Consider the following 50685-nt stretch of genomic DNA (forward strand, 5'->3'; position numbering starts at 1 on the left):
CTCGGTCGAACTGATCGCGCCGATCGCCATGGAAGAGAAACTCCGCTTCGCCATCCGCGAAGGCGGCCGCACCGTCGGCGCCGGCGTGGTGTCGAAAATCATCGAGTAAACATTCGGGTTCGACGCAGGCCGGGCCGCAAGCCCGGCCTACCTCTCAACTCTAGCCGCGAAAGGCATCGACATGCAGTCGCAAAACATTCGCATCCGGCTCAAGGCCTTCGATTTCCGCGTGCTGGACGCCAGCACCGCGGAAATCGTGAGCACGGCCAAACGGACCGGCGCGCAGGTGCGCGGGCCCATCCCGCTGCCCAACAAGATCGAGAAGTTCACGGTCCTGCGCGGCCCGCATGTGGACAAGAAGTCCCGCGAACAGTTCGAGATCCGGACGCACAAGCGTCTGCTCGACATCATCGACCCGACACCGCAGACCGTGGACGCGCTGATGAAGCTCGACCTGGCGGCCGGTGTCGATGTCGAGATCAAAGTCTGAGGGGGGCATGGAAATGCGCTCTGGAGTTATCGCAAAGAAGCTGGGCATGACCCGGCTGTTCATGGAGGATGGCCGGCAGGTTCCGGTCACCGTCCTGCAACTCGACAATCTCGAGGTGGTGGCGCAGCGCACCGCCGAGCGGGACGGCTACACCGCCGTTCAGCTTGGCACCGGCGCGGCCAAGGCCAAGCGTGTGAGCCGCGCCATGCGGGGGCATTTCGCCGCCGCCAGCGTCGCGCCCAAACGCAAGATCGCCGAATTCCGCGTCGCGCCCGAGAACATGATCGAGGTGGGCGAGGAAATCACCGCCAACCATTATTTCGAGGGCCAGTTCGTGGACGTGTCCGGCACCTCGATCGGCAAGGGCTTCGCCGGTGCCATGAAGCGGCACAATTTCGGCGGCCTGCGCGCCAGCCACGGCGTGTCGATCAGCCACCGCAGCCACGGCTCGACCGGCCAGTGCCAGGACCCCGGCAAGGTGTTCAAGGGCAAGAAGATGGCCGGCCACATGGGCGCCGCCCGCGTGACCACGCAGAACCTGCAGGTCATCAAGACCGACGCCGACCGCGGCCTGATCATGGTCAAGGGCGCGGTGCCGGGTTCCAAGGGCGGCTGGGTGACGATCAAGGACGCGGTCAAGAAGCCCGTGCCCGATGGTGTGATCCTGCCTGCCGCGCTGCGCTCTGCCGCGCGTGAGGCCGAACGGGCCGCCGAGGCAGCCGCCGCAGCCGCGGCCGCCGAGGAAGAAGCCGCAGCCAAGGCCGCAGCCGAGGCGCAGGCCGCCGAGGAAGCCGCCGCGCTGAAAGAGGCCGAGGCCGATATCGAGGCCGAGAAGAAGGAAGGCGACGAATGAAACTCGACGTCATCAAACTGGACGGCGGCAAGGCCGGCACCGTGGAACTCGGCGACGAGATCTTCGGGCTGGAACCGCGCGCCGACATCCTGCACCGCGTCGTGCGCTGGCAGCGCGCCCGCGCGCAGGCCGGCACGCATAAGGTCAAGACCCGCTCGGAAACCAGCTACTCGACCAAGAAGATCTATCGCCAGAAGGGCACCGGCGGCGCACGCCACGGCGACCGCAACGCGCCGATCTTCCGCAAGGGCGGCATCTACAAGGGTCCGACCCCGCGCAGCCATGCCCATGACCTGCCCAAGAAGATCCGCAAGCTGGGTCTCAAGCACGCGCTGAGCGCGAAGCTGGCGGCAGGTTCGCTGATCGTTCTGGAAGCCGCCGAGCTGAAAGAGGGCAAGACGAAGGAACTGGCCCGCGCGATGAAGGAGCTTGGCCTCAAGCGCACGCTTCTGATCGACGGCGCCGAGATCAACGAGAGCTTTGCCCGCGCGGCCGGCAACATCAGGGATCTCGACGTGCTGCCGAGCCAGGGCGCGAATGTCTATGACATCCTTCGGCGTGACACGCTGGTGATCACGAAGGCGGGTGTCGAAGCACTGGAGGCTCGACTGAAATGAGCGCGAAGTCCGAACATTACGACGTGATCCGCAAGCCGGTCATCACCGAGAAGGCGACCATGGCCTCCGAGGCCAATGCGGTGGTTTTCGAAGTGGCGATGGATGCGACCAAGCCGCAGATCAAGGACGCGGTGGAAAATCTCTTCAGCGTCAAGGTGAAGGCCGTCAACACGACCATCACCAAAGGCAAGGTGAAGCGGTTCCGCGGCATGACGGGGCGGCGCAAGGACGTCAAGAAGGCCTATGTCACGCTCGAAGAGGGCAACACCATCGACGTGACGACGGGCCTCTGATAGACAGCCACGATGCGCGGCCCAAGGGTGGGGCCGCGAAAGTTACCTGAACCCGGGCCGGTCGGCCCGACAGCTAGACGGAAGACAGAAAGCATGGCACTCAAGTCGTACAAGCCGACAACGCCAGGCCAGCGCGGGCTGGTTCTGATCGACCGTTCGGAGCTTTGGAAGGGCCGTCCGGTCAAATCCCTCACCGAGGGTTTGTCCAAGAAGGGCGGCCGGAACAACACCGGACGGATCACGATGCGCCGCCGCGGCGGTGGCGCCAAGCGGCTCTATCGCGTCGTGGATTTCAAGCGCGGCAAGATGGACATCCCGGCGGTGGTCGAGCGGATCGAGTACGATCCCAACCGGACCGCCTTCATCGCGCTGATCCGTTACCAGGACGGTGAGCAGGCCTATATCCTGGCGCCGCAGCGCCTGGGCGTCGGCGACAGCGTCGTCGCGGCGGCCAAGGCCGACGTGAAGCCGGGCAACGCGATGCCCTTCGTGTCGATGCCGATCGGCACGATCGTCCACAATATCGAGCTGAAGCCCGGCAAGGGTGGGCAGATCGCCCGGTCCGCCGGGACCTATGCCCAGTTCGTGGGCCGCGGCGGCGGCTACGCGCAGATCCGGCTGTCATCGGGCGAGCTGCGGATGGTGCGGCAGGAGTGCATGGCCACGGTCGGCGCGGTGTCGAATCCTGATCACTCGAACCAGAATCTCGGCAAGGCCGGCCGCAACCGCCATTTCGGCAAGCGTCCGTCGGTGCGCGGCGTGGTCATGAACCCGATCGACCACCCGCATGGTGGCGGCGAAGGCCGGACCTCCGGCGGCCGTCACCCGGTCACGCCCTGGGGCAAGCCCACGAAGGGGGCGCGCACCCGCAAGAACAAGGCGACGGACAAGTTCATCATCCGCTCGCGCCACGCCAAGAAGAAGGGTCGCTAAACCATGGCACGTTCTGTTTGGAAAGGCCCCTTCGTTGACGCCCATGTGCTGAAAAAGGCTGAAGCCAGCCGCGATTCCGGGCGCAAGGAAGTCATCAAGATCTGGTCGCGCCGCTCGACCATCCTGCCGCAATTTGTCGGTCTGACCTTCGGGGTCTACAACGGCAAGAAACACATCCCGGTTCTCGTCAGCGAGGACATGATCGGCCAGAAATTCGGTGAGTACTCGCCGACCCGCACCTATCACGGGCACATGGCCGACAAAAAAGCGAAACGGAAGTAAGAGCCATGGGTAAAGACAACAATCCGCGCCGCGTGGCCGAGAATGAGGCGATGGCCAAGTCGCGCATGCTCCGCACCTCGCCGCAGAAGCTCAACCTGGTTGCCGCGATGATCCGCGGCAAGAAGGTCGAACGTGCGCTCGTCGATCTGACCTTCTCCAAGAAGCGGATCGCCGAGGATGTGAAGAAATGCCTTCAGTCCGCCATCGCGAATGCCGAGAACAACCACAACCTTGACGTGGACGAACTGATCGTGGCGGAAGCCTATGTCGGCAAGAACCTGGTGATGAAGCGCGGCCGCCCGCGGGCCCGTGGCCGGTTCGGCGCGCTGAAGAAACCGTTTTCCGAGCTGACCATCAAGGTGCGGCAAGTCGAGGAGCAAGCGTAATGGGTCAGAAGGTCAATCCGATCGGCATGCGCCTCCAGGTCAACCGCACCTGGGACAGCCGCTGGTACGCCGATACCAAGGACTACGGCAACCTCCTGCTTGAGGACATCAAGATCAAGGAGTTCATCCACGACGAGTGCAAGCAGGCCGGCATCAGCCGCGTGATCATCGAGCGCCCGCACCGCAAGTGCCGGGTGACGATCCACACAGCGCGGCCGGGCGTGATCATCGGCAAGAAAGGCGCCGATATCGAGGGCCTGCGCCGCAAGCTGGCCAACCTGACGGACAGCGAGCTGCACCTGAACATCGTCGAGGTCCGCAAGCCGGAACTGGATGCGCGCCTCGTGGGCGAGAGCATCGCGCAGCAGCTCGAGCGCCGGGTGTCCTTCCGCCGCGCCATGAAGCGCGCGGTGCAGAACGCCATGCGCATGGGCGCCGAAGGCATCCGGGTGAACCTGGCCGGTCGTCTCGGCGGGGCCGAGATCGCGCGCACCGAATGGTACCGCGAGGGCCGGGTGCCGCTGCACACGCTGCGCGCCGATATCGACCACGCGCATGTCGAAGCCCTGACGCCCTACGGCATCATCGGGATCAAGGTCTGGATCTTCAAAGGGGAGATCATGGAGCACGACCCGTCCGCCCGTGATCGTCGTCAACAGGAACTGCAGGAAGGCGGCGGCCCGCGTCCGCGGCGCTGACCCCCTGAGGGAGACGAGAGATGCTGCAACCAAAGCGTACGAAATTCCGCAAGATGCACAAGGGCCGTATCCACGGCGAGGCAAAGGGCGGTTATGATCTGAACTTCGGCACCTACGGCCTGAAGGCGTCCACGCCCGAGCGCGTGACCGCACGTCAGATCGAGGCGGCGCGTCGTGCCATGACGCGTCACATGAAACGTCAGGGCCGGGTCTGGATCCGGATTTTCCCCGACACGCCGGTGTCCAAGAAACCCACCGAGGTTCGGATGGGCAAGGGCAAGGGTTCGGTGGAATTCTGGGCCGCCAAGGTCAAGCCCGGCCGGGTCATGTTTGAGATTGACGGCGTGTCCGAATCTGTGGCAAAGGAAGCCCTCCGCTTGGCCGCGATGAAGCTTCCGCTTCGGACCCGCATCGTCGTCCGCGAGGACTGGTAAAATCCGAGCCCCCGTGCATTCGCGGGGGCTTCGGGTTTTTGTTGGAAAAGCGTCGGGCAGACCGGCCCGATGACTTCTGATGAAAGGAAAGTGGCGATGGACGCTGCTGAGCTGAGAGACAAGACGCCCGACCAGCTGCGCGAGCAGCTCGTGACGCTGAAGAAGGAAGCCTTCAATCTGCGCTTCCAGCAGGCCACCGGGCAGATGGAAAACACCGCACGCATGAAGCTCGTCCGCCGGGACGTGGCGCGCGTGAAGACGATTCTGAACGAAAAGGCCGCGCAAGCGGCTGCCGAATAAGGGGCGCGTGATATGCCGAAACGAATTCTGCAAGGCACCGTGACCAGCGACGCCAACGACCAGACCGTGACGGTCTCGGTCGAGCGCCGCTTCACGCACCCGATTCTGAAGAAGACCATCCGGAAGTCCAAGAAATACCGGGCTCACGATGCCGAGAACGCGTTCAAGGTGGGCGACAGCGTCCGCATCCAGGAATGCGCGCCTCGGTCGAAATCCAAACGCTGGGAGGTGGTCGCCAACTGAGGCCTCCACAGCTCGGTTTGATCGAAACCCTGGGGCCCGCACAGGCGAAGGTCCCCACAGGTCGGGAGAAACCACATGATCCAGATGCAGACCAATCTGGATGTCGCTGACAACTCCGGCGCACGCCGGGTGCAGTGCATCAAGGTTCTGGGCGGGTCCAAGCGCAAATACGCCTCCGTCGGCGACATCATTGTCGTCTCGGTGAAGGAGGCCATCCCGCGCGGCCGCGTGAAGAAGGGCGACGTGCGCAAGGCCGTCGTCGTGCGTACGGCCAAGGAAGTCCGCCGCGAAGACGGCACCGCGATCCGCTTCGACCGGAACGCTGCGGTCATTCTCAACAACAACAACGAGCCGATCGGCACCCGGATCTTCGGACCCGTGGTGCGCGAGCTGCGCGCGAAGCAGTTCATGAAGATCATCTCGCTGGCGCCGGAGGTTCTCTGATGGCTGCGAAACTGAAGAAAGGCGACAAGGTCGTCGTTCTGGCCGGCAAGGACAAGGGCAAGGAAGGCGAGATCGTCTCGGTCAGCCCGAAGGCCGGCAAGGCCGTCGTTGACGGTGTGAACATGGCCGTGCGCCACACCCGCCAGAGCCAGAACACCCAGGGCGGCCGTGTGCCGAAGGCGATGCCGATCGACCTGTCGAACCTGGCGCTGCTGGACAGCAAGGGCAAGGCGACCCGCGTCGGCTTCCGCACGGAAGACGGCAAGAAGGTGCGGTTCGCCAAATCGACCGGGGAGACCGTCTGATGCTCGACACTGCAACCTACACCCCGCGTCTGCGGACCCATTTCCGCGAAACCGCGCGCCCCGCGCTGCGCGAGGAGTTCGGCTACCGCAACGACATGATGATCCCGCGGCTCGACAAGATCGTGCTCAACATCGGCGTCGGCAAGGCGGTCCAGGACACCAAGAAGATCAAGTCGGCCGAGCATGACCTGGCGCTGATCGCCGGCCAGAAGCCGGTGGTGACCAAGGCCAAGAAATCCATCGCGGGCTTTCGCGTGCGCGAACAGATGCCGCTGGGCGTCAAGGTGACGCTGCGCGGCAACCGGATGTACGAATTCCTCGACCGTCTGGTGACCATCGCGCTGCCGCGCGTCCGCGACTTCCGCGGCGTGAACGGCAGGAGCTTCGACGGCCGCGGCAACTACGCCATGGGCCTGAAAGAGCACATCGTCTTCCCCGAGATCGAGTACGACAAGGTCGACGAGGTCTGGGGCATGGACATCATCATCTGCACCACCGCGCCCACCGACGCGGAAGCGAAGGCGCTGTTGAAGCAATTCAACCTGCCCTTCAATAGCTGAAGCATCGGGAGGAGAGAGAAATGGCAAAAGTCTCGATGATCGAGCGCGAGAAGAAGCGTCAGAAGCTGGTGGACAAGTTCGCCGCCAAGCGCGCTGCGCTGAAAGAGATCGCGAACAACCAGGATCTGCCGATGGAAGAGCGTTTCAAGGCGCGTCTGAAACTGGCGAAACTGCCCCGCAATTCGTCTCCGACACGGCTGCACAACCGGTGCCAGATCACCGGGCGTCCGCATGCCTATTACCGGAAACTTAAAATTTCGCGTATCGCGATGCGCGACCTTGGCTCCACCGGGCAGATCCCCGGCTTGGTCAAGTCGAGCTGGTAAGGAGGGTTAGGAACATGTCAGTGAACGATCCTCTCGGCGATATGCTCACCCGGATCCGCAACGCGCAGATGCGCGGCAAGTCGACCGTCCGCACGCCGGCCTCCAAGCTGCGCGGCTGGGTTCTCGACGTGCTGATGGACGAGGGCTATATCCGCGGCTACGAGAAGGCCACCGACGACCGCGGCCTGCCCGCGATCGAGATCAGCCTGAAGTATTTCGACGGCACCCCGGTGATCCGCGAGATCCGCCGGGTCTCGACTCCCGGCCGCCGCGTCTATGCCGGCGTCAAGGACCTGCCGTCGGTGCGCCAGGGCCTGGGTGTCTCGATCATCTCGACGCCGCAGGGCGTCATGTCCGACGCAGCCGCACGCACCGCCAATGTCGGCGGCGAAGTGCTCTGCACCGTCTTCTGAGGAGTTTGGACATGTCTCGAATTGGAAAACGTCCCGTCGAGCTGCCCAGCGGTGTCACCGCGCAGCTCTCCGGGCAGACAGTCGAAGTCAAGGGGCCCAAGGGCACCCGCAGCTTCACCGCCACCGATGACGTGACCCTTGCCGTCGAGGGCAATTTCTTCACCGTGACGCCGCGCGGCAAGTCCAAGCGGGCGCGCCAGCAATGGGGCATGTCCCGCACGCAGGTTGCAAACCTGGTGAAGGGCGTCACCGATGGCTTCCGCAAGGAGCTTGAGATCAGCGGCGTCGGCTACCGCGCGCAGATGCAGGGCAATACCCTGAAACTGTCGCTGGGCCTGAGCCACGACGTCGATTTCGCGGTGCCGGAGGGCGTGACCGTCACGACCCCGAAGCCCACGGAGATTGTGATCGAGGGCAATAACGAGCAACTCGTCGGCCAGGTCGCGGCCAATATCCGCGAATGGCGCAAGCCGGAGCCCTACAAGGGCAAGGGCATCAAGTACAAGGACGAGTATATCTTCCGCAAGGAAGGCAAGAAGAAGTAAGGGGCGCGACAATGGCGAACACGAAACGGGATCTGTTCCTCAAGCGCCGCCTGCGCACACGGAACAAACTGCGGAAACTGGCTGCCGGGCGTCCGCGCCTGTCGGTCCACCGCTCGAACAAGAACATCCACGTCCAGATCATCGACGATGTGAACGGCGTGACCCTGGCCTCCGCCTCCTCGCTGGAGAAGGACCTGGGCCTCGTCGGCAAGAACAACGTCGAGGCGGCGGCCAAGATCGGCGCGGCAATCGCCGAGCGGGCCAAGGCCAAGGGTGTGGAAGAATGCTACTTCGATCGCGGAGGCTTCCTGTATCACGGGAAGATCAAGGCCCTGGCCGATGCCGCGCGCGAAGGCGGCCTGAAGTTCTGAGGAGACGAGAATGGCAAGAGAACCGAACCAGCGGGGCGGACGTCGCGACCGCGAGGAAACCCCGGAATTCGCCGATCGTCTCGTGGCGATCAACCGGGTGTCGAAAACCGTGAAGGGCGGCAAGCGCTTCGGCTTTGCGGCGCTCGTGGTGGTCGGCGACCAGAAAGGCCGTGTGGGCTTCGGCAAGGGCAAGGCCAAGGAAGTGCCCGAGGCGATCCGCAAGGCGACCGAACAGGCCAAGCGCAACCTGATCCGCGTGCCGCTGCGCGAAGGCCGCACGCTGCATCACGACATCGAAGGCCGCCACGGCGCGGGCAAGGTGGTGATGCGCGCCGCCCCGCAGGGTACCGGGATCATTGCCGGCGGCCCGATGCGTGCGGTGTTCGAGATGCTGGGCGTTCAGGACGTGGTGGCCAAGTCCATCGGGTCGCAGAACCCCTATAACATGATCCGCGCGACGCTGGACGGGCTCCGGGCCGAGTCGAGCCCGCGTCATGTCGCGCAGCGCCGCGGGAAGAAGGTGGCCGACATCCTGAAGAAGGACGAGGCGCAATCGAAGCCCGAGGCAGCCGACGCCCCGGCCGAAGCCGCGGAAGCGTAAGGAGTGGGGAGCATGGCAAAGACCATCGTCGTCAAACAGATCGGCTCGCCGATCCGCCGCCCCGAGATCCAGCGCAAGACGCTGATCGGGCTCGGCCTGAACAAGATGCACCGCACCCGTGAGTTGGAAGACACGCCCGCGGTGCGCGGCATGATCAACAAGATCCCGCATCTCGTCGAGATCGTCGAGGAACGGGGCTGAGAGCGCGGCGGGCATCGTCCCGCCGCTCCCATCGAAGGCCCGCGGGGATGTCCCCCGAGGCATGATATTGAAAGCCGCGTTCGGCCGCTCCCGTCGCTGGGGGCCGCATCCGGCAGAGGAGAAGCGACATGAAACTCAACGAACTGCGTGATAACGCGGGCGCGACCAAGAAGCGGATGCGCGTCGGCCGTGGCCCCGGCTCCGGCAAGGGCAAGACCGCCGGACGCGGCATCAAGGGTCAGAAGTCGCGCTCCGGCGTGGCGCTCAACGCCTATGAGGGCGGGCAGATGCCGCTTTACATGCGGCTGCCCAAGCGGGGCTTCAACAAGCCCAACCGCAAGCAATTCGCCGTCGTCAACCTGGGCATCCTCCAGAAATTCATCGACGCCAAGAAGCTCGACGCCAAGAAGCCGATCACCGAGGCCGCGCTGGTCGAGGCCGGCCTGGTGCGCCGCAAGCTCGACGGGGTGCGCATCCTGGCCAAGGGCGATTTCTCGGCTAAGGTCAAGATCGAGGTGACGGGCGCCTCCCGTGCCGCCATCGATGCGGTCGAGAAGGCGGGCGGCTCGCTGACCACGGCCGCGGCGCCGGCAGCGGAATAACGCTTGTCGGCGGCACTGCCGCCGCTTAAGTAATGACTGGTTTTCCGCGCCGCGAGACCTGAAAGACGGTCCTCGCGGCGCTTGCGCGAGAAGGACAGGGCATGGCATCGGCTGCAGAACAGATGGCCCGGAACTTGAGTTGGGGCACGCTTGGCAAGGCCAAGGAACTGCGTCAGCGGATCATGTTCGCGGTGGGCCTTCTGATCGTGTATCGGGTGGGCACATTCATTCCGGTGCCGGGCATTGACGCGAACGCGCTGCGGGATTTCATGGATCAGGCCAGCGCCGGGATCGGCGGCATCCTGAACATGTTCACCGGCGGCGCGATCGGGCGGATGGGCGTCTTCGCGCTGGGGATCATGCCATATATCTCGGCCTCGATCATCGTGCAGCTCATGGCCTCGATGGTGCCGCAGCTCCAACAGCTCAAAAAGGAAGGCGAGCAGGGCCGCAAGAAGATCAACCAGTATACCCGTTACGGCACGGTGTTCCTGGCGACATTCCAGGCCTACGGGCTGGCGGCCAGCCTGGAGGCCGGCGATCTGGTAACCGATCCGGGCTGGTTCTTCCGCATCTCCTGTGTGGTGACGCTGGTCGGCGGCACGATGTTCCTGATGTGGCTGGGCGAACAGATCACCCAGCGTGGCATCGGCAACGGCATCTCGCTGATCATCTTCGTCGGCATCATCGCCGAGATCCCGGCCGCGCTGGCGCAATTCCTCAGCCAGGGGCGCAGCGGCGCGATCTCGCCCGCGGTAATCGTGGGCGTGCTGATCATGATGGTGGTGGTGATCGCCTTCGTGGTCTTCATGGAACGCGCGCTACGCAAGATCCACATTCAGTATCCGCGCCGTCAGGTCGGCATGAAGATGTATGACGGCGGTTCGTCGGACCTGCCGATCAAGGTCAACCCGTCGGGTGTTATCCCGGTGATCTTCGCCTCGTCGCTGCTGCTGCTGCCGACCACGATCTCGACATTCTCGGGCGGCCAGACCGGCCCGGTCATGTCCACGATCCTTGCCTATTTCGGCCCCGGCCAGCCGCTCTACCTGCTCTTCTTCGCGGGCATGATCGTATTCTTCGCCTATTTCTACACGCTCAACGTCTCCTTCAAGACCGAGGACGTGGCCGAGAACCTGAAGAACCAGAACGGCTTCGTGCCCGGCATCCGTCCGGGCAAGCGGACTGAAGAATATCTCGATTACGTCGTGGTCCGGGTGCTGGCGCTGGGGGCGAGTTATCTGACGGCTGTTGCCCTGATGCCCGAGATCCTTCGCAACCAGCTCTCCATTCCTTTCTATTTCGGCGGCACATCGGTACTGATCGTCGTGTCGGTCGCGATGGACACGGTCAGCCAGGTCCAGTCGCATCTGCTGGCCCACCAGTATGAGGGCCTGATCGAGAAGTCGCAGTTGCGCGGCCGCAAGCGCAGCAAGGCGCAGAAAGCGAAAGGGAAGGCAAGACGATGAACATCATTCTGCTGGGCCCCCCGGGGGCGGGAAAAGGCACTCAGGCCGAGCGGCTGGTCGCCGAGCGCGGCCTGCTGCAACTCTCCACCGGGGACATGCTGCGCGCTGCCGTCGCGGCGGGCACCGAGGTCGGGCAGAAGGCCAAGGCGGTGATGGAGGCGGGGCAACTCGTCTCCGACGAGATCGTGATCGGCGTGGTGTCCGAGCGTCTCGACCAGCCGGACGCCAAGGGCGGCGTGATCTTCGACGGCTTCCCGCGTACCACCGCGCAGGCCGAGGCGCTGGACGCTCTGCTGGCCGAGAAGGGCATGACGCTGGACGCCGTGGTGGAGATGCAGGTGGACGACGATCTGCTGGTCGGCCGCATCCAGACCCGCGCCACGGAAACCGGCGGCAGTCGCGCCGACGACAATGCCGAAACGCTGAAGGCGCGGCTCAAGGTCTACCACGCCGAAACCGCCCCGCTGATCGAGTATTACCGCAAGACCGGCAAGCTCAAGACGGTGGACGGATCGCTCAGCATCGACGGTGTGACCGAGGCGATCCGCAAGGTGCTCGACGGGAAGTGAGGCAGCCCGCCCGGCGGGCCTTGACCTTGCCGGGAAAACCCCCTAACAGACCGCATCCCGCGCTGAGAATCGCCTTGGTTTCATAGGCTCTTTCAGGTGACGGTCTCTCGTAAGACCCGGTGGCCGTGGCCGTCGGGTCGCTGTTGTGAAAAAAGGTTCTGGCGCTACGGAACCGCAACCAGAAGGTAGAACGAATTGGCACGTATCGCTGGCGTGAACATCCCGACCCATAAACGGGTCCCCATCGCTTTGACCTATATCCACGGCATCGGCCACACCGCGGCCACGTCGATCTGCGAGGCCGTCGGCGTCGACGTGACGCGCCGCGTGAACGAGCTGTCGGATGCCGAGGTTCTGGCGATCCGCGAACATATCGACGCGAATTACACCGTCGAGGGCGACCTGCGCCGCGAAGTGCAGATGAACATCAAGAGCATGATGGACCTGGGCAACTATCGGGGCCTGCGCCATCGCCGCAACCTTCCCGTCCGCGGGCAGCGCACGCATACCAATGCGCGCACCCGCAAGGGCCCGGCAAAAGCCATTGCCGGCAAGAAGAAGTAAGGGAGGGACCGATAGATGGCACGCGACACCAAACGCGCACCCCGCCGCAAGGAACGCAAGAACATCGCCGCCGGCGTGGCGCATGTGAACAGCTCCTTCAACAACACCAAGATCCTGATCTCCGACGTGCAGGGCAACGCGATCGCCTGGTCGTCGGCCGGCAGCATGGGCTTCAAGGGCTCGCGCAAGTCGACGCCCTATGCCGCCCAGCTTGCCGCCGAGGATGCGGGCCGCAAGGCCCAGGACCACGGCGTGAAGACGTTGGAGGTCGAGGTTCAGGGTCCCGGTTCGGGCCGTGAGAGCGCGCTGCGCGCCCTGGCGGCCGTGGGCTTCCAGATCACCTCGATCCGCGACGTCACGCCGATGGCGCATAACGGCTGCCGCCCGCCGAAGCGCCGGCGCGTCTGATCTTTGCAGCTTCGGGCCGCGCCGATACGCGCGGCCCGACTGCGTTCTGATTTTACCTCGGGCGTTCCCGGTCACGGGTCTGATCGGCGAACAGGAATGGAGGCATCACATGATCCACAAAAACTGGCAGGAACTTATCAAACCGACGCAGCTCGACATCCGTCCGGGTGCCGATCCGCAGCGCCAGGCCACGGTCGTGGCCGAACCGCTGGAGCGCGGTTTCGGCCTGACGCTGGGCAACGCGCTGCGCCGGGTTTTGCTGTCGTCGCTCCAGGGCGGGGCGATCACCAGCGTCCAGATCGACAACGTCCTGCATGAGTTCTCCTCGATCTCCGGCGTGCGCGAGGACGTGACGGACGTGATCCTCAACCTCAAGGGCGTCGCGCTGAGCATGGAAGTCGAAGGGCCCAAGCGGCTGTCGATCACCGCGAAGGGACCGGGCGTCGTCACCGCTGGCGACATTTCCGAGAGCTCGGGCATCGAGGTTCTGAACCGCGATCATGTGATCTGCCACCTCGACGAGGATGCCGATCTCTTCATGGAAATGACCGTGAACACCGGCAAGGGTTATGTCGCATCCGACAAGAACCGCCCCGAGGATGCGCCGATCGGCCTGATCCCGATCGACGCGATCTATTCGCCGGTCAAGCGCGTTTCCTACGACGTGCAGCCCACCCGCGAGGGCCAGGTGCTGGATTATGACAAGCTGACCATGAAGGTCGATACAGACGGCTCGATCAGCCCCGATGACGCGGTCGCTTTCGCCGCGCGCATCCTGCAGGACCAGCTTTCGATCTTCGTCAATTTCGAGGAGCCGGAATCGGCCGGCCGCCAGGACGACGAGGACGAGCTGGAGTTCAACCCGCTGCTGCTCAAGAAGGTCGACGAGCTGGAGCTTTCGGTGCGTTCGGCCAACTGCCTGAAGAACGATAACATCGTCTATATCGGCGATCTGATTCAGAAGACCGAGGCCGAGATGTTGCGCACGCCGAATTTCGGCCGCAAGTCGCTCAACGAGATCAAGGAAGTGCTGTCGGCCATGGGCCTGCATCTGGGCATGGACCTGATCGACTGGCCGCCCGACAATATCGAGGAGTTGGCCAAGAAGTTCGAGGATCAATTCTGATCCTTGCGCAGGCCGGGCCCCGGTCCGGCCTGCCCGAAAACCGGGCAATCCCGCCCCAAGGAGAGCGGCTGACACGCATCGGCCGCCGGACAAAGCAAAAAGCAAGACCGGAGACAAGAAAATGCGTCACGCAAAAGGCTACCGCCGCCTGAACCGCACCCACGAGCACCGCAAGGCGCTCTGGGCGAACATGGCCGGCTCGCTCATCGAACATGAGCAGATCAAGACCACCCTGCCCAAGGCCAAGGAACTGCGCAGCGTCGTGGAGAAACTCGTCACGCTGGGCAAGCGCGGCGATCTGCATGCCCGCCGCCAGGCGGCCGCGCAGCTCAAGCAGGACGCCCATGTGGCCAAGCTCTTCGATGTGCTGGGGCCGCGCTACAAGGACCGCCAGGGCGGCTATGTGCGCGTTCTGAAGGCGGGCTTCCGCTATGGCGACATGGCGCCGATGGCGATCATCGAATTTGTCGACCGCGACGCGGACGCCAAGGGCAAGGCCGACCGCGAGCGCGTCGTCGCGGAAGAGGCGGCCGAGGAATAAGACCCGCCCACAGGGCCGGGAACGCGACACCCCCGCCGGGACCGGCGGGGGTGTCTGCCGTTTGGGGCCTGCTCCGGCGTTGCATCCGGCGGCGCGCGGGGGCATATCCGGTCCAGACCAGAAGCCGGAGGACGACATGCCCCTCAAACGCATCCCCGCCGCGTTCGCCGCCCTCGTCATCGCCACCGCAGCGTGCGCCGAGATCCCGGTGCCGCAATCCCCGGCACAGATAAGCCTGAGCTTCGCGCCGGTCGTGCGCGAGGTGACGCCCGCGGTGGTCAACATCTACGCCAAGCGCGTGGTCGCGGCGCGCCGCAGCCCCTTCGCCGACGATCCCTTCTTCGAGGACTTCTTCCGCAATTTCGGCCGCCCCACGCCGCGGGTGCAGAACTCGCTGGGTTCCGGCGTGATCCTGTCGCCCGACGGGTTGGTCGTGTCGAACTACCATGTCGTCGGGCAGGCCACCGAAATCCGCGTCGTCCTGAACGACCGTCGCGAGTACGAGGCCGAGGTGCTGCTGGGCGACAAGGAGGCCGATCTGGCGGTGCTCAGGCTCAAGGGCGCCGAGGGGTTGCCGGCGCTCGCGCTGCGCGATTCCGACAGTATCGAGGTGGGCGACCTGGTGCTGGCGGTCGGCAACCCTTTCGGCATCGGGCAGACCGTGTCGAGCGGGATCATCTCGGGGCTGGCGCGCTCGGGCCTCTTCGTGGGCAATGCGCGGGGCTATTTCATCCAGACCGACGCGGCGATCAATCCGGGCAATTCCGGTGGCGCGCTGGTCGATATCGAGGGCCGCCTCGTCGGGGTCAACACCGCGATCCTGTCGCGCTCGGGCGGCTCCAACGGGATCGGCTTCGCGATCCCGTCGAACCTGGTGGCGCGGTTCCTAGATCAGGCGCGGGCAGGCGCGCGCGACTACACCCGCCCCTGGGCCGGGATGTCGGGGCAGGCGGTCGATGCCGATCTCGCCATCGGGCTGGGCCTGGCGGAGCCGCGCGGCATGGTCGTCTCGGCGCTGCATCCCGAAAGCCCCTTCGCCGCGGCGGGGCTGGCCACCGGCGACGTGGTCGTGGCCATCGACGAGCAGCCGGTCAACAGCCCGCACGAGATGCTCTTCCGGCTCTCGGCGCGGGGCATCGGGAACGTGGCGCGGGTTGCCTATCTGCGCGACGGCGCGCGGCGGGTGGCGGAACTGCGCCTGATCCCGCCGCCCGAGACGCCCGCCCGCGATCCCCGCACCATCGCGGGCGAGACGCCGCTTCAGGGCCTGAACGTCAGCAACATCAACCCCGCGGTGATCGCCGAGACCGGCCTGCCGCTCGACGCGGCCGGCGTCCTGGTGACCGGGGTGGACGGATTCGTGCGCCGCACCGGGTTGCGTCCCGGCGATATCCTGCTGGAGATCAACACGCGCGAGATCGCCACCACCGCCGATGCCGAACGCGCCGCGCATGACATGCAGCGAACCTGGGAACTGCGGTTCCTGCGCGACGGGCGGGCGCAGTCCGTCCGCTTCCGCATCTGATGCTTTTCGCCGCGGCGCGCAGGGCGTAGACAGGGGCATGGCCGATCTCTTCGAACAGGCCGGGGCTGACCCGGCGCCCGACGCCCCGCGGCCGCTGGCCGACCGGCTGCGCCCGGCGCGGCTGGCGGATGTGATCGGGCAGGAGCATGTGCTGGGCCCCGACGCGCCGCTGGGCGTGATGCTGTCTGGCGGGCACCTGTCGTCGCTCATCCTCTGGGGGCCGCCGGGGGTGGGCAAGACCACGATCGCGCGGCTCCTGGCCGACGAGACCGACCTGACCTTCGTGCAGATCAGCGCGATCTTCACCGGGGTGCCGGAGCTTCGCAAGGTCTTCGAGGCGGCCAAGCATCGGCGCGCGAACGGGCAGGGGACACTGCTTTTCGTGGACGAGATTCACCGTTTCAACAAGGCGCAGCAGGACGGTTTCCTGCCCCATATGGAGGATGGCACGATCCTCCTGGTCGGCGCGACGACGGAGAACCCGTCCTTTGAGCTGAATGCGGCGCTGCTGAGCCGGGCGCAGGTGCTGGTGCTGGAACGGCTGGAACTGAGGGATCTGGAGTTGCTCGCGCAACGCGCGGAACGCGAGTTGGGCCGCCCCCTGCCGCTGACCGGTGAGGCCCGCGAGGCGTTGCTGGAAATGGCCGATGGCGACGGCCGCGCGGTGCTCAACCTCATTGAACAGATCGCGGCCTGGCAGGTCGAGAAGCCGCTCGATCCCAAGGCGCTGGGTGCGCGGCTGATGCGGCGCGCGGCACAATATGACAAGTCCGGCGACGCGCATTACAACCTGATCTCGGCACTGCACAAGTCGGTTCGCGGCTCGGACCCGGATGCGGCGCTCTACTGGCTGGCGCGGATGCTGGAGGGCGGCGAGGACCCGCGCTACCTGGCGCGCCGCATCACCCGCATGGCGGTGGAGGATATCGGGCTGGCCGACACCCATGCGCAGACTTTCTGCCTGGAGGCGTGGCAAATCTACGAGCGCTTGGGCAGCCCGGAGGGCGAGCTTGCCCTCGCCGAGGCGGTGATCTACCTGGCGCTGGCGCCCAAGTCGAACGCCGCCTATGCTGCCTACAAGGCGGCGCGGCGCGCGGCGAAGGAGACGGGCTCGAACCCGCCGCCCAAGCATATCCTGAACGCCCCGACCGGGCTGATGAAGGATCAGGGATACGGCAAGGGCTATGAGTACGACCATGACGCGGAGGCCGGGTTTTCCGGGCAGAACTACTTTCCCGACGGCATGCCGCGCGGGGTCTATTACACCCCCGTCGAGCGCGGCTTCGAGCGCGATCTGGCCAAGCGGGTTGCCTGGTTTGCCAAGCTGCGCGCGAAACGGCAAGCTGAGGGCTGAAGGCCGGGGGCGGCATCCGGCGCGGAAAACACCGGAGCGCGGGCAACCTTCGAGGGCTCCGAAATCCCCGCAGGATTTCGCGCCGCAATCCGTTCGCGGTGGGCGGCGCGCGCTCTCGACTTGACATCATCGGGCCAAGGCAACAAACCGCGTCCATGTTGACAACGCTTCTCCAGGTTGCCCTTGGCGGCGCGATCGGCGCCTCGCTCCGCTACTCGGTGGGGGTGGGGATCGTGCGCGTGTTCGGTTTTCACAGCTTTCCGCTCGGGATCATCACGGTGAATATCCTCGGCTCGTTCCTGATGGGTGTCTTCGTCGTGGTCGCGGCCAATCGCGGGCTGACCTGGCTGGGCCCGTTCATCATGACCGGGATGCTGGGCGGGTTCACGACGTTTTCGTCCTTTTCGCTGGAGGCGGCGACACTTTACGAACGGGGCGACCTCGTGGGCACGGCGCTCTATGTTGGGCTGTCGGTGGCCTGTTCGATCCTGGGCCTGTTCCTGGGCATGTGGCTGATGCGCGGGGCCATGGCATGAGCGGCGTGCAGACCGTCGAGATCGGCGCGGGCGAGGGCGATCAGCGGCTTGACCGCTGGTTCCGGAGGCGCTTCCCGGATGTGCCGCAGGGCCGGATCGAGAAGATGTGCCGCAAGGGCGAGATCCGCGTCGATGGCGGCCGGGTAAAGCCCGCGACCCGCATCGCGGAGGGGCAGTCGGTGCGGGTGCCGCCGCTTCCCGAACCGCAGGCACGGGCCGCAGCCGTGCCCGCCGGGCCGCGCATTTCAGAGGCGGACGCGCAGATGATCCGCGATGCGGTGCTCTGGCGCGACGATCATATCATCGCGCTCAACAAGCCGCCGGGGCTGCCCACGCAGGGCGGCAGCGGGCAGGGCGACCGCCATGTGGATGCGCTGGCCGAGGCGTTGCGTTTCGGGCTGGACGAAAAACCGCGCCTCGTGCACCGGCTGGACAAGGACACGTCCGGGCTGTTGCTGCTGGCGCGGACCCGCGCCGTCGCCGGGGCGCTGACGCGGGCCTTCCGGGCGCGCGAGACGCGCAAGATATACTGGGCGGTGGTCGCGGGCGTGCCGCATCCGCGCATGGGCACCATTCGCTTCGGGCTGGTCAAGGCACCGGGCCACGGGCCACAGGGCGGCGGCGAAAAGATGCTCTGCCTGCACCCGGACGCGGTGGAAGGCACGCCGGGCGCGCGCGGCGCGACGACGGATTATGCGGTGCTCTCGGCGCTGGCCAAGCGCGCCGCCTGGGTCGCGCTGGTGCCCGTCACCGGCCGGACGCATCAGCTTCGCGCGCATATGGCCGAGATCGGTCATCCCATCGTGGGTGACGGAAAATACGGCGGGTCGGGGCAGGAGAACCTGGGCGACGGCTGGGGCGCGCAGCTTGGCGGCGACATCTCGCGCAAGCTGCACCTGCATGCCCGCAGCCTGACACTGACCCACCCGGTGACCGGCCGCGCGCTGCATCTGACCGCGCCGCTGCCCGAACATATGGCGCGCACCTGGAAGACCCTCGGCTGGTCGCCTGAGGAGGCGCCTGAGGATCCGTTCGCGGATCTGCCATGAGCGCGCCGCGGGGTTTCGAGATGCTGGACGACATCCGGATGGCAGAGACATGACCGAATGGAAGATGAAGCGCTTCTGGTCGGAAGCGCGGGCGGAACCGGCGGCGGCAGGCTTCGCGATCCTGCTCGACGGGCGGCCGGTCAAGACGCCGGCCAAAGCCGGGCTTTGCGTGCCGACGCGGACGCTGGCCGATGCCGTGGCGGCGGAATGGGACGCCCAGAGCGGTCCCGTGCGCCCCGAGACAATGCCACTCACCCGCGCCGCCAACGCCGCTATCGACAAGGTCGCGATCCAGCAGGCCGAGGTGGCCGCGATGCTGGCGGAGTATGGCCGGACCGACCTGATTTGCTATCGCGCCGAAGGGCCGAACGAACTGGTGCGACGCCAGGAAGCGGCCTGGGACCCGCTCCTGGCGTGGTCGGCGGAGGAGGTGGGCGCACCGCTCGTCCCCACCACCGGAGTCGTGCATATCCGCCAGCCCGCCGCGAGCCTGGAACGGTTCGCCGAGGAGGTGCGCGGCTTCGATGCGTTCGGGCTGACCGCGCTACACGATCTGGTGACGCTCTCGGGCTCGCTGGTGATCGGGCTGGCCGCGCTGCGTGGAGCCTTCGACGGCGACGACCTGTGGCAACGGTCGCGAATCGACGAGATCTGGCAGCAGGAACAATGGGGCGAGGACGCGGAAGCGTCGCAGGCGGCCGCGCGCAAGGAGGCCGCCTTCGCGCAGGCGCTGGAATTCTTCCGCCTCTGTCGCCGCTGAGTGCGCGCGAACCCGACTCCCCGGCGCAGCATTCCTGCGGCAGAGCTTCGCTCCCGGTACATAAGTTGCGTGGTCAGGATAGCGAGCCGCATCATGTGGGTAACCCGAGGGAAAGCGGCCAGAGTCCACTTGACGCCTATGGTTACTTTTGCCCAAACTCTCTGCGCTGAGGGGGATGACATCTCTCACTTCATCGGTTTTGGCCCATGGGGCCGAAAGAACCGTCCTTTCGGGGCGGACCATCAGGAAGAGGTAGACATGAAAAAAACGGTATTTTTTGGCGCGCTGACGGCGGCCGGCCTGGCTGCGGGCATGGCTTCGGCGGCCACGCTGGACGACGTCAAGGCGAAGGGCTTCCTTCAATGCGGCGTCACGACGGGCCTCGTCGGTTTCGCCGCGCCTGACGCGAACGGCGAATGGACCGGCTTCGACGTCGGTGTTTGCCGGGCTGTCGCTGCTGCGATCTTCGGTGATCCGACGGCGGTCAAGTTCACACCCACGACCGGCAAGACGCGCTTCACCGCGCTGGCTTCGGGCGAAGTTGACATGCTGGCCCGGAACACCACCTGGACCTTCTCGCGCGACGTGGACCTGAAGTTCGAATTCAACGGCGTCAACTACTATGACGGTCAGGGCTTCATGATTCCCAAGAACCTGGGCGTGACCTCGGCCAAGGAACTGGACGGCGCGACCGTCTGCATCCAGACCGGCACCACGACCGAGCTGAACCTCGCGGACTTCTTCCGCAAGAACAACATCAGCTACGAGCCGGTGCCGATCGAGACCAACGCCGAAGGCAACCAGCAGTACCTGGCTGGTGCCTGTGACGCTTACACGACCGACGCTTCGGGCCTGGCCTCGACGCGTGCGACCTTCGAGAACCCGCAGGATCACGTCATCCTGCCCGAGATCATCTCCAAGGAGCCGCTGGGCCCGCTCGTGCGTCACGGCGACCACGAATGGGGCGATGTCGTGCGCTGGACGCTCAACGCGCTGATCGCGGCCGAAGAACTGGGCGTGACCTCCGCCAATGTGGACGAGCTTGCCAAGGGGACCAACAACCCCGAGGTCAACCGTCTGCTGGGCACCGAGGGCAACCTGGGCGAGATGCTGGGCCTGTCCGGCGACTGGGCCGTGAACGCCATCAAGGCCGGTGGCAACTACGGCGAGCTTTTCGAGACGCATATCGGCGAGAACACCCCGATCGGTCTGGCGCGCGGCCTGAATGCGCAGTGGACCGATGGCGGGCTGCTCTACTCTCCGCCGTTCCGTTGATCGGCTGAAAACAGGGGGCGCGGGGGACATCCCGCGCCCCTCTTTCTGACTGAAGACAAACAAGAATAACCTGCCAGATAAAAAGGGTGCCGCATTTGTGGACACTCGTGGGCAGGCCGCAGTGGGGATACATTCATGTCCGCAATCACGGACCCGCCGCCGAAGTCGTTCCGGCTGTCCATGCTGGTCAACGACACGCGCTACCGATCCTATACCTTCCAGTTTATCGCCCTGGTCCTTCTGATCATGCTGGTCTCCTATCTCGGGGCGAACCTGGTTCAGAACCTGGCCGATCAGGGGCAGAATATCTCCTACGGGTTCCTCGGTGAGCCAGCCGGGTACGACATTAACCAGCGGCCGATCCCATACGAAAACCAGGACACGCATATGCGCGCCGCGTTCGTGGGCGTGCTCAACACGCTGATCGTGGCCTTCCTGGGCTGTCTGACCGCGACGATCATCGGGGTCTTCGCGGGCGTCGCGCGGCTGTCGCAGAACTGGATCGTGCGCAAGCTGATGGCGATCTATGTCGAGGCGTTCCGCAACGTGCCGGTCCTGATCTGGATCCTGATCATCTATACGGTGATGACCGCGGCGATGCCGGCCCCGAACGCCTTTCGGGGCGATACGCCGGCGGCCAGCATGGTGCTGGACGCGGTGGCGTTCACCAATCGCGGCGTTTACGTGCCCGCACCGATCTGGGGCGAAGGCTCGATGATCGTGGTGCTGGTCTTCCTGGCGTCGATCGCGGGCGCCATCTACTATCGCCGCTACGCGACCAAGCTGCTCTACGACACCGGACGGCTGTTGCCGATGGGCTGGCCGTCGCTGGCGATCCTCTTCGTGCCGACGCTGCTGATCTTCTTCATCCTGGGCCAGCCGATCAGCCTCGACTATCCGGTGCTCAAGGGCTTCAATTTCGGCGGCGGGCTGCATATCCGCGGTTCGCTCATCGCGCTCTGGTTCGCGCTGGCGGTCTATACCGGCGCATTCATCGCCGAGAACGTGCGCGCCGGCATCCAGGCCGTTTCGCATGGGCAGACCGAGGCCGCGGCGTCGCTTGGCCTGCGGCCGAGCCGGATCATGAACCTGGTGGTCCTGCCTCAGGCGCTGCGCGTCATCATTCCGCCGGTCATTTCCCAATACCTGAACCTCACCAAGAACTCGTCGCTGGCGATCGCGGTGGGCTACATGGACGTGACCGGCACGCTGGGGGGCATCACGCTCAACCAGACGGGGCGCGCGATCGAGACGATCCTGCTGCTGATGCTGTTCTACCTGGCGATCTCGCTGGCGATCTCGGGCGTCATGAACGCCTATAACAACGCCATCAAACTGAAGGAGCGCTGATCATGAACCGGGATCAACTCTCCTTCGTCCGCCACGACATGCTGCCGGAGGCCGAGCCGCCGGTGACCGAAAAGGGCATCGTGAAATGGCTGCGGGAGAATCTCTTCTCCTCGGTTTCCAACACGGTGCTGACCCTTGCCGCGATCTGGGCGGTCTACTACCTGGTGTCCGCCTCCGGGCCGTGGCTGATCAACGGGGTCTGGGACACGTCGAGCCTCAGCCAATGCCGCGAGGTGCTCCAGGGCCAGGTCGGCGGCTGTTTCTCTGTACTCACCGAACGCTGGAACCAGCTCCTCTTCGGGTTCAAGTACCCCACGCATCTCTACTGGCGCCCGGCGCTGGCCTTCGTGCTGCTCTTCGTGGCGCTGGCACCGGTGCTCTTTTCCAAGATTTTTCCGCGCAAGATGCTGGTGCTGACGGGGCTCTATCCCTTCATCGCCTTCTACCTGATCTGGGGCGGCACCATCCTGACGCCGATTTTCGCGCTCCTGGGCATCGTGCTGGGTTTCCTGGTCTACCGGAAACTGATTTATCAGAGCGCGGCGATGGGGCTTCTGGGCGGTGTCGCGACGGCCTTCGTCTTCTGGATCCTGACCGGGATGCTGGGCGATACCGTCGCCGGCGTCCTGGCGCTGGAGCCGGTCGCGTCGCGCGACATGGGGGGCTTCATGCTCAACCTGATGCTGGGCGTGGTCTGCGTGTCGCTGTCGCTGCCGCTGGGCATCCTGCTGGCGCTGGGGCGGCAATCGACGATGCCGATCATCAAGGTGATCTGCGTCGTGTTCATCGAGTTCATCCGCGGCGTGCCGCTGATCACGCTCCTCTTCGTGGCGAATGTCGTGCTGGCCTATTTCCTGCCACCGGGCACGAATTTCGACCTGATCCTGCGGGTGATCATCATGATCACCATGTTCGCCAGCGCCTATATCGCCGAGGTGATCCGGGGCGGTCTGGCGGCACTGCCGCGCGGGCAGTACGAGGCCGGGGACAGTCTGGGCCTCGATTACGCGCAGTCGATGCAGTTCATCATCCTGCCGCAGGCGCTGAAGATATCCATCCCCGGCATCGTCAATGTCGCGGTGGGGCTCTTCAAGGACACGACACTGGTCTCGGTTATCTCCATGTTCGATCTGGTCGGCATGGTCCGTGGACCGATCCTCGCCTCGACCGCATGGAACGGCGTCTATTGGGAGCTCTTCGGCTTCTCGGCGCTGCTCTTCTTCGTCGTGTGCTACGGCATTTCCCAATATTCGCAATGGCTGGAGCGGCAGCTTCAGACCGATCACCATTAAGGAGGGCCTCAGATGGCTGAAGCTGCTCAGTTGAAGGTTTCCGACGAGGTCGCGATCTCGATCGAGAACATGAACAAGTGGTTCGGTACGTTCCATGTGCTGCGCGATATCGACCTGACCGTCTATCGTGGCGAGCGGATCGTGATTGCGGGGCCGTCCGGGTCGGGCAAGTCCACCCTGATCCGCTGCATCAACGCGCTGGAGGAGCACCAGAAGGGCAAGATCACGGTGGACGGCACGCTGCTGTCTTCCGATCTCAAGAACATCGACAAGATCCGCTCGGAAGTGGGCATGGTGTTCCAGCACTTCAATCTCTTCCCGCATCTCACCATTCTCGAAAACTGCACGCTGGCGCCGATCTGGGTGCGCAAGACCCCCAAGCGGGAAGCCGAGGAAACGGCGATGCATTTCCTGACCAAGGTCAAGATCCCCGAACAGGCGGACAAGTATCCCGGCCAGCTTTCCGGCGGTCAGCAGCAGCGGGTGGCGATTGCCCGGTCGCTGTGCATGCGACCGCGCATCATGCTCTTCGACGAGCCGACATCGGCGCTCGACCCCGAGATGATCAAGGAGGTTCTGGACACGATGGTGGAACTGGCCGAGGAGGGCATGACCATGCTCTGTGTCACCCACGAGATGGGCTTTGCCCGCCAGGTGGCGAACCGGGTCATCTTCATGGACCAGGGCCAGATCGTCGAACAAAACGAGCCGGAGGAGTTCTTCAACAACCCGAAGAGCGAACGCACGAAGCTCTTCCTGAGTCAGATACTCGGGCACTGAGCGCCCTTTTTCGAACCGCGTGAACATGGAAAGCCCCGGCCGCCCGGCCGGGGCTTTCGCCGTCCTGAGCCCCTGTCAGTCGAGATCGCGCGGCACGATGAAATCAAGAATCTCGCCGGTACCGGGCTGAACGTCGCGCCAGTCGTCGAGGTCGAACTCCAGCACCAGCGTCGCGCCGGTGGGGTATTTGCCGAATTTCATGTGCTCGGGCAGATGCCGCGGCATGGCGTGGGCGAAGGCCCCGATCCCCGGATTGTGGCAGATCAGCAGCACGCATTCGCCGCTTGCGCCCCGCAGCGCGTCCTGTATCGCGATGGGCGCGGCCATATAGAGACCGCGCAGATACTCCGCACGGGGCTGCGGCCCGGCCAGGGCGGGTGCCATGCCGTTCCAGGTCTCGCGGGCGCGCTGCGCGGTCGAGCAGAGCAGTTCGTCGGGCAGGTAGCCACGCGCCGTCAGCCAGTCGCCGATCCGTGAAGCGGCCTTGCGCCCGCGCCCATTGAGCGGCCGGTCGTGATCGGCCGGACCCGTGGCCGACCAGCTCGATTTCGCATGACGGGTCAGGATCAGGCGGCGCATCGGGTCATTCCTTGTGGAAGGCCGCCATGTGGAAGGCGGATTGCCCCGGCATCCTGCCATAGCTTCGGCTGACCGGGCAACTGCGGCGAACGGCGCATCCGTCGTTCATGCAGTGCGTTCCGTCCGACGTGTCGAGATAGGCGTGGCAGGCCGTCAGGTCATAGCTTGTGCCCAGCGCCCCGACGGGACAGGCGCTCAGGCAGGGTTTGGCCCGGCAATCGTCGCAGGGCGGTGCGGCGGGCGGCGCGGGCAGCGCGAGGCGGTCCTCCAGGGCCAGCGCGCCGCGATAGGACACCATGAGCCCTGCGCGGTCGTGCACCAGCATCCCCACGGGCGAGGGCCAGGCCCGGCCGGAGTGCAGCGCCCAGCGGATGAAGGGCCGGCGCGGCGTGCCGAACGGATAAAGCGCCGCTGCGTCCAGCCGTTCGGCCAGCCCCCCCACCACCCGTGCCGACCACCGGTCGAGCGGGTCCGCTGCGCCGTCGCGGTACTCCGCCGAAGCCCGGAAGGCCGGCCAGAAGCCCGGCTCATGCGGACCCAGCAGGATCAGCGTCCCGGTGCCCGCGGGCGCTTCGTCCGCCGGTTCGAGGTGGAAGGCCCCGAACACCTCCAGCGCCACGTCGCGCGCGGTGGCGTCGATCTCGTCCAGCGCTCTCATCCGCGACGGAAGGGGAGCATCAGGCTCCACCCCAGGCGGGAGGGCCGGTCGTCCTGCCATTCCAGGCCGATGGTCATGTCGCTGTGCCCGGCTGCCGGCTGCGCGCGATAGGTGCCGAATATCCGGTCCCAGACCGAGAGCGCGAAACCGTAATTCCGGTCATGCTCCTCGCGCCGGTCGGAATGGTGGACGCGGTGCATGTCCGGTGTCACGAGCAAGAGGCGCAGCAGGCGGTCCAGCCGCGGCGGAAGGTTTAGATTGGCGTGATTGAACATCGCGGTTCCGTTCAGGATGATCTCGAAGAGCAGGACCGCCAGCGCCGACGGCCCAAGCGCGTAAACCATGGCGATCTTGATCAGCATCGACAGCATGATCTCGACCGGGTGAAACCGGAAAGCGGTGGTGACGTCGAAATCCCGGTCGGCATGGTGGACCCGGTGCAGACGCCAGAGGATCGGAACCTTGTGGGTCACCAGGTGCTGTGCCCAGATCGCCAGGTCGAGCAGCGCCACCGAAAGCGCGACCTCCAGCCAGACGGGCCAGCCGAGCGCGTTGAAAAGGCCCCAGCCCTGCGCCGCGGCGTCATAGGCTGCCCCGATGGCAAGAAGCGGCATCCCGATGGCCATCGCCCGCAGCGTCAGCGTGTCGAGTAGCACGATCGCCCAGTTGGTTGCCCAGCGGCGCAGGCGCGGCTGCCGCCGGCCGCGGCGGGGCAGCCATGCCTCGGCCATCGCGAACACCGCGAAAAGCCCCAGGAAGGCCGCGAGTCTGGCGATTGTGGCGCTGTCCATGCCCCGAACTCTGGCCCAACCCGGCGGGGGCGGCAAGCTTGATCAGGCGAGCCGGATGATGCTGCCCGCGCCGTGGTCGGTAAAAAGTTCCAGCAGGCAGGCATTGGCCGCGCGCCCGTCCAGGATGACCACGGCACGTACCCCGGCCGCCAGTGCGGCGAGCGCGGTTTCGGTCTTGGGGATCATCCCGCCTGCGATGGTGCCGTCCGCCGTCAGGTCGCGGATCTGGTCGGCGGTGAGCGCGGTCAGCACCTCGCCCGCGCCGTTCATCACGCCGGCGGTGTCGGTCAGCAACAGCAGCCGGTCGGCCTTCAGCGCGGCGGCGATGGCGCCCGCCGCGGTGTCGCCGTTGACATTGAAGGTCTCGCCGTCACGGCCCATGCCCAGCGGCGCGACGACCGGGATCATGCCGGCCTCGAAAAGCTGGGTCAGCACTTCGGGGTTCACCTCGGTCGGGCGGCCGACGAAGCCCAGATCGGGATCATCGGATTCGCACATCATCAGCCCAGCATCCTTGCCCGACAGGCCCACCGCCCGGCCGCCCTGCATGTTGATCGCCTGCACGATGCGCTTGTTGATGAGCCCCGAGAGCACCATCTCCACCACTTCCACCGTGGCCAGGTCGGTCACGCGCTTGCCGCGCACGAAATCCGAGGTGATGCCCAGCTTGCCCAGCATCTCGTTGATCATCGGGCCGCCGCCATGCACGATCACCGGGTTCACGCCGACCTGGCGCATCAGCACGATATCGCGCGCGAAACTGTCCATCGCCTCGGCATCGCCCATCGCATGGCCGCCGAACTTGATGACGACGATCGCGCCGGTATAGCGCTGGAGATAGGGCAGGGCCTCGGAAAGTGTGCGGGCGGTGGCGATCCAGTCGCGGTTCATGGTGGTCCGTTTCTTCATCTCGGTTCGTGTCCCTGGCGGCGCGGGTTCCTGTTACGCGGCTTGGCGGGACTTGCCAAGTGCCGTGCGGCCGCGGTCAGTCGAGCGTCGCGATGATGGCACGCAGCGTCTCCAGCCCGGTGCCCTTCTCCGCCGATGTCACCACGATTTCCGGGAAGGCGGCGGGATGGCGGGCGAGCGTCGCACGCAACCGGTCCAGGACCGTCTCGCGGTCGGCGGCCTTGAGCTTGTCGGCCTTGGTCAGCACCGCCTGGAAGGTCACCGCCGCGCGGTCGAGCAGCGTCATGATCTCCTCGTCCACCGGTTTCGGCCCGTGCCGCGCGTCGATCAGCACGAAGACGCGGCGCAGGTTCTGCCGCCCGCCGAGATAGGCCTTGAGCAGCTTCTGCCATTTCTCCACGACCGCCACGGGCGCCTGCGCATAGCCATAGCCCGGCAGGTCCACAAGGTAGTGGCTGTCGGCGAGGGTGAAGAAATTGATCTCCTGCGTGCGCCCCGGTGTGCCGGAGGCCCGCGCCAGCGCCTTGCGCCCGGTCAGCGCGTTGATCAGCGTGGATTTTCCGACATTGGAACGCCCTGCGAAGCAGACCTCCAGCCGGTCGCCTTGGGGCAGGCCCTGCATGGCGACCACGCCTTTCAGGAAATCGCTGCTGCCGGCGAAGAGCTTGCGGCCGCGCTCGGCCTCGGCAGGCTCGGGGTCTGGCGCGACGGGGAAGGGAAGCTGCATCAGAGCGGCTCGACCGTGTCGCCCGTCGCGATGCGTCCGGGGGCCGTGACCTCGGCATAGACGCCGAAATCGCGATGGCCCCAGCCAGCCTCCAGCGTGCCCAGCGTGTCGGCGTCGCGCTTGCCGGTGCGGGTGCTGGCCGTGGTGGCCAGGCAGCGCACCGTGCGTTCGCGTACCGTAAGCTCCGCCGTGCCGATCCGCAGGGTCCGGCCGATCCACTCGAACTCCTCCCAGGGGCCCAGCCCGTCGAGGATCAGGTTGCCGCGCCAGCGCAGTGGCGAGATCTCGCGCCCCAGCCGCTGGCTGAGCGCCCGGTGCGACGCCAGGTTGATGAGCGAGATCGACGGGAAATCGGTGTCGGTCATGCCGCGCCCCGGCGCCTGGACGATGCGCGCGGGTAGCGCGCGCTGCGGATCGCAGAGTGGCGTCACCCAATCGATGAAGCGCGCATTATCGGCCGGGTCGTCGGGCGCGATGGTCAGGTCGGGCCGGTCGGGATGGGCAAGCGTGACGCGCCGGGCCGCCTCGTCCAGCCGGGCCGTGATGGCCTGCAGGCTGGCGGTCTTGGCGCAGCGGGAAAACTGCGCCGATGGTGCCCATTGCGGCGTCTCGGTATCGTAGCGCGCGGCGTCGTGGATCACCGCCCATGTCCGGTCCCAGGGCATCGTCCGGCCGGCCTCGAGCGTCACCTCATCCAGCGCCTCGCGTCCGTGCGACTTGATCGGGTGGCGCCAGATATGGGCGACGCGGCCGGTCATTTTTCTTCCGGCTTCCCGCGTTTGAGGCCGGACAGGATATTGCCAATTACATTCGGCTTATAACCCTGGCTGCGCATGATCAGGTATTGCTGGGTGAAGGTGATCGTGTTGTTGGCGATCCAGTAGAGCACCAGCCCGCTGGCGAACTGTCCCAGCATGAACATGAAGACCCAGGGCATCCAGGCGAAGATCATCTTCTGCGTGGGATCGGTGGGCGCCGGGTTGAGCTTCTGCTGGAGCCACATGGAAATGCCCAGCAGGATCGGCAACACGCCGAGCGAGAGGATCGCCACAATGCTGGAAGGATCGGGCGGCGAGAAGGGCAGCAGCCCGAAGAGGTTCAGGATCGACGACGGATCGGGCGCCGAGAGGTCGCGAATCCAGCCCATCCAGGGGGCGTGGCGCAACTCGATCGTGACGAAGATCACCTTGTAGAGCGAGAAGAAGATCGGGATCTGCATCAGAATCGGCAGACAGCCCGAGGCCGGGTTGACCTTCTCGGTCTTGTAGAGCTGCATCATCTCCTGCTGGAGCTTCTGACGGTCGTCGCCCGCTTTCTCCTTGATCTCCTCCATCCGCGGCTGAAGTTCCTTCATCTTCGCCATCGAGACATAGGATTTGTAGGCCAGCGGGAAGAGCAGCGCCTTGATGATCAGCGTCAGCCCGATGATCGCCCAGCCCATGTTGCCGATCATCGCATGGAGCGTGTGCAGCATCCAGAACATCGGCTTGGTGAAGAAGAAGAACCAGCCCCAGTCGATAGAATCGACGAAACGGTCGATGCCGTATTCATCCTCGTAGCGGGTGATCGTTTCCCATTCCTTGGCGCCGGCGAAGAGCATCGACGCGCTTTCCGCCGTCGCGCCGGGGGCGACCTCCAGCGTCGGCTGACGCATCTCGGTCTGGTAGATATCCGCGCCGTCGGTGTACTTCGCGACCGACTGGAACCGCTGGCCCGGCTCGCCGATCAGCGTGGTCATCCAGTATTTGTCGGTGAATCCGATCCAGCCGCTCTGTTCCACGGGCGTGATCGAAATGCGCCCGGCCTCCCGGTCGGCAAAGGCGAGGTCCGGCATGTCGTTGTAGTCGATCTCTTCCAACTGTCCGTCGGAGGCGCGGACAACGCCTTCGTGCAGGATGAAGAAACCGATCGTGTCGGGCATGCCGTGGCGCGCGACCACGCCGTAGGGGGCCATGCGCTGGGCCCGGCCGGTGTTGTTGGTGACGCTCTGGCGGATGTCGAAGAGGAAATCCTCATCCACCGAAATCGTGCGGCGGAAAGTCAGGCCATTGCCGTTGTCCCAGACCAGCGTGACCGGCGTCTCGGTCGTGAGTTTTCCGTCGCCTTCCTGGGTCCATTCAGTGGCCGCGCCGGGCACGTCCTCGGGCGACAGGTCGCCGCCCGGCGCCCAGCCGTAGAGCGCGTAATAGGCGTCCGGTCCACCCACCGGCGAGAGCAGCGTGACGCTGGGGGACTCCTTGGCCAGCTCCTCGCGGTAGGTCTTGAGCGACAGGTCGTCGATGCGCCCGCCCTTGAGCGAGATCGAGCCTTTCAGGCTGGGCGTGTCGATCTCGACCCGCTGCGAGCGGGCCAGCGCGGCCCCGCGCGTCTCCTGCGGGGTGGCGGTCAGGCTGGGCGGTGCGGTCGCGGGGTCGTCGCCGCCGGCGGACGGGACAGGCGCCACGGTGGCATCGCCGCCGGTGGCGTTCTGCTGGGTGGTCGCGGCGGGCTGGTCGGGATCGACCGGCGCCTCTTCCGGCGGGAAGAGCAGAAACCAAACGAGGATGACGAGAAAGCTCAGCGCCGTCGCTAGGATGAGATTCTTGTTCTGATCGTCCATCAGGCCCGGTTCCACCGCTCAGGAAATGTCACGGTGGTTCAACAGATGTGGGCCCGAAAGGTCAAGCGGTTTTCCGGATGCGCGCGGCGCGGGCGTGTCCTGCTCAGCCGGTCCTGCGGCCCAGGCTTGCAGTGCCGGCCAGCTTCTCGGCGTGGTTGTGCAGCCAGGCGATCGTGTCCTCGAAGCGCATCGGGCGGGCCAGGCCGAAGCCCTGGATGTATCGGCAGCCGAGTTGGGCCAGCATCGCCTGTTCGGCGATCTTCTCGACCCCTTCGGCCAGCGTCTCGATCTCCAGGCTGTCGGCCATGCTCAGAATGGCCGAGATCATCACCTGCTGTTCGCGGTCGCGGTCGACATTGGTGACGAAGGAGCGGTCGATCTTGATCCGTCCGACCCCGAAGCGCCGGATATTGGCGATCGACGCCTGCCCGGTGCCGAAATCGTCAAGGTCGATGCCGACTCCCATCGCAGAGAGCGCCCGGATATTGCGGGTGATCGTGTCGGACGCGCCGCCGGCCATGACGGTTTCCAGTATCTCGATGACGACGCGGGCGGGATCCAGGTCGAACCGGTCCACCTCCCATCTGATCTTCTCGCATAGCTTCGGCTCGCGCAGCTCTTCGGTGGAGAAGTTGACGCTGACCGTGGGCACATGCAGACCGGTGCGGTCCCAGGAGCGCAGGGCCGAGAGCGCGTGGTAGAGGATCACCTCACCCAGGCGCTCGGATCGCCCGGCATCGTTAACGGCCTTCAGGAACGTGCCGGGTAGCAGCACGCCTTCGTCGGGGTGGATCCAGCGCGCCAGCGCCTCGAACCCGGTCACGGTGCCGGTATCGGTGCAGACCTGGGGCTGGAACCAGGGGCGGATCTGTCCATTCTCCAGCGCCGCGTCGAGGTCGCTGGACAGCCCGTTGTTCTTGCGGGTCTCGCGGCGCATCCGGGGCGAGAAACTGCGGATCGCGGCCGCGCCGCTGCGCCGGGCCTCGTCGAGCGCGGCTTCGGCAGCCTGCAGCATGGAGGCGGCGGAGTTTTCCGGCGCGCGCCCCACCAGGCAGATCCCGATGGAACAACTCGCGTAGACGCTGGACATGTCGTGGCTGACGGGTTCGGCCACCGCGTCGCGGATGCGTTCGGCCAAGGCAAGCACGCTTTCGAAATCCGCGCGCCGCACCGGCGAGAGGATTGCCGCGAAACGGTTCCCGTCGATGCGAGCGACGATGTCGGCATCGCGCAGCGCGCCGCGCAGGCGCCCGGCGGTGGCGCGCAGGACGCTGTCGCCCGCCGCCATGCCCTGACGCTCGTTGAGGCGCCGGAGGCCGTCGATATCCACCAGCAGCACGGCGGTGACGCGGCCGGTGCTGCGCTCCTCCTCCAGGAAGCGGTCCAGATGGCGCATGGCGTCCTGGCGCATCATGAGCCCGGTCAGCGCGTCGCGGCCTTCCGCCGCGGGCGCATGGTCGGGCGCATCCGCCGCCGGCGCTGCCGAGGCGCCACGCGGGCGCACCAGTTCCTGCAGCGCGATCAGCAGCGGAAACATGAAGGAGATTACGAAAAGTACGACCTCGACCCGCGTCCAGTAGGCGATCAGGGCGAAAAGCGGCAGGAAGCTGATCAGGTGCAGCTCCCCGAGCCGCCGGCAGAGGCCATGCAGGCGTGTGCCTTGCGGTGTGTCCGGCATGTCTGCACCCTCCGATCCGGCGCGGGCGTTTCGGGACCCGCGCGTGACCGGAAGACTAGGCAGGCCGGTTCAGCTACCCGTTAACGCAGCTCGGGAATGTCGTTAGAGTTTTCGTCAAATGCCTCCGAGCCCAGGCGCGCCAGTCCGGCGAAGTCGAAGAGCCCCGCATCGAGCAGATGCGACGGGCGGGCATTGGTCAGCGCGCGGAACATCACCTGCCGCCGTCCGGGGCTGTTTGCCTCCCAGCCGTCGAGGATCGCCTTGACCTGCTGGCGCTGAAGGCCGTCCTGACTGCCGCAGAGGTCGCAGGGGATGATCGGATAGTTCATGGCGCGGGCGAATCGCTCGCAGTCGGCCTCGGCCACATGGGCGAGCGGGCGCAGCACGAAGAGGTCGCCCTCCTCGTTGACGAGTTTCGGCGGCATCGTCGCCAGCCGCCCTCCGTGAAAGAGGTTCATGAAGAATGTCTCGAGGATGTCGTCGCGGTGATGGCCGAGCACGACCGCCGAACAGCCCTCCTCCCGCGCGATGCGATAAAGATTGCCGCGCCGCAGCCGCGAGCAGAGCGCGCAATAGGTCCGCCCCGCCGGCACTTTTTCCTTCACGACAGAATAGGTGTCCTGATACTCGATCCGGTGCGCCACCCCCATGCGGTCCAGAAATTCCGGCAGCACCGTGGCCGGAAAGCCGGGCTGGCCCTGATCGAGATTGCAGGCCAGAAGCTCCACCGGCAGCAAGCCGCGCCATTGCAGTTCATGCAGCACGGCCAGCAGAGTGTAGCTGTCCTTGCCGCCCGACAGACATACCAGCCAGCGCGCGCCCGTCTCCACCATCGCATAATGCTCCAGCGCCTCGCGGGTCTGGCGCACCAGCCGCTTGCGCAGCTTGCGGAATTCCGTGGTCGTGGGGGCGCCCTCGAAGAGGGGGTGAATCTCGGTCGGGTTGTCGAGCATGGGCCACATCCTTCAGCAGGGCCGCTATGTGCCAGAGAACCCTGCCCGATGCAAAGGCTTCAAGGCTCAGCGGGGCGCGGCCGCGCCGACCCGGCGGGCCAGGGCCTCCACCCGCGCCAGGTCGTCGGGCAGCCCGGTTGCGCGCCGCGCCCGTTCGAGAGCCGAGGCCGCATGTTGGCGCGCCGCGCGCGCCACCGCGGGATGGCCTATCGCCTGGAAGGCAAGGAATGTCCGTTGCAGCCGTTCCATTACCTCGACGACGCCTGCACCGTCGCGGGCGATAGCGGTGAAGGCGTGGTCGAAAATTTCGGCCACGTCGAGAAGCGGCACCTGCACGCGATCGCAGCGGGGCGGCGCGCCCTCGGCCGCGAGGGTCTGCGCGGCCCAAGCCCAGATCAGCCGGTGCAGGGTGCAGATCACCCCGACCGCCGTGCCCGCGTCGTTGATTCCCGGCGAAAGCGCCCGTGCGCCAATCTCCGAGAGTACCGTGAGCCCGTAATACGGGTCGTTCAGGAAGCTGCGTTCCGCGCCGATCTCGAAGGTCGCGCAGAGCTTCTCCTCCCCGACTGCACCGGCGGGCGAGACATAGGCAAGCGGATCGCCCGGGGAGACGAAGGCACCCGGCAGGGCGGCGATCCGGATGCGCGCGTCCGCGGCCTCGGCCAACTCTTGCAGCGCGGCGATCTCGATGTGGCGCACGAAGCCGATCCGGTCGGCGCTGCTGACCGGCGCGCCATCGGGGGTGCTGCCCGGCGCCACCGGCACGCCACCCAGCGCCGGCTGCCGCACGCGTTCGTTCAGCGCATCTCGGGCCGCGGTCTCGGTCTTGGACAGGGTCGAGCCCATCCGCCCCAACCGCGCGATCCGATCCACCCAGCGCACGAAGGTGGCGATGACCCAGACGAAGATACCGAGCGTCAGGATGAAGAGCACGAACCGGCCCGACGGGGCGAAGTCGTGGACGCGCACCGAGATCAGCCCGATCACCGCGAAGATGAAAGCACCGATGAAGCTCGACAGTGCCGACTGGGATATGTCGTCGGCCAGCACCAGCTTGAACGTCCGCGGCGAGGTGTTGGTCGTCGCCGCTGAATAGGCGGCGAGCATCGAGGAGACCGCGAAGGTGGCCACCGCCAGCATGGTGGAGGAGATGACGGTGAGAAGTTTCTCGATCGTCCCGGCGGTCACGCCGGGGATGCCGGGCATGTCGCCCAGCCCGTCCGAAATATAGGCCACGCCCACCAGCAACACCGCCAGCGTGCAGTAGAAAGCGGGCCGGAACCACAGACGCTGGCGCGGATCGGCTGCGAATCTCCTCAGCCAGCTTGCCACCGTGTCCAACTCCTTACCGGGTCCGCACCGCCCTCAGACTGGCAGATTGCGCGTCCCGCGCAAAGCGCAGAGTCTTCCGCCCGTCGCGCGTTCGTATCCACCTGCAATCCGGCGAATGAAGACGGAGAGGACCGACCGATGCGCCCCCTTGCCATTCCTGCCACTCTCCGCGGGCCCTCGGCCAGTTCCATGACCATTTCGGCATGGTGCGCAAGACCGCCCCGGAAAGCTGGGCTCTTCCGGACGGCCAGAGGTGCGGAGCGGGGCGACGCCTTCACCGGCGCTCCATGATCGACCTGACTATGCTGGGCGGCGACACGGTGCGCTTGAACTCCGACGACCGGATGTCAAGCGCGCCTACATTTCGAAACGCGGCGCCGAGCCGGGTGAGGTCTTCATCCGGTTCGAAGCGCGCTGACCCGCGGCTGCGTCAGTCCGGCACGTCATCGATGCCCGATCCGCCCCAGGGATGGCAGCGCGCGATGCGCCGCGCCGCCAGCCAGGAGCCGCGCAGACCGCCATGCTTGTGCAGCGCCTCCAGCGCATAGGCCGAGCAGGTGGGGTGGTAGCGGCAGCCATGCCCGACCCAGGGGCTGAGCAGCAGCCTGTAGGCGCGCACCGGCAGCGACAGGAGCCAGGCCAGCGGTGTCATGGCGTGTCGCCTCCGTGCAGGCGCGCCAGCGCAGCTTCCAGATCGGTGCGCATCGCCGCGAAGTCGCGCGTCACCGTCACGCCGGGCCGGCCTACCAGCACGTAGTCCCAACCCGGTCGGCCGACGCGCGGCAGCACGGCGCGGGCGATCTCGCGCAGGCGCCGCTTGGCGCGGTTGCGGGTGACGGCGTTGCCGATCTTCTTCGAACAGGTGAAGCCCACGCGAATGGCGCCGGGAGCGGCGTCGGGGTCTCCGTCGCGCATGCGGGCCTGAAGCAGAAAGCCCGGCGTCTGTTGGCGCCGGGCACGGGCGGCGCGCAGGAAATCGGCGCGCTTGGTCAAGGTGATCAGCGGACATACGGAAACCGCCGGGGGCGGTGTCGCGGCCCGGCCCTGCGGGCTGGTCCTCGTCGCCTCCGGCGGTGTCATCCGGTCAGCCTTTCGGCGTTGCCTCAGGCAGAAAGCTTCTTGCGGCCCTGCGCCCGGCGGCGGTTCAGGATCTGGCGGCCGGCCTTGGTGGCCATGCGGGCCCGGAAACCGTGACGGCGCTTGCGCACGAGGTTGCTGGGCTGGAAGGTGCGTTTCATCTGTCTGGTCCTTCGGCGGTCTGGCCCGCGCGATCGCGCGGATTCGCGGGCAGGTCATGTTCGGAAGCCGCGTTTTAGGCGCAGCCGTCCGCGAAGTCAATTCATGGCTGCGGGGAAAACTGCAACATTCCCGGACAATTCGCGGCCCGTGTGTGACAAAAGGTTTCGACATTGTTGCAAAGTCGGCCACAGGCATCACCTGCAATCAATGCCGCGTGATCGCACTAACAATCCCGCCCCCGGATGGTCCACATATGCCCCGAAAGCGCTAGAACGGGTTCAGAGCGATGGAAGAGCGGATGGAGCGAATGAGCAGCAATCTGATGCGGTATCTTCCGCTTGCGGCGATATTGATCGCCGCGGTGGGCGGGTATTTCGCGCTCGGCGACCTGCTGAGCTTCGAGACGCTCAAGGACAACCGGGCCACGCTGATCAAGTTTCGCGACGCCAACTACATGCTGACGGTGCTGGGTTTCATCGCGGCCTATGTGGTGATCGTGGGCTTCTCGCTACCCGGCGCCACGGTGGCGACGCTGACCGGCGGGTTCCTCTTCGGGCTGTTTCCCGGCGCGCTCTACAACGTCACCGCAGCCACGATCGGCGCGGTGATCATCTTCCTCGCCGCCCGCTGGGGCCTGGGCGAGCAGCTCTCGCGAAAGATGGACGCCTCCGAGGGGCGGATACGCGGGATCCGCGAGGGGCTGCGCGAGAACGAATTGAGCGTGCTCTTCCTGATACGGCTTGTGCCTGCGGTGCCGTTCTTCGTCGCCAACCTGCTGCCCGCGCTGGTGGGCGTCGGACTGCCGCGTTACGTCTTCACGACCTTCTTCGGCATCATGCCCGGCGCGGTGGTCTACACCTGGGTCGGAGCCGGGCTTGGACTGGTCTTCGCCCGTGGCGAGACGCCCGATCTTGGCATAATCTTCGAGCCGCATATTCTGGGGCCGATCCTGGGGCTTTGCGCGCTGGCGGCGCTGCCCATGATCATCAACCGTTTCCGCCGGAGCAGGGACATCTGACATGAGCGAACGTATCGAGGCGGACCTGTGCATCATCGGCGCAGGGTCCGGCGGATTGTCCGTTGCCGCGGGCGCCGCGCAGATGGGCGCGCGCGTCGTGCTGCTGGAAGGCGGCAAGATGGGCGGCGACTGCCTGAATTACGGCTGCGTGCCCTCCAAGGCGCTGATCGCATCGGGCAAGCATGCCCACGCGATGACCACTGGCGCGCCATTCGGCGTAACACCCGTGGCGCCACAGGTGGATTACGCCGCCGCCAAGGACCACGTGGCCGCGGTCATCGCCGGCATCGCGCCGCATGACAGCGTGGAGCGGTTCGAGGGGCTCGGCGTGCGGGTCATCCAGGAATACGGCCGCTTCATCTCGAAGACCGAGGTTCAGGCGGGCGACGCGGTCATTGCCGCGCGGCGCTTCGTGGTCGCCACCGGCTCGTCACCCTTCGTGCCGCCGATTCCGGGCCTCGATGCAGTTCCCTACGAGACCAACGAGACGATTTTCGATTTGCGCGAGCGGCCCGAACACCTGATCGTGATCGGCGGCGGGCCGATCGGCATGGAGTTGGCACAGGCCCATGCCCGGCTGGGCAGCCGGGTGACGGTGCTGGAGGGGCTGAAAGCCTTCGGCAAGGACGATCCGGAACTTGCCGCGATCGCGCTGGAGCGTATCCGCGCCGAGGGCGCGGAAGTGGCGGAAGGCGCCATGGCCTCGCAAATCTCGGGCAAGGCGGGCGCGATCACAGTGGAGACCAAGGACGGCGCGACCTATTCCGGCTCGCACCTGCTGATGGCGGTGGGGCGCAAGGTCAATACCGATGGGCTCGACCTCGATGCCGGCGGGGTGGCGTATGACCGCGACGGCGTCAAGGTCGATGCCGGGCTGCGCTCGGTCTCCAACCGCAAGGTCTATGCCATCGGCGATGTGGCCGGCGGGCTGCAATTCACCCATGTCGCGGGCTATCACGCGGGCATCGTCATCCGCTCCGCCCTGCTGGGGCTGCCGGCCAAGGCCCGGACAGATCACCTGCCCTGGGCGACCTATACCGACCCGGAAATGGCGCAGGTCGGGCTGACCGAGGCAGAGGCGCGCGAGGCGCATGGAAACGCGCTGACCGTGGCGCGCACCGAGTACGCCGAGAATGACCGCGCGCGGGCCGAGGGCCGGACCACGGGGCTGGTCAAGGTGATGGTGGTCAAGGGCAAGCCGGTGGGCGCCTCCATCGTCGGTGCGCAGGCGGGCGAGTTGATCCAGGTCTGGGCACTGGCCATCGCCAACGGGTTGAAGATGAGCGCCATCGCCAACATGGTGGCTCCCTATCCGACGCTGGGAGAGGTCAACAAGCGCGCGGCGAGCAGCTATTTCACGCCAAAGCTGTTTGATAACCCGTGGGTCGCACGTATTGTGCGGCTCGTGCAGAAGTTCTGATATGTTCTGGCAGCCCGGCAGAAAGGAAGAGCGCCGCTGATGTTTCTTAACTCGCTCTCCGGCCGGTTCCTGCTTCTGACGGTGGTCTTCGTGATGCTGGCCGAGGTGCTGATCTTCGTGCCCTCGGTCGCGCGTTTCCGCGAGGACTACCTGCTGGCGCGGCTGGAACGGGCGCAGATCGCCTCGCTGGCGCTGCTGGCGACGGAGGACGACATGGTCTCGCCCAGCCTGGCGGAGGAGCTTCTGCGAAACGCCGGCGTCTTCAACGTGGCGCTGCGCCGCGACGTGGTGCGCGAGTTGATCCTGTCCTCCGACATGCCGATGTCCGTGAGCCGGACATTCGATCTGCGCGACACCACCGCTCTGGAACTGATCCGCGACGCGCTGGCCCAACTGGGCAATACCGAGCCGGGCGTGATCCGGGTGATCGGCGAGCCGCTGCGCGACGCGGGCATGCTGATCGAGGTCACGCTGCCGACCGAGCCGCTGCGCGCCGCCATGATCGACTACGGGCTGCGCATCCTGATGCTGTCGCTGGTCATCTCGGTCATCACCTCGGCCCTTCTCTTCCTCGCCGTGCGCCGCTTCATGGTGGCGCCGATCCGGCGTGTGATCAGCCACATGAAAGCCTATGAGGCCGCGCCTGACGACGCCCGGCAGATCATCAGGCCCGAAGCCACGATCCACGAGTTGCGCGAGGCCGAGGAGGCGCTGCGCTCCATGCAGACGGAGCTGAGCCATGCACTGCGCCAGAAGGACCGGCTGGCGGCGCTGGGCGGGGCGGTGGCCAAGATCAGTCACGACCTGCGCAACATGCTGACCACGACGCAGCTTCTGGCCGACCGGATCGAGCAGAGCGACGATCCCGCGGTCAAGCGCACGGCGCCCAAGGTGATGGCGTCGCTGTCGCGGGCGATGCGGCTGTGCGAGACGACGCTGGCTTTCGGCAGGGCCGAGGAGCCGACGCCGGAACTGGGCCGCGTGGCGTTGGGCCGTCTCGTCGAGGATGTGATCGAGAACGAGAAGCTCGCGGCCGAGACGGATCTGGTGCGCTTCGTTACCGACTTGCCCCCCGGCGCGGCGCTGCATGTCGATCACGAACAGGTGTTCCGCGTGCTCTCCAACCTGGTGCGCAACGCCCGCCAGGCGATCGAGACCAGCGGGCAGGCTGGCGAGATCACCATTTCCGCCCGTTCCGAGAACGGCGATTGCGTGATCGAACTGCGCGACACCGGGCCGGGCCTGCCGGCGCGGGCGGTGGAAAACATCTTCAAGCCCTTCCAGTCCACGACGCGCAAGGGCGGCTCGGGCCTGGGGCTGGCGATCGCCGCGGAACTGGTGCGCGGGCATGGCGGCAAGCTGGAGCTGGTTTCCACCGGCGAGACCGGCACGGTCTTCGCGATCCGCCTGCCGCAGGCCGATTGAGGGCGCCACACGAAAATGCGTCCGATTGCCCTTGCATTGCCCCGGCAGCGGCGGTAAACGCCTGCCTCACGCACCGGTAGCTCAGCTGGATAGAGCACCAGACTACGAATCTGGGGGCCGGGGGTTCGAATCCTCCCCGGTGCGCCACCATATTTTCAAGCTATTGTTTTGCCGTCACTTTTTGGCAGATTTGGAACTCTGTTTCGGAGAGTTGGAACTGTTCTGTTCTTGTTCCGGTCCGGAGAGAATCCTGCGCCGATCCGCGCGGCGTGCATAATGTTCGATCTCTTTCAGGCTCTCGTGGCCCAGCCAGGCGCCCAGCTGATGGGCTGTTGCGCCCGATTCGGCGAGCGCGATCGAGCGGCTTTTGCGCAACCCGTGCGCCGATCTTCCCGTGATGCCGGCGGCCCGCGCGGCGGCGCTGAACCAGCTGCTGGCACCCTTGCGTGAGCGCGGCTTGCCGTAGTCGGTGACCATCCAGACCAGGTGCCGGTGCTGCCGCGCGGCGAGCGCGGCGTGCAGCATCGCCTGATCGGCCTCCATCCCAGCTGCTACGGCCGGCAGAGACCGGAAGAGCGGCACCGCTACGTCGCCGCCGGTCTTGACCTGGCGGTAGCAGAGCCATCCCTGTCCGTCGACCATGCCGTCGCCCAGCCTTGTCGCGTCGGACATGCGCGCGCCGGTCCAGAAGATCGCCTCGAAGGCCAGCCGCTGCGCCGTGCCGATCGGCCAGCGGTCGCGGAAGCGCGCGATCTCGGCCGCCGTCCAGGGCACATGCCCCTCGCTCTTCGGGGTGCGCCGCGCGGGCACGCCGGTGGCCGGATTGGTGACCAGCAGCCCGGCCTCCGCGCACCAGGCGCAGAGGGCGCGCCAGACCTTGCGGCGGTTGTTCGAGGGGTGCGGCGGCAGGCGGGCGAGATCGGCCTTGATGTGGCGGGCCTCCAGGTCGGCCAGGCGCGCGGTTCCGTAGCGGATCGAGATGTCGTCGAGAAGCCGGCGCCAGACCGCGCGCGTCGAGCGGGCCCGGCCGAGATAGGCGTCGGAGGCCAGGAAGGCGCGCACCGCCGCTCCGATCGAGCCGGTGCGCACCGATCGCGGCGGGTCGCCGCCGGCGGCGGCCGCACTGTAGGCGGCGAGGAAGGCGGGGTCATCGGGTTCCGCGTCGGGCAGGGGCACGCCCTTGCGGCCGGGCGGGCGGTAGTAATAGCGGACGCGGCCGCTGGGCCAGCGGCCGGAGGCGTTGAGGTATTTCAATGTGATCCCCCCGCGCAGCCTTCCCCGAACAGTGCGTCGCATGTGTTGTCTCCCGGCGCCTCGCGGTCCGACTCGACCGGCAGGTCGTCAGCATAGGCGTCCAGGTCGCGTTTGTCATAGAGCCGCTTCGCGCCGAGCTTGCGGCGCGGGATCGGCAGGCCGCGCAGCGTGGTCACGCCCACGCCCAGGTAATGCGCGGCCGCAGGGGCCGGCATCAGGCGGGGTGCGAAGTCGAGCGTGACGGTCATCGTAATTCCCCGGCGGCCGCCTGCTGGGCCATCCTGTCCATGTCGCGGATGTGGATCATCAGCTCGGTGCGCGCGGGCTCGGCCCAGAACCGTTCCAGGTCGAGAGGTTCCCCCGCCGGCCGGTTGGCCAGCGCCAGCAGCACCTCGGCGTGACACGGGCCATCCAGCGCGCACCAGCAGCAGAGATCCCGGCCGCGTATCCTGTCCAGGTTCCCATGCACGTGCTCGTAGAGCATGCGCTGCTCGTCCGGATCGGGATCCGCGCGCGCGACGATGTAGCCCGCCATGAGGGCGGCGTAGCGGTAGACGACCTGCGCCCGCGTGCCATCGCGGCCGACGACAAAGGGATTGCGCCAGAGCGTGGGGCGCGAGACGACGACGGCGCCCTCCGGCTTTCGCCAGCCCTTGGCGCGCGAGAGGCGGATGCGGGTCGGCATGGTCATTTCTTCCCGCCACCGCCGCGCCGCTCCCGAGATTGGTGCTCCAGTTCGGTGATCGCGAGAATGGTCGGTTTCAGTTCGGGCTCCGCCGCGTCATAGCCGCGCCCGAAGCGGCCGTTGAGGCGGGGCAGCAGCGCCCGCGGGATCAGCTTCCAGTTCGACGGGTCGCAGTTGGTCTTGTCGCCGTCCAGGCATTTGAGGCACATGCCCTCGGGCACGGGGCCGTGGGCTTCCTCCCAGCGGACCAGGTGCAGCGCGCGCCAGCGCGACTGGAGCGGCAGGCCATCGTGTATCTTCCGCTCGATGTAGCCGTCTTCCGTGACGCGCTCGGTGCCGATCGGCTTGTGAAGCTCGGCCGCTCTGCCGCCACGATGACCTTTCTTGAACCGCGTCCTGGCGCTGTTGGCGTTCCAGGGCATCTTCTTGCCCTTGTTCTCGGGCTCGCGTCCCGGTTCGTAGCAGCCAGTGCGCCCCGTCAGCCAGCGGTTGCGCTTGCAGAGCGAAGTGTAGGCGCCCAGCGACACGTCGGCACGGTCGAACTGCGCGACGAACTGCGCGTGCGCCTCCCGGCGCGGGAGCGACGCGTGCGCCTCGATCCACGCCAGCTCGTCATCGCCCCAGCTGATCGGCGTTCCCTTCATTCCGTGTCCTTCCCGATCTGGGGCAGCATCGGAAGGATTGCATTGCCGTGCTCGGCAAATAGCTTCGCCGCCTTGAGCTGCAGGTCCGCGTTCCGGGTGATCTGGTCGGCCACAGATACGATGGCATCGGCGCGCTTGGCCTCTTCCTCGATCCGCTCGACGGACAAGCCTTCCTCCGACAGCCGTTCGAGCTGCGCAAAAAGGTGATTGTTCAGATCGGACAGGCGGTTTTTCATGATCTCACTCCACTTCCACCTCGACGCGCCCGACAAGCTTCTCCCGAACGGGCGTCCGCTGGCCGGATTTTGCGGGTTGAAGCCTGATCAGGTAGCCGGCATCTGTATCAGCCTCGATGACATCCTTGATCTCGCGGCCGTCAAGCCTGACCGTAACCCTGTGACCGTGCGTGTTTTTCACCGTGTAGAGCGGCATGATTTCACTCCTGCTCAAGATGCTCAAAAAGGTCTCCGTCAGCCGCCTTCTCGCGTCGTCTTGCCTCTATCCCGGCGCGGCGCATCGGCGCGTCGTAGATGTTGTGGCAGCGCTGGCACCAGGCGCGCAGGTTGTCCGGATCGCAGTTCTCGGGCTGGTGATCGAGATGCGCGACGGTAAGCACGATGCGCACGACCCGAAGCTGGTGCTTTGCGCCGGACGGAGACACGCACGTGGCAACCTCGCCGGGCGCGGGCCATTCCAGGCTGAGCAGCTTTTCACCGAGCGGCATGGCATCGCACCATGTTCCATCCCGCAGGCGTCCGCCCAGCCGGCCATTCTTGACGCCGCATTCTTCGCAGCGCTGGCCAGCGCGTTCCCTGATGGCCCTGCTGATGTCGGGCCAGTCCGGTGGATAGCGATCACGGTTTTCGGCGCGGATGGGCATCGCTCACTCCCTCACCAGATCGCCGCGGCCAGCGCCACGCCCACGCCGATCCCGACCACGACGGCCGTGCCCAGGATCACGACGGCCAGCGCCACGGGCGGCGGGGCTGGTGACAGGCGGTCGAGATAGTCCTGGCTTCGCAGCGGGGGAAAGGCGCGGTGGTGCGTCATTGGATCAGACCCCCAGAGCTTCGCGGTAGAGCTGCAGCACCGCCTCGGCCTCGGCCAGTTCCTGCGGGTCCTTGGCGCGCAGCTTGATGACCTGGCGCAGGCAGCGGGTGTCGTAACCGCGCGCCTTGGCCTCGGCCATCACCTCCTTCTGCTGGTCGGCAAGCTCCTTGCGCTCGGCTTCCAGCCGCTCGAAGCGTTCGACGAAGGATTGCAGCTCCGCGCGGGTGACGCGGTAGGCGTTGTCGCCCACGGCGCGGTCGGCGTCGGTCTCCTTCATCGGCGGGCGGCCATTGATTTTCATGGCGACGGCTTCGAGATCGCCGGCCGTGAAAGGTGCCGTCGTCTGGCCGTCCGGCGTCGTCAGCGTCATCGTCGTCTCCGGCTTCTCGCCCGTCAGCCTGGCCAGCGCGTCGGGGAAAATCTCCCGGCTGCCGACGTGATCGGCGGGGCCGACGGCGCCGGCGTCCTCCAGCCGCTCGATCAGGGCGGAGGCCTTGTTCCAGCCGATGGAAAACCGGCTCTGCAGCGAGCTGCCGGAACATTTGCCTGTCGCCTGGACGAAGGCGGCGGCGTCGGGCAGGAGGTCGGGGGTCTGGGTTTCAGCGGTCATGCGGGTTCTCCGGGCTCATCTTGGCAAAAAGCGGCGGCGGCCAAGGGGTGTCCGCCGGCGGTGGAAAATCGTTCGGCTCGAAAAACCCCAGCGCGCCGCGGCACGGTTGAAAGGGCAGGGGCTCGGCATTGCGAAGCACGAATCCGAAGCGGCCGAAGAACCACGGGCTCGCCATCTCGGTGACGCAATCGACGATCTCGGCCCGGCCGACGATGCCGCCCAGCCGTGGCTTCGTCGCGGGCAGATCGCGGCCGATGATTTGCGCAATCAGCTCCAGGTCGGCGCGCTCGGCCGGACCCCAGGCCTTGGCGGCGTGGATCAGGACCGGGCCGCGGTAGGGTGTGTACCAGTTGCGGTTTTCCACATCCTTGCCGTGGTGCAGGATGGCATCGGCCCAGGGCTGGCGGATCGAAATTGCCTTCATGACGCCACCAGCCGATCGAGCGCGGCGGCGCGCCAGTCCGACAGGATCGCGTCGGCTGTGCCGTCGGGCGCGGACGTGGTGCTGCGTACACCCAGCATCGACAACTGAACGCCCTGAGCGGTCTGCGAGACCTCGCAGAGCCCGGCATCGAACAGCCGTGTCAGCGCGCGGGATCGGGCATGGGAAGGACCGGCCACCACGCCGTCGATCCAGGCGATGCGCATTTCGATTTGCAGGCGCTGCTGCAGGTCGAGTGCGCCGGGTGCGGGCGGGTCGTCGCGCGGCAGGCGGTCGGGGACGCGGGCCGTGAGCGACATCACGCGGCCTCCGCTGCGATCATGGCCTCAAGCCAGGTGCTGGCGGCCTTGGTCCAGCTGGCGACTGCCGCGTCGCGGTCGGGGCCGTGCCCGGTTATGGCGTGCAGGCTGATCTCGACCATCGCGGGACCGGGGCCGGTACCGGGCGGCACCGCCCATATGCCGCCCGATTCCATCACCGCATTGGCCAGCAGCTCGGCGGCGTCCTCGGGGCCGCGGCCGGAAAGGTCGGCCAGCAGGCGGGCGATCGTGTCAGTGCAGGGCATGGGCTGTCTCCATCTGATGGGCGTCGAGAACCGAGGCGGCGAGCCGCGGGGCGACGTGGTGGAAGGCGAGCGCGATCAGGAGCGCGGTCGCGGCGGGGGTGAGGGCGCGGGTCATTGGCCCTGCTCCGGCATCGGCCCGCCCGCGAAGGGCGCGGGAAGGTTCTGGAACATCACGATTGCGGCCAAAATCACGGCGGCGAGGATAAGCGCGTGGCGGAGGGTCATAACGACCTCTCTTCCAGATACCGGATCAGGGCGCCGTGCAGTTGTCCGGCGGTACCGGTGTTGCTGTCCGTCGCCTCGATCAGCAGGCGCAGGCTGTCTGCAAGGATGGTTGCCGTGTCGCCGGAGCCAACGCTGTCGTGAGGTGTGATTTTGCCCTCACGCGCACACTCGATCATATCCTCGGCGGCGCCGGCTGCATTCGACGCAGCGGCGAGAAGTGTTTTCATATGACCGGTCATGCCGCTGTCTCCGAGGCCAGCGCGGCAAACGCTCCGTCGTCCAGCACCGCGTCGATGATCTGATCCTCGACAACCGTCTCGATGAGCAGGCAGACAAGCTCGCCCACGGTCAGCCCGCGTCGGGTGGCATACGGCTGCAGGGCGTTGATCGCCTCACCGTCGAGCACGGCGTCAGGCCGGATTTCATTCAGATCGTGGCGGTGGGATCGCTGGGCAGAATGCGCCAGCGCCGAGGCGGTTTTGGCCGTGATGCCGATCATCCGCCCGATCTGCGCAAAGGTCTTCCCCTGATTGCGCAGCGCGACAACGGCGGCGGTGCGGCTCGGATAGCCAAGGGCCGGTTTAGGAGCGCCCATGATGCTGCTCCTTTTTCAGGGTGTCCGCGAAAGGCGTGGCAGGCATGATGTCGAGCGTCCCGTCCAACACGTCGTTCAGCCACGCGGGCGCATCGTCGTCGGGGCGGCCGGCAAGGCGCTCGCCGGCGCGAATCGCGTCGATCATGATGGCGACGGCATCAGCCGATCCGGCGTCGGCGTCGAGGCTGTGGGCACGCGGCGCGGCGTGGCCGCCGACCCATGTGCCGCTCTCGGCCACGCAGCCGCATTCGATGTCCGAGCGCAACACATCGCGCAGCTGCGTCACGGCAACGCGCAGCGCTTCGGACAGCTGCTCGGCGCGCGAGCGGAAATCCTCGACAGGCTCTGGTGCTGCGGCGGGAAAATCGGGCAGGCTCATGCGGCACCGCCTTCAGGCGCGGCCCGGTGCTGTTGGCGGATCAGGCGCAGCACGTTCATGCGCTGGCCGCGCGCCGTGGTCAGAACCTGCCAGGCCAGCATCCGAAGCATGGGCTGGCCGGCGCAGACAGCCGGGTCGGTGACGACGCGGCGGGCCTGGGCGATCATGTCGGGTGCGGGATCAGGCTGCATGGCAGGCCTCCATCGGTTGCGTTGTTCCGGATGTTTGGACAAAATGGCGTGGGCGACGGTTGAGACGCCGCCCGGTTTCCGCGTGACAATGCGGAAGGAGAATAACGGCATGGTCTTGCGGCTGGACGAGCGGCGCAGGCTGGCGCGGTCTGGCGATGAGAGCATGTCCGCCACCGCACATCGTCTGCGGTCCGCGCGGTTCGTCGCGGGTGTAAGTCAGGTGCAGATTGCCCGATTCGGCTGGGCCAGCCCCGATCTTGTGCATGTCGAGGATGCCGAAGCAGGCCGCGTCATGCCGAATTATGCGCTGCTGAACTTTTATTGGCGCCGCCTGAGACTGACCGCCGACTTCTTCGAGACCGGTAAGATCCATGAAATTCGGGTGGAGATAGAAGACCGCCTGTTCGCGGCCCTGAAGGCGCAGATGGAATGACATCCGCCGCGCGCTCATTCTGACACCAGGTCGTAGATGTCGAGCGTCCGCTCGATCGCGTTGCGCATGGCGCGCAGGATGCGTTGCGGGTCGTCGCCGTTTTCACGGGCGGCGTTGATCCGGCGCAGGAGGCCCGCCACGTCGTCGCGGGAAATGCCGCCGCGCAGCTGCGCCTGTCCAAGTAATGTCGTGTCGGGGCCCGGAAAGAAGCTCGCGGCCTCGCACAAGCTGCGCCGCAGCTCCGATCCGGCCTCGGCCTCGACCGCAAGGCGCAGCACAGAGGTTTGCAGGTCGCATATGGCTGCGGTGGTCGGGGCGGTCTCGGTCTCGGCGCGCATCGGGGCCTCCATCGGTTGTGATGGGGGCCTTGTTACCTCACAAATTGTGAGGCATCAACAAAAATAATCACATATTGTGAGATGCGCAAAGAATCGACACGATTGTGACGCAGCCATAACGCGCGGGGCGGATCGCTAGGGAGCAAAAGTTATGGAACAATCACAATTGGATATGCTGATCGCTGCAGCCGATCAGTCCGGCATCTCATTGGACGTCTTGGTGGCGCTGTCGCGAGGGTTGGATGACAGAGCGATTGCCAAGCTGTGCGGCAATTGCGCCTCTATGCCGCGATATATGAAGTCCAGGGTTACCCCGAACTTGTCGCAGAGCACCTCGGCTTCATCTGGCAGCATGCGCCGATGACCTGACTCCCAGTTGATGTATCGGGTGTAGTTGTATCCGCAAAAGGCGGCATACTTCGTCTTGCTCATACCCGTGGTTTCCCGAAGCGCTTGAAGTCGCTGCCCGATGCGCCAGTAGGGATACTTTGCTTCGTCGATTTCATGATTAGTCACCATGTTGCGATAATCGTTCCGCTCACAATTTGTGTAAAATCGCTTTTTGTGAGCTTGCAAAACTCACAAGTTGTGAGTAACGATGTGGCATGGACACCGTTTCTGATATAGTTGCCGTCGTTGGGAGGGGCAGGCTGCGCGAGCGGCTTGGAGTGTCTGACACGGCAATTTCCAACGCACTTGCGCGGAAGACATTTCCGCCAAAATGGTACTTGGTTCTCAGGTCGGAGTGTGCCGCGAACCACATTGACTGCCCGGTGCACCTCTTTGGATTCACGTCGCCCGATGCTCAGGGCCAGAACCGGGGGGCCGCATGACCACACTCCGCCGCTCAATGCCGATCTTCGGTGAAATCAGAAAAGCGTTCGAGGGTTTCGCGTGCAAAATCTTCTCTGATCGCCTCTATATCGCCCAAGAATGCCACTTCATCGTCGGACACCACGCCGTCGGCGTTGACGACTTCGGCAAGCGCGCGGAAGAACCGGTCCTGTCGGTCGTCGTCGTATGTGTAGATCACGCCCAGATAGCCTGGCATAGACATCTGCTGTGGGTGCATTTTTTGGACAATGCTTTCGAGCGCGTCCAGCGCCGTGAGGTTGAAATCGGTTCCAAGCCGCCCCTCGTCATAGAGAATATCGGCCTCAGATTCAGCATATCGCAGGATCGCGTCCAGTTCCTCGGGGTGAAATTCGTTGTCGCAGCGCGCTGCGGTGATGAGAACCGAGAGAGGCGGGCGAAGGAAATCACGCAATCTGCGCGCCGCCGTAATGGATTCGTCGCGTTCGGCGGGCTCAAGGTCGGAAAGAGAGACCATGAGCGTGTCGCGAAAGAAGTCGACGGTTTCGATTACTTCGCCGTCGGGCTCTATAAAACATCCGATCCGGTCACAGCGAAAGTGCCGGATCGACTTTCGCTCGTGACAGATCGCGGTCAAAATTGGCGCGTGCGGGCCGCGCGCGACTTTGCGCAGTGTAATGCGTCGACGGGACTCGTTCCCGTTTGCATCGGTGTAGTCGATCACGGTGTAGACTTCTTCCAAATCCACTGTGTCAGGGACATCCGCCGGCACTTTGGCCAAGTCTGGCGAGTCCGCGGCCGTGATGATTGGCGGCGTTACGACCGGGGGCGGTGGTGTTTCCGTGGTTGGCGCTTTGGTAAACAGCCAGGCAAAAATACCCATAGATTAGCTCCCTTTGATTCAACTCGCGCCGCGAATCGCGGTGCGGCCCCGACCAGAGTAGCAACCTGCGCGCAAAAATGGATTGGCGAGGTGCCGCCGCTGCCCGCCGCAAACGCGGAGGACGCCGCATGACTGCAGCGCCCTCGCACGCTCCTTCCCAGACTGTTGAACCGTCACGCGAGCAGCATGGCACATCCCGCGCGACCATGTCCCGGTCCGAAGTTCCGGAATGCGACCTGATCTTCCTGCACCCGATCCGGTCGTCGGAGTTCCGGGCGTGGTTCGCGCCCGCTTTCGCCGCATGGCTGCGGGAGCGGTTTGCGACGCCCGAGCAGGTGGCCGCGGCCTTCGGGGTGCGCAACTCCACCGCATGGGCGTGGTGGAACGGCGAAAACCGGGCCTCGGGCGACGCGGTGGCGCGCGCCTTCCTGGCCTTTCCGGACGCGGTCGCGTGGTTCATGGATCAATGGGAGGGTCGATGATGAACGCACGTCCCTCCGAAATTTCGGACCGAGATTCCGGACACCTGCCGGGCGCATGCCTCTTGCGCCCGGCCTGCCTGCCCGGCCGGCAATCCCCTCGCTCGGGCGGCCGGGCAACTGGCGCGCATCCGGTCCCCCCGGTGCGCGCCCTTTTCTTTTCGACGCGCGGGCAGGGCACGCCTCAGTCGCCCACTTCCCGCCATACCGCCGGGAACGTGGCGGCCCGCAAGATGTGTTCCCGGACCTCCCTGTTGGGCCGGGGCGCGCATGTCCGTGCGCGTCCCGTGCCGGGGAGGGGCGGATGAGGGTTCGGGACACGCCGCGCGACAGTGACGAGCTGGTCTTGTCCTGGATCGCGCAGCGCAGCGGCGGGATCGGGCCATCGGCAATCGCACGGGCGCATGGGCTGCCGTCGCAGCGGGTCAGCGTGGCCACGGCGCGCGTGCTGGAGGCCGACCTTGCGCAAAGCGGCGAGGATCCAGAGCAAGTGCGGAGGGCTTATTGGTGAGCTGGTCGCGGCATGAGCGGATCGGGCCGGTGGACCTCTATCTCGGGGATTGCCGCGAGGTTCTGCCCGCTCTGTTGGAGAAGGCCGATTTGCTGGTGACCGATCCGCCCTACCGGCTGACCAGTGGCGGGCGGGCCAAGGGGCCGGGCACGATGAGCGGCATCTTCTCGGGCGCGGTCTATGACAATTCCGGGGCCATGATGGACGTGTTGATCGGCTGGCCGGGCATGGCCGGGCCCCTATTCGAGGCCTGCCGGGCCGATTGCGACGCCTACGTGATGGCGGACGCCAAGAACGTCTTTCCCGCGCAGGCGGCATTCGCGGGGGCGTGCTGGAAGCTGCACAACCTGCTGGTTTGGGACAAGGGGCGCTGCACCGCGAACCGCTGGTACATGAAAAACTGCGAGTTCGTGCTCTACCTTTGGAAGGGGCGGGCGCGGCGGATCAATCGTTGCGGCAGCGGGCAGATGCACCGCCTGTCGCATGTCAAGCGCACCGCGCACCCGGCCGAGAAGCCGGTCGAGGTCATGGAGCGTTTCATTCTCAATTCCAGCCAGCCGGGCGAGATCGTGCTCGATCCGTTCGCCGGCAGCGGCGCGACGCTGCTGGCCGCGATGCGGACGGGCCGGCGCGCCATCGGGGTCGAGAGCGACCCGCGCTGGTTCGGCGCCGCGCTGGAGCGTCTGGAGCAGCAAGCGGCGGAGGCCGCATGACGAGGGTCGAGGGCAGGGGGCAGGCATGGAGACGATGCACGCGATGCGCGCG

General features: G+C 66.0%; 78 protein-coding genes and 1 tRNA gene (1 of these 79 only partly in view). 46 read left to right on the plus strand and 33 right to left on the minus strand.

Going from position 1 to position 50685, the window contains the following annotated elements; genetic code table 11:
• The 37 genes from DDZ14_RS08055 to DDZ14_RS08235 all read left to right on the plus strand — a co-directional run.
• The coding region (locus DDZ14_RS08055; protein WP_146193113.1) for a hypothetical protein at window positions 1-109 on the plus strand (109 nt) is incomplete at its 5' end.
• 72 nt (window positions 110-181) lie between these two features.
• Entirely contained in the window at window positions 182-490 is a 309-nt protein-coding gene (gene rpsJ / locus DDZ14_RS08060) for a 30S ribosomal protein S10 (RefSeq protein ID WP_109424452.1), read from the plus strand.
• A gap of 13 nt (window positions 491-503) precedes the next feature.
• Window positions 504-1343 (plus strand): 50S ribosomal protein L3, encoded by an 840-nt coding sequence (gene rplC / locus DDZ14_RS08065; RefSeq protein WP_109424637.1) that lies wholly within the window; start codon window positions 504-506, stop codon window positions 1341-1343.
• Entirely contained in the window at window positions 1340-1960 is a 621-nt protein-coding gene (rplD, locus tag DDZ14_RS08070; RefSeq protein ID WP_109424453.1) for a 50S ribosomal protein L4, read from the plus strand. The genes rplC and rplD overlap by 4 nt, the downstream gene beginning before the upstream one ends.
• Window positions 1957-2253: a 50S ribosomal protein L23 gene (locus DDZ14_RS08075; RefSeq protein ID WP_109424454.1), complete on the plus strand. Its 297-nt coding sequence runs from the start codon at window positions 1957-1959 to the stop codon at window positions 2251-2253. Before rplD ends, DDZ14_RS08075 begins: the two co-directional genes overlap by 4 nt.
• Before the next feature lie 93 nt (window positions 2254-2346).
• The gene (rplB, locus tag DDZ14_RS08080) at window positions 2347-3186 is read left to right on the plus strand and encodes a 50S ribosomal protein L2 (RefSeq protein ID WP_109424455.1); all 840 of its coding nucleotides are present in this window, start codon (window positions 2347-2349) and stop codon (window positions 3184-3186) included.
• Window positions 3187-3189: 3 nt separating this feature from the next.
• A complete protein-coding gene (gene rpsS / locus DDZ14_RS08085; RefSeq protein ID WP_109424456.1) occupies window positions 3190-3468 on the plus strand; it encodes a 30S ribosomal protein S19 in 279 nt (92 codons plus the stop codon).
• Between the two features lie 5 nt (window positions 3469-3473).
• Window positions 3474-3854 carry a 50S ribosomal protein L22 gene (rplV, locus tag DDZ14_RS08090; protein ID WP_109424457.1) on the plus strand — a complete coding sequence of 127 codons (381 nt, stop codon included), beginning with the start codon at window positions 3474-3476 and terminating at the stop codon, window positions 3852-3854.
• Complete coding sequence (gene rpsC, locus DDZ14_RS08095; RefSeq protein WP_109424458.1) at window positions 3854-4552, plus strand: 30S ribosomal protein S3; 699 nt, start codon at window positions 3854-3856, stop codon at window positions 4550-4552. The genes rplV and rpsC overlap by 1 nt, the downstream gene beginning before the upstream one ends.
• 20 nt (window positions 4553-4572) lie before the next feature.
• Complete coding sequence (gene rplP, locus DDZ14_RS08100; protein ID WP_109424459.1) at window positions 4573-4986, plus strand: 50S ribosomal protein L16; 414 nt, start codon at window positions 4573-4575, stop codon at window positions 4984-4986.
• 96 nt (window positions 4987-5082) lie between these two features.
• Window positions 5083-5286: a 50S ribosomal protein L29 gene (rpmC, locus tag DDZ14_RS08105; protein ID WP_109424460.1), complete on the plus strand. Its 204-nt coding sequence runs from the start codon at window positions 5083-5085 to the stop codon at window positions 5284-5286.
• Between the two features lie 12 nt (window positions 5287-5298).
• Entirely contained in the window at window positions 5299-5529 is a 231-nt protein-coding gene (gene rpsQ / locus DDZ14_RS08110; protein ID WP_109424461.1) for a 30S ribosomal protein S17, read from the plus strand.
• 75 nt (window positions 5530-5604) lie between these two features.
• A complete protein-coding gene (gene rplN / locus DDZ14_RS08115; protein ID WP_109424462.1) occupies window positions 5605-5973 on the plus strand; it encodes a 50S ribosomal protein L14 in 369 nt (122 codons plus the stop codon).
• On the plus strand, window positions 5973-6278 hold the full coding sequence (rplX, locus tag DDZ14_RS08120; RefSeq protein WP_109424463.1) for a 50S ribosomal protein L24: 306 nt from the start codon (window positions 5973-5975) through the stop codon (window positions 6276-6278). The genes rplN and rplX overlap by 1 nt, the downstream gene beginning before the upstream one ends.
• Window positions 6278-6838: a 50S ribosomal protein L5 gene (gene rplE, locus DDZ14_RS08125; protein WP_109424464.1), complete on the plus strand. Its 561-nt coding sequence runs from the start codon at window positions 6278-6280 to the stop codon at window positions 6836-6838. The genes rplX and rplE overlap by 1 nt, the downstream gene beginning before the upstream one ends.
• A 20-nt stretch (window positions 6839-6858) precedes the next feature.
• Window positions 6859-7164, plus strand: coding sequence for a 30S ribosomal protein S14 (gene rpsN / locus DDZ14_RS08130; protein ID WP_109424465.1), 306 nt, complete (start codon window positions 6859-6861; stop codon window positions 7162-7164).
• A gap of 14 nt (window positions 7165-7178) precedes the next feature.
• Window positions 7179-7577 carry a 30S ribosomal protein S8 gene (rpsH, locus tag DDZ14_RS08135; RefSeq protein ID WP_199221312.1) on the plus strand — a complete coding sequence of 133 codons (399 nt, stop codon included), beginning with the start codon at window positions 7179-7181 and terminating at the stop codon, window positions 7575-7577.
• Between the two features lie 11 nt (window positions 7578-7588).
• Complete coding sequence (gene rplF / locus DDZ14_RS08140) at window positions 7589-8122, plus strand: 50S ribosomal protein L6 (RefSeq protein WP_109424467.1); 534 nt, start codon at window positions 7589-7591, stop codon at window positions 8120-8122.
• 11 nt (window positions 8123-8133) lie between these two features.
• Entirely contained in the window at window positions 8134-8493 is a 360-nt protein-coding gene (gene rplR / locus DDZ14_RS08145) for a 50S ribosomal protein L18 (protein ID WP_109424468.1), read from the plus strand.
• A gap of 10 nt (window positions 8494-8503) precedes the next feature.
• Complete coding sequence (gene rpsE, locus DDZ14_RS08150; RefSeq protein ID WP_109424469.1) at window positions 8504-9094, plus strand: 30S ribosomal protein S5; 591 nt, start codon at window positions 8504-8506, stop codon at window positions 9092-9094.
• 12 nt (window positions 9095-9106) lie between these two features.
• On the plus strand, window positions 9107-9295 hold the full coding sequence (gene rpmD / locus DDZ14_RS08155; protein WP_109424470.1) for a 50S ribosomal protein L30: 189 nt from the start codon (window positions 9107-9109) through the stop codon (window positions 9293-9295).
• Between the two features lie 128 nt (window positions 9296-9423).
• Window positions 9424-9897, plus strand: a complete 474-nt coding sequence (rplO, locus tag DDZ14_RS08160) for a 50S ribosomal protein L15 (RefSeq protein ID WP_109424471.1) — start codon at window positions 9424-9426, stop codon at window positions 9895-9897.
• Between the two features lie 101 nt (window positions 9898-9998).
• Entirely contained in the window at window positions 9999-11366 is a 1368-nt protein-coding gene (gene secY / locus DDZ14_RS08165; protein ID WP_109424472.1) for a preprotein translocase subunit SecY, read from the plus strand.
• Window positions 11363-11935 (plus strand): adenylate kinase, encoded by a 573-nt coding sequence (locus DDZ14_RS08170; RefSeq protein WP_109424473.1) that lies wholly within the window; start codon window positions 11363-11365, stop codon window positions 11933-11935. Before secY ends, DDZ14_RS08170 begins: the two co-directional genes overlap by 4 nt.
• A gap of 195 nt (window positions 11936-12130) precedes the next feature.
• Window positions 12131-12499: a 30S ribosomal protein S13 gene (gene rpsM / locus DDZ14_RS08175; RefSeq protein ID WP_109424474.1), complete on the plus strand. Its 369-nt coding sequence runs from the start codon at window positions 12131-12133 to the stop codon at window positions 12497-12499.
• A 15-nt stretch (window positions 12500-12514) separates the two neighbouring features.
• Window positions 12515-12907 carry a 30S ribosomal protein S11 gene (gene rpsK, locus DDZ14_RS08180; protein WP_109424475.1) on the plus strand — a complete coding sequence of 131 codons (393 nt, stop codon included), beginning with the start codon at window positions 12515-12517 and terminating at the stop codon, window positions 12905-12907.
• A 109-nt stretch (window positions 12908-13016) separates the two neighbouring features.
• Complete coding sequence (locus tag DDZ14_RS08185; RefSeq protein WP_109424476.1) at window positions 13017-14033, plus strand: DNA-directed RNA polymerase subunit alpha; 1017 nt, start codon at window positions 13017-13019, stop codon at window positions 14031-14033.
• Between the two features lie 121 nt (window positions 14034-14154).
• Window positions 14155-14574, plus strand: a complete 420-nt coding sequence (gene rplQ, locus DDZ14_RS08190) for a 50S ribosomal protein L17 (protein ID WP_109424477.1) — start codon at window positions 14155-14157, stop codon at window positions 14572-14574.
• 136 nt (window positions 14575-14710) lie between these two features.
• Window positions 14711-16099 (plus strand): trypsin-like peptidase domain-containing protein, encoded by a 1389-nt coding sequence (locus tag DDZ14_RS08195; RefSeq protein WP_109424478.1) that lies wholly within the window; start codon window positions 14711-14713, stop codon window positions 16097-16099.
• A gap of 37 nt (window positions 16100-16136) precedes the next feature.
• Window positions 16137-17453: a replication-associated recombination protein A gene (locus DDZ14_RS08200; RefSeq protein WP_109424479.1), complete on the plus strand. Its 1317-nt coding sequence runs from the start codon at window positions 16137-16139 to the stop codon at window positions 17451-17453.
• Window positions 17454-17608: 155 nt separating this feature from the next.
• On the plus strand, window positions 17609-17989 hold the full coding sequence (crcB, locus tag DDZ14_RS08205) for a fluoride efflux transporter CrcB (RefSeq protein WP_109424480.1): 381 nt from the start codon (window positions 17609-17611) through the stop codon (window positions 17987-17989).
• Window positions 17986-19038 (plus strand): RluA family pseudouridine synthase, encoded by a 1053-nt coding sequence (locus DDZ14_RS08210; protein WP_109424481.1) that lies wholly within the window; start codon window positions 17986-17988, stop codon window positions 19036-19038. The genes crcB and DDZ14_RS08210 overlap by 4 nt, the downstream gene beginning before the upstream one ends.
• A gap of 49 nt (window positions 19039-19087) precedes the next feature.
• Window positions 19088-19798: an ATP12 family chaperone protein gene (locus tag DDZ14_RS08215; protein ID WP_109424482.1), complete on the plus strand. Its 711-nt coding sequence runs from the start codon at window positions 19088-19090 to the stop codon at window positions 19796-19798.
• A gap of 258 nt (window positions 19799-20056) precedes the next feature.
• On the plus strand, window positions 20057-21073 hold the full coding sequence (locus DDZ14_RS08220) for an amino acid ABC transporter substrate-binding protein (RefSeq protein WP_109424483.1): 1017 nt from the start codon (window positions 20057-20059) through the stop codon (window positions 21071-21073).
• Between the two features lie 135 nt (window positions 21074-21208).
• Window positions 21209-22423 (plus strand): amino acid ABC transporter permease, encoded by a 1215-nt coding sequence (locus DDZ14_RS08225; RefSeq protein ID WP_109424484.1) that lies wholly within the window; start codon window positions 21209-21211, stop codon window positions 22421-22423.
• A 2-nt stretch (window positions 22424-22425) separates the two neighbouring features.
• Entirely contained in the window at window positions 22426-23715 is a 1290-nt protein-coding gene (locus tag DDZ14_RS08230) for an amino acid ABC transporter permease (protein ID WP_109424485.1), read from the plus strand.
• A gap of 12 nt (window positions 23716-23727) precedes the next feature.
• Window positions 23728-24495 (plus strand): amino acid ABC transporter ATP-binding protein, encoded by a 768-nt coding sequence (locus DDZ14_RS08235; RefSeq protein WP_109424486.1) that lies wholly within the window; start codon window positions 23728-23730, stop codon window positions 24493-24495.
• A 75-nt stretch (window positions 24496-24570) separates the two neighbouring features.
• On the opposite strand, the gene DDZ14_RS08240 is transcribed toward DDZ14_RS08235, so the two are convergent.
• The 13 genes from DDZ14_RS08240 to rpmH all read right to left on the minus strand — a co-directional run bounded on the left by DDZ14_RS08240 (window position 24571) and on the right by rpmH (window position 35959).
• On the minus strand, window positions 24571-25074 hold the full coding sequence (locus DDZ14_RS08240; RefSeq protein ID WP_109424487.1) for a histidine phosphatase family protein: 504 nt from the start codon (window positions 25072-25074) through the stop codon (window positions 24571-24573).
• Between the two features lie 4 nt (window positions 25075-25078).
• Window positions 25079-25732 carry a ferredoxin gene (locus tag DDZ14_RS08245; RefSeq protein WP_109424488.1) on the minus strand — a complete coding sequence of 218 codons (654 nt, stop codon included), beginning with the start codon at window positions 25730-25732 and terminating at the stop codon, window positions 25079-25081.
• The gene (locus DDZ14_RS08250; protein WP_109424489.1) at window positions 25729-26523 is read right to left on the minus strand and encodes a sterol desaturase family protein; all 795 of its coding nucleotides are present in this window, start codon (window positions 26521-26523) and stop codon (window positions 25729-25731) included. Before DDZ14_RS08250 ends, DDZ14_RS08245 begins: the two co-directional genes overlap by 4 nt.
• A gap of 42 nt (window positions 26524-26565) precedes the next feature.
• Window positions 26566-27432, minus strand: a complete 867-nt coding sequence (argB, locus tag DDZ14_RS08255) for an acetylglutamate kinase (RefSeq protein WP_199221313.1) — start codon at window positions 27430-27432, stop codon at window positions 26566-26568.
• Window positions 27433-27508: 76 nt separating this feature from the next.
• Complete coding sequence (gene yihA / locus DDZ14_RS08260) at window positions 27509-28159, minus strand: ribosome biogenesis GTP-binding protein YihA/YsxC (protein WP_109424491.1); 651 nt, start codon at window positions 28157-28159, stop codon at window positions 27509-27511.
• A complete protein-coding gene (locus DDZ14_RS08265) occupies window positions 28159-28917 on the minus strand; it encodes an MOSC domain-containing protein (protein ID WP_109424492.1) in 759 nt (252 codons plus the stop codon). The genes yihA and DDZ14_RS08265 overlap by 1 nt, the downstream gene beginning before the upstream one ends.
• Complete coding sequence (gene yidC, locus DDZ14_RS08270) at window positions 28914-30758, minus strand: membrane protein insertase YidC (RefSeq protein WP_109424493.1); 1845 nt, start codon at window positions 30756-30758, stop codon at window positions 28914-28916. The genes DDZ14_RS08265 and yidC overlap by 4 nt, the downstream gene beginning before the upstream one ends.
• A gap of 103 nt (window positions 30759-30861) precedes the next feature.
• A complete protein-coding gene (locus DDZ14_RS08275) occupies window positions 30862-32436 on the minus strand; it encodes a bifunctional diguanylate cyclase/phosphodiesterase (protein WP_109424494.1) in 1575 nt (524 codons plus the stop codon).
• Window positions 32437-32516: 80 nt separating this feature from the next.
• Entirely contained in the window at window positions 32517-33389 is an 873-nt protein-coding gene (ttcA, locus tag DDZ14_RS08280) for a tRNA 2-thiocytidine(32) synthetase TtcA (protein WP_109424638.1), read from the minus strand.
• Window positions 33390-33455: 66 nt separating this feature from the next.
• A complete protein-coding gene (locus DDZ14_RS08285) occupies window positions 33456-34721 on the minus strand; it encodes a DUF2254 domain-containing protein (RefSeq protein WP_158275490.1) in 1266 nt (421 codons plus the stop codon).
• 430 nt (window positions 34722-35151) lie between these two features.
• Window positions 35152-35373 (minus strand): membrane protein insertion efficiency factor YidD, encoded by a 222-nt coding sequence (gene yidD / locus DDZ14_RS08290; protein ID WP_109424496.1) that lies wholly within the window; start codon window positions 35371-35373, stop codon window positions 35152-35154.
• The gene (gene rnpA, locus DDZ14_RS08295) at window positions 35370-35801 is read right to left on the minus strand and encodes a ribonuclease P protein component (protein ID WP_109424497.1); all 432 of its coding nucleotides are present in this window, start codon (window positions 35799-35801) and stop codon (window positions 35370-35372) included. The genes yidD and rnpA overlap by 4 nt, the downstream gene beginning before the upstream one ends.
• Before the next feature lie 23 nt (window positions 35802-35824).
• Complete coding sequence (gene rpmH, locus DDZ14_RS08300) at window positions 35825-35959, minus strand: 50S ribosomal protein L34 (RefSeq protein WP_109424498.1); 135 nt, start codon at window positions 35957-35959, stop codon at window positions 35825-35827.
• A gap of 308 nt (window positions 35960-36267) precedes the next feature.
• On the opposite strand from rpmH, the gene DDZ14_RS08305 reads away from it, so the two are divergent.
• The 4 genes from DDZ14_RS08305 to DDZ14_RS08320 all read left to right on the plus strand — a co-directional run bounded on the left by DDZ14_RS08305 (window position 36268) and on the right by DDZ14_RS08320 (window position 39970).
• Complete coding sequence (locus DDZ14_RS08305) at window positions 36268-36978, plus strand: TVP38/TMEM64 family protein (protein WP_233252527.1); 711 nt, start codon at window positions 36268-36270, stop codon at window positions 36976-36978.
• A 1-nt stretch (window position 36979) separates the two neighbouring features.
• On the plus strand, window positions 36980-38398 hold the full coding sequence (locus DDZ14_RS08310; RefSeq protein ID WP_109424500.1) for an NAD(P)/FAD-dependent oxidoreductase: 1419 nt from the start codon (window positions 36980-36982) through the stop codon (window positions 38396-38398).
• 39 nt (window positions 38399-38437) lie between these two features.
• Window positions 38438-39823, plus strand: coding sequence for a sensor histidine kinase (locus tag DDZ14_RS08315; RefSeq protein ID WP_109424501.1), 1386 nt, complete (start codon window positions 38438-38440; stop codon window positions 39821-39823).
• Window positions 39824-39893: 70 nt separating this feature from the next.
• A tRNA-Arg gene (locus DDZ14_RS08320) sits at window positions 39894-39970 on the plus strand.
• A 27-nt stretch (window positions 39971-39997) separates the two neighbouring features.
• Here DDZ14_RS08320 and DDZ14_RS08325 read toward each other — a convergent pair.
• From DDZ14_RS08325 to DDZ14_RS08395, 17 genes are all read right to left on the minus strand, one after another.
• On the minus strand, window positions 39998-41119 hold the full coding sequence (locus DDZ14_RS08325) for a tyrosine-type recombinase/integrase (protein WP_109424502.1): 1122 nt from the start codon (window positions 41117-41119) through the stop codon (window positions 39998-40000).
• Window positions 41074-41325 carry a helix-turn-helix domain-containing protein gene (locus tag DDZ14_RS08330; protein ID WP_233252528.1) on the minus strand — a complete coding sequence of 84 codons (252 nt, stop codon included), beginning with the start codon at window positions 41323-41325 and terminating at the stop codon, window positions 41074-41076. Before DDZ14_RS08330 ends, DDZ14_RS08325 begins: the two co-directional genes overlap by 46 nt.
• Window positions 41322-41762 carry a DUF4326 domain-containing protein gene (locus DDZ14_RS08335; RefSeq protein WP_109424640.1) on the minus strand — a complete coding sequence of 147 codons (441 nt, stop codon included), beginning with the start codon at window positions 41760-41762 and terminating at the stop codon, window positions 41322-41324. The genes DDZ14_RS08330 and DDZ14_RS08335 overlap by 4 nt, the downstream gene beginning before the upstream one ends.
• 2 nt (window positions 41763-41764) lie before the next feature.
• Window positions 41765-42406, minus strand: coding sequence for an HNH endonuclease signature motif containing protein (locus DDZ14_RS08340; RefSeq protein WP_109424503.1), 642 nt, complete (start codon window positions 42404-42406; stop codon window positions 41765-41767).
• Window positions 42403-42642, minus strand: a complete 240-nt coding sequence (locus DDZ14_RS08345; protein WP_109424504.1) for a hypothetical protein — start codon at window positions 42640-42642, stop codon at window positions 42403-42405. The genes DDZ14_RS08340 and DDZ14_RS08345 overlap by 4 nt, the downstream gene beginning before the upstream one ends.
• 4 nt (window positions 42643-42646) lie before the next feature.
• The gene (locus tag DDZ14_RS08350) at window positions 42647-42838 is read right to left on the minus strand and encodes a hypothetical protein (RefSeq protein WP_109424505.1); all 192 of its coding nucleotides are present in this window, start codon (window positions 42836-42838) and stop codon (window positions 42647-42649) included.
• A gap of 4 nt (window positions 42839-42842) precedes the next feature.
• Complete coding sequence (locus DDZ14_RS08355; protein WP_109424506.1) at window positions 42843-43286, minus strand: hypothetical protein; 444 nt, start codon at window positions 43284-43286, stop codon at window positions 42843-42845.
• A gap of 11 nt (window positions 43287-43297) precedes the next feature.
• Window positions 43298-43456, minus strand: coding sequence for a hypothetical protein (locus DDZ14_RS19655; RefSeq protein WP_158275491.1), 159 nt, complete (start codon window positions 43454-43456; stop codon window positions 43298-43300).
• Window positions 43457-43460: 4 nt separating this feature from the next.
• On the minus strand, window positions 43461-44066 hold the full coding sequence (locus DDZ14_RS08360; RefSeq protein ID WP_109424507.1) for a GapR family DNA-binding domain-containing protein: 606 nt from the start codon (window positions 44064-44066) through the stop codon (window positions 43461-43463).
• A complete protein-coding gene (locus DDZ14_RS08365; RefSeq protein WP_109424508.1) occupies window positions 44056-44490 on the minus strand; it encodes an ASCH domain-containing protein in 435 nt (144 codons plus the stop codon). The genes DDZ14_RS08360 and DDZ14_RS08365 overlap by 11 nt, the downstream gene beginning before the upstream one ends.
• On the minus strand, window positions 44487-44807 hold the full coding sequence (locus tag DDZ14_RS08370) for a hypothetical protein (protein WP_109424509.1): 321 nt from the start codon (window positions 44805-44807) through the stop codon (window positions 44487-44489). The genes DDZ14_RS08365 and DDZ14_RS08370 overlap by 4 nt, the downstream gene beginning before the upstream one ends.
• Entirely contained in the window at window positions 44807-45073 is a 267-nt protein-coding gene (locus tag DDZ14_RS08375; RefSeq protein ID WP_109424510.1) for a hypothetical protein, read from the minus strand. The genes DDZ14_RS08370 and DDZ14_RS08375 overlap by 1 nt, the downstream gene beginning before the upstream one ends.
• Window positions 45060-45188, minus strand: coding sequence for a hypothetical protein (locus DDZ14_RS20125; protein ID WP_255417492.1), 129 nt, complete (start codon window positions 45186-45188; stop codon window positions 45060-45062). The genes DDZ14_RS08375 and DDZ14_RS20125 overlap by 14 nt, the downstream gene beginning before the upstream one ends.
• 106 nt (window positions 45189-45294) lie before the next feature.
• On the minus strand, window positions 45295-45537 hold the full coding sequence (locus DDZ14_RS08380) for a hypothetical protein (protein WP_146193114.1): 243 nt from the start codon (window positions 45535-45537) through the stop codon (window positions 45295-45297).
• On the minus strand, window positions 45534-45893 hold the full coding sequence (locus DDZ14_RS08385) for a hypothetical protein (RefSeq protein ID WP_109424512.1): 360 nt from the start codon (window positions 45891-45893) through the stop codon (window positions 45534-45536). The genes DDZ14_RS08380 and DDZ14_RS08385 overlap by 4 nt, the downstream gene beginning before the upstream one ends.
• On the minus strand, window positions 45880-46272 hold the full coding sequence (locus DDZ14_RS08390; RefSeq protein ID WP_109424513.1) for a hypothetical protein: 393 nt from the start codon (window positions 46270-46272) through the stop codon (window positions 45880-45882). The genes DDZ14_RS08385 and DDZ14_RS08390 overlap by 14 nt, the downstream gene beginning before the upstream one ends.
• Complete coding sequence (locus DDZ14_RS08395; RefSeq protein ID WP_109424514.1) at window positions 46269-46463, minus strand: hypothetical protein; 195 nt, start codon at window positions 46461-46463, stop codon at window positions 46269-46271. The genes DDZ14_RS08390 and DDZ14_RS08395 overlap by 4 nt, the downstream gene beginning before the upstream one ends.
• Before the next feature lie 109 nt (window positions 46464-46572).
• Here DDZ14_RS08395 and DDZ14_RS08400 point away from each other — a divergent pair, with 109 nt between their 5' ends.
• Window positions 46573-46896, plus strand: a complete 324-nt coding sequence (locus tag DDZ14_RS08400; RefSeq protein ID WP_146193115.1) for a hypothetical protein — start codon at window positions 46573-46575, stop codon at window positions 46894-46896.
• 14 nt (window positions 46897-46910) lie between these two features.
• Here DDZ14_RS08400 and DDZ14_RS08405 read toward each other — a convergent pair whose 3' ends face one another.
• From DDZ14_RS08405 to DDZ14_RS08415, 3 genes are all read right to left on the minus strand, one after another.
• A complete protein-coding gene (locus DDZ14_RS08405; protein ID WP_146193116.1) occupies window positions 46911-47234 on the minus strand; it encodes a hypothetical protein in 324 nt (107 codons plus the stop codon).
• A gap of 192 nt (window positions 47235-47426) precedes the next feature.
• The gene (locus tag DDZ14_RS08410) at window positions 47427-47753 is read right to left on the minus strand and encodes a helix-turn-helix transcriptional regulator (protein WP_109424517.1); all 327 of its coding nucleotides are present in this window, start codon (window positions 47751-47753) and stop codon (window positions 47427-47429) included.
• Window positions 47754-48081: 328 nt separating this feature from the next.
• On the minus strand, window positions 48082-48930 hold the full coding sequence (locus DDZ14_RS08415) for a TerB family tellurite resistance protein (protein WP_109424518.1): 849 nt from the start codon (window positions 48928-48930) through the stop codon (window positions 48082-48084).
• 128 nt (window positions 48931-49058) lie between these two features.
• Here DDZ14_RS08415 and DDZ14_RS08420 point away from each other — a divergent pair, with 128 nt between their 5' ends.
• The 4 genes from DDZ14_RS08420 to DDZ14_RS08435 form a co-directional block, all read left to right on the plus strand.
• Entirely contained in the window at window positions 49059-49412 is a 354-nt protein-coding gene (locus DDZ14_RS08420) for a hypothetical protein (RefSeq protein ID WP_146193117.1), read from the plus strand.
• A 301-nt stretch (window positions 49413-49713) separates the two neighbouring features.
• The gene (locus DDZ14_RS08425) at window positions 49714-49920 is read left to right on the plus strand and encodes a hypothetical protein (RefSeq protein ID WP_109424520.1); all 207 of its coding nucleotides are present in this window, start codon (window positions 49714-49716) and stop codon (window positions 49918-49920) included.
• On the plus strand, window positions 49917-50633 hold the full coding sequence (locus DDZ14_RS08430; RefSeq protein WP_109424521.1) for a DNA methyltransferase: 717 nt from the start codon (window positions 49917-49919) through the stop codon (window positions 50631-50633). The genes DDZ14_RS08425 and DDZ14_RS08430 overlap by 4 nt, the downstream gene beginning before the upstream one ends.
• Before the next feature lie 25 nt (window positions 50634-50658).
• A protein-coding gene (locus tag DDZ14_RS08435) for a hypothetical protein (protein ID WP_109424522.1) crosses the window boundary here: on the plus strand, window positions 50659-50685 show its start. 1035 nt of this gene lie beyond the right edge of the window; only the first 27 of its 1062 coding nucleotides appear in the window; it begins with the start codon at window positions 50659-50661; its stop codon lies off the right edge, out of view.

Origin of the sequence: Maritimibacter sp. 55A14 (genome assembly GCF_003122205.1) — a bacterium.
GTDB lineage: Bacteria > Pseudomonadota > Alphaproteobacteria > Rhodobacterales > Rhodobacteraceae > QEYE01.

Coding starts and splice junctions, on each gene's coding strand:
- rpsJ (WP_109424452.1), top strand. CDS start 182: ATGCAGTCGCAAAACATTCGCATCCGGCTCAAGGCCTTCGATTTCCGC.
- rplC (WP_109424637.1), top strand. CDS start 504: ATGCGCTCTGGAGTTATCGCAAAGAAGCTGGGCATGACCCGGCTGTTC.
- rplD (WP_109424453.1), top strand. CDS start 1,340: ATGAAACTCGACGTCATCAAACTGGACGGCGGCAAGGCCGGCACCGTG.
- DDZ14_RS08075 (WP_109424454.1), top strand. CDS start 1,957: ATGAGCGCGAAGTCCGAACATTACGACGTGATCCGCAAGCCGGTCATC.
- rplB (WP_109424455.1), top strand. CDS start 2,347: ATGGCACTCAAGTCGTACAAGCCGACAACGCCAGGCCAGCGCGGGCTG.
- rpsS (WP_109424456.1), top strand. CDS start 3,190: ATGGCACGTTCTGTTTGGAAAGGCCCCTTCGTTGACGCCCATGTGCTG.
- rplV (WP_109424457.1), top strand. CDS start 3,474: ATGGGTAAAGACAACAATCCGCGCCGCGTGGCCGAGAATGAGGCGATG.
- rpsC (WP_109424458.1), top strand. CDS start 3,854: ATGGGTCAGAAGGTCAATCCGATCGGCATGCGCCTCCAGGTCAACCGC.
- rplP (WP_109424459.1), top strand. CDS start 4,573: ATGCTGCAACCAAAGCGTACGAAATTCCGCAAGATGCACAAGGGCCGT.
- rpmC (WP_109424460.1), top strand. CDS start 5,083: ATGGACGCTGCTGAGCTGAGAGACAAGACGCCCGACCAGCTGCGCGAG.
- rpsQ (WP_109424461.1), top strand. CDS start 5,299: ATGCCGAAACGAATTCTGCAAGGCACCGTGACCAGCGACGCCAACGAC.
- rplN (WP_109424462.1), top strand. CDS start 5,605: ATGATCCAGATGCAGACCAATCTGGATGTCGCTGACAACTCCGGCGCA.
- rplX (WP_109424463.1), top strand. CDS start 5,973: ATGGCTGCGAAACTGAAGAAAGGCGACAAGGTCGTCGTTCTGGCCGGC.
- rplE (WP_109424464.1), top strand. CDS start 6,278: ATGCTCGACACTGCAACCTACACCCCGCGTCTGCGGACCCATTTCCGC.
- rpsN (WP_109424465.1), top strand. CDS start 6,859: ATGGCAAAAGTCTCGATGATCGAGCGCGAGAAGAAGCGTCAGAAGCTG.
- rpsH (WP_199221312.1), top strand. CDS start 7,179: ATGTCAGTGAACGATCCTCTCGGCGATATGCTCACCCGGATCCGCAAC.
- rplF (WP_109424467.1), top strand. CDS start 7,589: ATGTCTCGAATTGGAAAACGTCCCGTCGAGCTGCCCAGCGGTGTCACC.
- rplR (WP_109424468.1), top strand. CDS start 8,134: ATGGCGAACACGAAACGGGATCTGTTCCTCAAGCGCCGCCTGCGCACA.
- rpsE (WP_109424469.1), top strand. CDS start 8,504: ATGGCAAGAGAACCGAACCAGCGGGGCGGACGTCGCGACCGCGAGGAA.
- rpmD (WP_109424470.1), top strand. CDS start 9,107: ATGGCAAAGACCATCGTCGTCAAACAGATCGGCTCGCCGATCCGCCGC.
- rplO (WP_109424471.1), top strand. CDS start 9,424: ATGAAACTCAACGAACTGCGTGATAACGCGGGCGCGACCAAGAAGCGG.
- secY (WP_109424472.1), top strand. CDS start 9,999: ATGGCATCGGCTGCAGAACAGATGGCCCGGAACTTGAGTTGGGGCACG.
- DDZ14_RS08170 (WP_109424473.1), top strand. CDS start 11,363: ATGAACATCATTCTGCTGGGCCCCCCGGGGGCGGGAAAAGGCACTCAG.
- rpsK (WP_109424475.1), top strand. CDS start 12,515: ATGGCACGCGACACCAAACGCGCACCCCGCCGCAAGGAACGCAAGAAC.
- DDZ14_RS08185 (WP_109424476.1), top strand. CDS start 13,017: ATGATCCACAAAAACTGGCAGGAACTTATCAAACCGACGCAGCTCGAC.
- rplQ (WP_109424477.1), top strand. CDS start 14,155: ATGCGTCACGCAAAAGGCTACCGCCGCCTGAACCGCACCCACGAGCAC.
- DDZ14_RS08195 (WP_109424478.1), top strand. CDS start 14,711: ATGCCCCTCAAACGCATCCCCGCCGCGTTCGCCGCCCTCGTCATCGCC.
- DDZ14_RS08200 (WP_109424479.1), top strand. CDS start 16,137: ATGGCCGATCTCTTCGAACAGGCCGGGGCTGACCCGGCGCCCGACGCC.
- crcB (WP_109424480.1), top strand. CDS start 17,609: ATGTTGACAACGCTTCTCCAGGTTGCCCTTGGCGGCGCGATCGGCGCC.
- DDZ14_RS08210 (WP_109424481.1), top strand. CDS start 17,986: ATGAGCGGCGTGCAGACCGTCGAGATCGGCGCGGGCGAGGGCGATCAG.
- DDZ14_RS08215 (WP_109424482.1), top strand. CDS start 19,088: ATGACCGAATGGAAGATGAAGCGCTTCTGGTCGGAAGCGCGGGCGGAA.
- DDZ14_RS08220 (WP_109424483.1), top strand. CDS start 20,057: ATGAAAAAAACGGTATTTTTTGGCGCGCTGACGGCGGCCGGCCTGGCT.
- DDZ14_RS08225 (WP_109424484.1), top strand. CDS start 21,209: ATGTCCGCAATCACGGACCCGCCGCCGAAGTCGTTCCGGCTGTCCATG.
- DDZ14_RS08230 (WP_109424485.1), top strand. CDS start 22,426: ATGAACCGGGATCAACTCTCCTTCGTCCGCCACGACATGCTGCCGGAG.
- DDZ14_RS08235 (WP_109424486.1), top strand. CDS start 23,728: ATGGCTGAAGCTGCTCAGTTGAAGGTTTCCGACGAGGTCGCGATCTCG.
- DDZ14_RS08240 (WP_109424487.1), bottom strand. CDS start 25,074: ATGCGCCGCCTGATCCTGACCCGTCATGCGAAATCGAGCTGGTCGGCC.
- DDZ14_RS08245 (WP_109424488.1), bottom strand. CDS start 25,732: ATGAGAGCGCTGGACGAGATCGACGCCACCGCGCGCGACGTGGCGCTG.
- DDZ14_RS08250 (WP_109424489.1), bottom strand. CDS start 26,523: ATGGACAGCGCCACAATCGCCAGACTCGCGGCCTTCCTGGGGCTTTTC.
- argB (WP_199221313.1), bottom strand. CDS start 27,432: ATGAAGAAACGGACCACCATGAACCGCGACTGGATCGCCACCGCCCGC.
- yihA (WP_109424491.1), bottom strand. CDS start 28,159: ATGCAGCTTCCCTTCCCCGTCGCGCCAGACCCCGAGCCTGCCGAGGCC.
- DDZ14_RS08265 (WP_109424492.1), bottom strand. CDS start 28,917: ATGACCGGCCGCGTCGCCCATATCTGGCGCCACCCGATCAAGTCGCAC.
- yidC (WP_109424493.1), bottom strand. CDS start 30,758: ATGGACGATCAGAACAAGAATCTCATCCTAGCGACGGCGCTGAGCTTT.
- DDZ14_RS08275 (WP_109424494.1), bottom strand. CDS start 32,436: ATGCCGGACACACCGCAAGGCACACGCCTGCATGGCCTCTGCCGGCGG.
- ttcA (WP_109424638.1), bottom strand. CDS start 33,389: ATGCTCGACAACCCGACCGAGATTCACCCCCTCTTCGAGGGCGCCCCC.
- yidD (WP_109424496.1), bottom strand. CDS start 35,373: ATGACACCGCTGGCCTGGCTCCTGTCGCTGCCGGTGCGCGCCTACAGG.
- rnpA (WP_109424497.1), bottom strand. CDS start 35,801: ATGACACCGCCGGAGGCGACGAGGACCAGCCCGCAGGGCCGGGCCGCG.
- rpmH (WP_109424498.1), bottom strand. CDS start 35,959: ATGAAACGCACCTTCCAGCCCAGCAACCTCGTGCGCAAGCGCCGTCAC.
- DDZ14_RS08305 (WP_233252527.1), top strand. CDS start 36,268: ATGAGCAGCAATCTGATGCGGTATCTTCCGCTTGCGGCGATATTGATC.
- DDZ14_RS08310 (WP_109424500.1), top strand. CDS start 36,980: ATGAGCGAACGTATCGAGGCGGACCTGTGCATCATCGGCGCAGGGTCC.
- DDZ14_RS08315 (WP_109424501.1), top strand. CDS start 38,438: ATGTTTCTTAACTCGCTCTCCGGCCGGTTCCTGCTTCTGACGGTGGTC.
- DDZ14_RS08325 (WP_109424502.1), bottom strand. CDS start 41,119: ATGCGACGCACTGTTCGGGGAAGGCTGCGCGGGGGGATCACATTGAAA.
- DDZ14_RS08330 (WP_233252528.1), bottom strand. CDS start 41,325: ATGACCGTCACGCTCGACTTCGCACCCCGCCTGATGCCGGCCCCTGCG.
- DDZ14_RS08335 (WP_109424640.1), bottom strand. CDS start 41,762: ATGCCGACCCGCATCCGCCTCTCGCGCGCCAAGGGCTGGCGAAAGCCG.
- DDZ14_RS08340 (WP_109424503.1), bottom strand. CDS start 42,406: ATGAAGGGAACGCCGATCAGCTGGGGCGATGACGAGCTGGCGTGGATC.
- DDZ14_RS08345 (WP_109424504.1), bottom strand. CDS start 42,642: ATGAAAAACCGCCTGTCCGATCTGAACAATCACCTTTTTGCGCAGCTC.
- DDZ14_RS08350 (WP_109424505.1), bottom strand. CDS start 42,838: ATGCCGCTCTACACGGTGAAAAACACGCACGGTCACAGGGTTACGGTC.
- DDZ14_RS08355 (WP_109424506.1), bottom strand. CDS start 43,286: ATGCCCATCCGCGCCGAAAACCGTGATCGCTATCCACCGGACTGGCCC.
- DDZ14_RS19655 (WP_158275491.1), bottom strand. CDS start 43,456: ATGACGCACCACCGCGCCTTTCCCCCGCTGCGAAGCCAGGACTATCTC.
- DDZ14_RS08360 (WP_109424507.1), bottom strand. CDS start 44,066: ATGACCGCTGAAACCCAGACCCCCGACCTCCTGCCCGACGCCGCCGCC.
- DDZ14_RS08365 (WP_109424508.1), bottom strand. CDS start 44,490: ATGAAGGCAATTTCGATCCGCCAGCCCTGGGCCGATGCCATCCTGCAC.
- DDZ14_RS08370 (WP_109424509.1), bottom strand. CDS start 44,807: ATGTCGCTCACGGCCCGCGTCCCCGACCGCCTGCCGCGCGACGACCCG.
- DDZ14_RS08375 (WP_109424510.1), bottom strand. CDS start 45,073: ATGCCCTGCACTGACACGATCGCCCGCCTGCTGGCCGACCTTTCCGGC.
- DDZ14_RS20125 (WP_255417492.1), bottom strand. CDS start 45,188: ATGACCCGCGCCCTCACCCCCGCCGCGACCGCGCTCCTGATCGCGCTC.
- DDZ14_RS08380 (WP_146193114.1), bottom strand. CDS start 45,537: ATGACCGGTCATATGAAAACACTTCTCGCCGCTGCGTCGAATGCAGCC.
- DDZ14_RS08385 (WP_109424512.1), bottom strand. CDS start 45,893: ATGGGCGCTCCTAAACCGGCCCTTGGCTATCCGAGCCGCACCGCCGCC.
- DDZ14_RS08390 (WP_109424513.1), bottom strand. CDS start 46,272: ATGAGCCTGCCCGATTTTCCCGCCGCAGCACCAGAGCCTGTCGAGGAT.
- DDZ14_RS08395 (WP_109424514.1), bottom strand. CDS start 46,463: ATGCAGCCTGATCCCGCACCCGACATGATCGCCCAGGCCCGCCGCGTC.
- DDZ14_RS08400 (WP_146193115.1), top strand. CDS start 46,573: ATGGTCTTGCGGCTGGACGAGCGGCGCAGGCTGGCGCGGTCTGGCGAT.
- DDZ14_RS08405 (WP_146193116.1), bottom strand. CDS start 47,234: ATGCGCGCCGAGACCGAGACCGCCCCGACCACCGCAGCCATATGCGAC.
- DDZ14_RS08410 (WP_109424517.1), bottom strand. CDS start 47,753: ATGGTGACTAATCATGAAATCGACGAAGCAAAGTATCCCTACTGGCGC.
- DDZ14_RS08415 (WP_109424518.1), bottom strand. CDS start 48,930: ATGGGTATTTTTGCCTGGCTGTTTACCAAAGCGCCAACCACGGAAACA.
- DDZ14_RS08420 (WP_146193117.1), top strand. CDS start 49,059: ATGACTGCAGCGCCCTCGCACGCTCCTTCCCAGACTGTTGAACCGTCA.
- DDZ14_RS08425 (WP_109424520.1), top strand. CDS start 49,714: ATGAGGGTTCGGGACACGCCGCGCGACAGTGACGAGCTGGTCTTGTCC.